Genomic DNA, 56,641 nt, shown 5'->3' with positions numbered 1-56,641 from the left:
CAATATTTAAGGAGCTGTCATGAAGATTTCTCGCCTTGGAGAAGCACCGGATTATCGCTTCTCGCTGGCAAATGAGCGTACTTTTTTGGCGTGGATCCGCACCGCGCTCGGATTTCTGGCGGCGGGGGTTGGCCTTGATCAACTGGCCCCGGATTTTGCCACGCCGGTCATCCGTGAGGCGCTTGCCTTGTTGCTGTGTCTGTTTGCCGGCGGTCTGGCGATCTACGGCTACCTGCGCTGGCTACGTAACGAAAAGGCGATGCGACTGAAAGAGGACTTGCCCTACACCCACAGCCTGCTGATTATCAGCGTCATGCTGACTATTGTGGCGGTGATTGTCATGACGCTGGTGCTGTATGCCGGATAGCCGCAAATCCCGACGCATCGCTGACCCGGGGTTACAACCGGAGCGGACTTCACTGGCCTGGTTTCGCACGTTGTTGGGCTATGGCGCGTTAATGGCGCTGGCGATTAAGCACAACTGGCACCAGGCGGGAGCGTTGTTCTGGATATCGGTAGTTGTGCTGGCGATAGTGGCGATTATCCTCTGGCGCTACACCCGCAGCCGTAATCTGATGGATGTGAGTCATAGCGATTTTTCTGAATCTCGCGCGGTGCGTGACAAATTTATGATCTCCCTCGCGGTGTTATCCCTCGCAATGCTGTTTGCTGTAACGCATGTTCGCCAACTTATCGTATTTATCGGGAATTTTGCATGACAGGATGTGAGAACATGGATGTTAGTGATGATGTTTTAAACGTGGTGATTGACCATCAGAAGTGTTTACAACCGGTTGAAGTGTACCGTGGTTTGCAACAAGGAAATGTTCGCATGGTACAGTTTATTCCGCTGGTTAGGCACGATGGTTCAGGTCATCTGACAGACGAATCGGTTACGTCTGAGGCATGGGGCCGATTTTTAATTACGATATTTGATATCTGGGTACGTGAAGATATTAATCAGATATCTATCCAGCTTTTCGATAAAACGCTTCGCCAGTGGTGTGGTCTGACGGCACAGATTGAACGACAGACCATGTCATCAATGAATACGCGTTGCCAGACATGCTCATTGTTTCAATATTACCACGGTGATTGTCCTGCGTACTGCGAGGAAAATGGAAAGGGCGTGCTGTGTGCAGGCTATCAGGCTTTCTTCAGCCACACCGCACCGCATATGCGCGTGATGCGTGACCTGCTTAAGCAGCATCGCTCACCGATGGAGCTGATGGCGATGCTGCGTTAAGCTCAGCTATATTTAACGTCCTTTGGCCAGATACTGCGCCATTTCATCTTCCGGGACCATTCCACCGCCGGTCGCCCACACCAGATGAGTGGCGTTATTGAGCTGATCCGCGCTGAAGCCGTGCATGTGCTGATAGTCAGCAGAGGCGCAAACGTGTTGCGGACCGGCCATCCCTGCCAGCGCTGACGGTTCGAGGCGAATACCTTCTTCCTGCGCCAGCCAGCCCAGCATGTCGTACATAGTCTGATCGTCCAGGGTGTACAGACCGTCGAGCAGACGTTCCATTGCCCGGCCAACAAAGCCAGACGCACGGCCGACAGCCAGCCCATCAGCCGCCGTCAGGTTGTCGATGCCAATTTCCTGCACGGAAATCGTATCGTGCAGCCCGGTATAAATCCCCAGCAGCATGCACGGTGAATGGGTTGGTTCTGCGAAGAAGCAGTGCACGTTGTCGCCAAACGCCAGCTTCAGGCCAAACGCCACGCCGCCAGGGCCACCGCCGACGCCGCATGGCAGGTAAACAAACAGTGGATGGTCTGCATCCACCACACGTCCCTGCTGGGCAAACTGCGCTTTTAAGCGCTGTCCGGCCACCGCATAGCCTAAAAACAGCGTGCGCGAGTTTTCATCATCGATAAAGAAGCAGTTGGGATCGGACTCCGCTGCCTTACGGCCTTGTTCAACCGCCACGCCGTAATCTTCTTCATACTCCACGACCGTCACACCGTGGCTGCGCAGTTTGGCTTTTTTCCATGCGCGGGCATCGGCCGACATATGCACCGTCACCTTAAAGCCGATACGGGCGCTCATTATACCAATCGACATGCCGAGGTTACCGGTGGAGCCTACCGCGATGCTGTACTGGCTAAAGAACTGTTTGAACTCAGGCGAAAGCAGAACGCTGTAATCGTCTTGTGTGGTCAGCAGACCGGCTTCCAGCGCCAGTTTTTCCGCGTGGGTCAGTACTTCATAAATGCCACCACGGGCTTTAATCGAGCCAGAAATTGGCAGGTGACTGTCTTTCTTCAGCAGAATTTCGCCATTGATGCGCTGCCCGTACTCTTTCTCCAGCCGCTTTTGCATGGCCGGAATCGCGGCCAGCTCAGATTCAATAATGCCGCCGGTGGCCGCGGTTTCCGGGAATGCCTTTGCCAGGTACGGCGCAAAGCGCGTCAGACGGGCGTGAGCATCCTGAACATCGTGTTCAGTCAGGCCAACATACGGTAAACCTTCCGCAAGAGAGGTGGTGCCAGGGTTAAACCAGGTTGTCTCCTTGAGAGCAACCAGATCTTCCACTAAAGGATACTGGGCGATAAGTGTTTGAATGTTTTCCATAGTCAGTCTCTTTGCGCTTAGATAATAAAGGAAAGCAGGAATGTGCAAGCCAGTGCAATCACGGACGCGATAAATGTCGCGGTCGTATAGTATTTAAACGTTTCATTCAGGGTGGCACCGCAGTATTGCTTCACCAGCCAGAAGAGGGAATCGGTAACGATCGTGCAGCCAATAGCGCCGGAACCGATAGCAATGGCGATGATCTCCGGGCTGACGTTGGGATAGAGCGGCAGCATCGGTGCAACGATTGCCGTGGCGCCCATCATTGCCACTGTGGCGGAACCCACCGCGGCATGCAGGATTAACGCCACCAGCCACGCCAGCAGAATCGGGTGCATATGCATGTTCGAGAGGATCAGCGCAAGAGTATCCGCCAGCCCACTGCTCTTGAGGATAGCGTTGAACGCGCCGCCTGCGCCGATAATCAGCAGAATGTTAGCGATGGAGCCAAAACCGTTTTCAGTGTGGGTCAGCAACGTACCCATACCGATGTGCTGACGCAGGCCGAGAATGTAATAGGCAACGAAAACGGCAATAAACATCGCGGTGATCGGGTTACCAATAAACTCCAGCAGCGTATATACCGTGCTGCCTTTCGCCATGTTCAGCTCAGCGACGGTTTTTACCAGCATCAGGCCAATCGGCAGCAGAACGGTAAACAGCGTAGCACCCAGCGACGGTAGCGTACTTTCGTCACGCACTTTAAGGTCAGAAAACTCAGCCGGAACCGGTTTAAACGGCAGACGGTTACCCAGGAATTTCAGGTACAGAGGACCGCCTATCAGCGAGGCCATCAAGCCGACCAGTAAGCCGTAGACAATCACGGTGCCAATGTCTGCGCCCAGCTTGTTCGCCACGAACAGGGCAGCCGGATGCGGTGGTACCACGCAGTGCACCGCCATCAGCGCCGTACACAGCGGAATCGCCAGCTTCAGTAATGAAGTATTGGTTTTCTTGGCAATTGAAAAGGCCAGTGGAATCAACAGCACCACGCCGACTTCAACAAACAGCGTGATCCCGCAAATCAGCCCAACCAGAACCATAATGACGTCGGCGGATAGCCAGCGGCAGCGCTGCAGCGTCAGGCCAATGCGTTCGGCTGCGCCGGACACTTCCATCATTTTGCCCAGAATGGTCCCAAGGCCGATAACCGCGGCGAGGAAGCCCAGCGTACCGCCGATGCCACTCTCAATGGCATTGACCATATCCAACGGCCCCATGCCCATCATCGTACCCACGAAGAAGCTGGCTAACAGTAGCGCCAGAAACGGGTGGAATTTGAACTTCACGATGGTCAAAACGATTAACACGATGCTTATCAGCAGCGTGCTCACAACCCAGATTTGAGAGTGCATAACTCACCTTGCCCTGTGATTAATATAGGGTTATTGGACAAAAATAAGGCATGGTCTGACAAACGATATAAATCCCCCTTCACATGAGCCAGATTGCATCAAATGAGTGATTTATGTCTAATTGCGCTTTGTTTATGCGATATGGTTCACTCTGATTCACCTTTGAGCTGATTTTTGCAGCGAACTTTTTTACACTCCAGCGCATGAATCAGAAGGAAAGGAGGTGAGAATGGATCCCCTACGCGAAGTCAGAAACCGGCTGCTCAACGGCTGGCAGCTATCAAAGCTGTATACTTTTGAAGTGGCGGCCCGGCATCAGTCGTTTGCGCTGGCGGCAGACGAGCTGTCATTGAGCCCCAGCGCCGTCAGCCATCGCATAAATCAGCTTGAAGATGAGCTTGGTATCCAATTATTTGTTCGTTCTCATCGCAAAGTGGAACTCACTCATGAGGGCAAACGGGTATTTTGGGCGCTGAAGTCGTCACTGGACACGCTCAACCAGGAGATTCTTGATATTAAGAATCAGGAGCTCTCGGGGACGCTCACCGTCTACTCACGACCTTCTATCGCCCAGTGCTGGCTGGTTCCGGCGCTCGGCGACTTTACCCGTCGCTACCCGTCAATTTCGCTAACCATGTTGACCGGGAACGACAACGTCAATCTACAGCGTGCGGGTATCGATCTCGCCATCTATTTTGACGATGCACCCTCCGCGCAACTCACGCATCACTTCCTGATGGATGAAGAGATCCTGCCGGTGTGCAGCCCGGACTACGCCCGCCGCCATGACCTTACCGGTTCGCTGGTGAATTTGCCGCACTGTACGTTGCTGCACGACAGGCAGGCCTGGAGTAACGATTCCGGGACCGATGAATGGCACAGTTGGGCGCAGCATTTTGCGGCGAATTTGCCGACATCGTCGGGGATTGGTTTTGATCGTTCGGATTTAGCAGTAATTGCGGCAATGAACCATATCGGCGTGGCGATGGGCCGAAAACGGCTGGTGCAAAAACGCCTCGACAGCGGAGAGTTGATTGCGCCTTTTGGCGATATGGCGCTGAAATGTCATCAGCATTACTACATCACCACGCTGCCCGGCAGGCAGTGGCCGAAAATCGAGGCGTTTATTGGCTGGCTACAGGAGCAGGTTAAATAAGCGGGTCGCGAATATTTTTTACGCTTTCGCTCTACACGGAAAGTGAAAAAGCGTGCTAAATACGTGATATCACTCCTGATGATTTGCGTAAGGACGACCGTGTTAAAGCCGATTGTTTCCCTTTTACTGTTGGCCAGCGCCACCGTGTGTGCCGCGCAACCTGCGTTGACGGCGGCGCAGTATGTGCAGCAGCTTGGGGTTGGGATGGACGTAGATTGGGCGCGTACCGATCGGGGCATCCGTGAATTCGATCCGCTGGTGGTGAGGGATTATAAGGCGAAAGGGTTGACCCACGTGCGCATTCGCGTGGCGGGTGAGCCTACGGAGGCGCGGCTCATTCATCTGCGCAAGCTGGTGGAAGCCTGCGAGCAGTATGGCGTGATCCCGATAATCGCCTATCAGGCTGACGAGTATAAAAAAGACCCCAGTGCCAGTAACGAAAAAGAGGTGGTTAACTGGTGGGTGGCAGTGGCGCATTACTTTGGTCAAAGTTCGCCGTGGCTGGGTTTCGACCTGATTTATGAACCTGCCGATAAGCTCAACCATAATCAGGCGTCGCTCAATAGGGTGTATGACAAAACCATCCGTACCATCCATGCCATCGATCCACAGCGAATGATATTTATCGCGCCGAAACTGCATGCCGCTCCGGAAGATTTGCCCAACCTAAAATTGCCGCCGCAAAGTCAGAATACCGTGCTGGCCCAATGGCATATTTTCCCGTGGGGGCCGCTGAAAAATAACGGTAAATACCCGTGGACCTCAGGGACAGCGGCAGAAAAGGCCGCCATTCGCGCCCGTATCAATACTGCCATTCACTGGCAGCAGAAAACCGGTCATGTTAGTTGGGTAGGAGGCTGGTCGCCGGGAGAAACCATCAGGAATGCGCCTTCTGCCTCGCAAATGGCGTTTGCCCGCTTTATGGCTTGCGAGCTGAAGAAAGCGAAAATTCCCTATGCTATCAATGCGGATACGCAGTTCTATGATGGTGAGGAAGGGGCATGGAGACCGGCGCTGGAGCCGTTGTTGAATACCATGATTGCCCCTGAGTGTGAAAAGCCCGGCGAGAAGCCGGGCCATCATACGCTTAAACCGCCTGTCCCTGATGCGACACGCGTGACGCCAGCGGAAGCCAGCAAACAAAAATCAACAGCCCCATAAGGGTCATCAGCAGGCCCAGACTGGCTTGCCCGGTCTGCGGCAGCATGGCAGAGAACCACGCCAGCACGCCGGAACCAATGTTCTGTAATCCACCAACCAGCGCACCAGCAGTACCGGCCAGGAACGGGAAAGGTTCCATTGCGCCACTGGTTGCCAGCGGAAACAGCATCCCGGCGCCGAAGAAAAACAGTGCGGCGGGAACCAGCAGCGTCCAGACGTTCATCACGTCGAACAGACCAGGGATCCACATCATCAAACCGGCGACCAGACAGCAGATAACCGACTGCCACATTAGCGTCGAGAAACGCTTATTCTGGCGACCGGCGAACCAGGCACCAAAAAACGCCGCCGGAATGGGCAGAATAAACAGGATACTGACCACCATGCTGCTTAAGCCGAGACGCGCGCCTAACAACACCCCGGAACAGGCTTCGAAGACCGCAACGCCCGCCAGGCCGCCGATCAGCATCAGCACGTAACAGGTGAAAGAGCTGTTGCCAAACAGCGTTTTGTAGCTGGCGATAAGCCGTGGACGCGGCGCACCTGCGGGGCGCGTTTCCGGCATCCAGCGCGCCATGCTAAACGTGACGCCTGCGCACAGCACCAGCAGGAAGATGTAACAGGCACGCCAGTTCCACAGGGTATCCAGCATACCGCCAATCAGCGGTGCCAGCAGTGGGCTGACCAGAATCCCCATGTTTAACAGGCTATTAGCGTGGCGTAACTGCGTGCCTTCGTACAGGTCGCGCGGTAACGTTCGCGCCATCACACCGCCGACGCCCGTTCCCATCCCCTGTATTGCGCTGGCGATAATCAATACCGTCAGGCTGTGGGTGGTTATGGCGACCAGCGTAGCCAGCATAAAAATGGACATCCCGGCGAGGATCACCGGGCGGCGGCCAACGCGATCGGAAAGTGGGCCGTAAATCAGTTGTGACAGGCCGTAGGTCAACAGATAGGCGGCCATCACGCTTTGCACCGCCCCTTCGCGAACGTTCAGTTCACGCGCCATATCAGCAATCGCGGGGATATAAATGGTTTGCGCCATCTGACCTACCGCCACCAGTAATACCAACATCAACAACAAATTGACGCTTCTATGCCTTTTCATTTCGCTGATTACTTTTCAAAAAGTGAAAAAATAAGAATAAGGTGCTGCACTTTCCCGTAAATGCGCGTGGAATCTACCACAACAGAAAAAGAAGGCCAGATAGTGGGCTGGAATGTTTAAACGATGAACGGCAGGAAATGTAAACAAAAAGCGGCAACAAATGTTGCCGGATTGCATCGGGTTTACAGAGGTCATGATAAGCGTAGCAAAACTGCGCCTATGGCAATGCCTCCAGCCGCAACAAGACGTATTCCGGCAACCTTCTCTTTCAGTAGCAGCCACGCGAGCAGCGCGCCAAACAGGATGGAAGTTTCACGCAGCGCAGCGACTACCGCCAACGGAGCCTGAGTCATGGCCCACAGCGCCAGACCGTAAGAACCCATTGTGCCAATCCCGCCAAGAATACCTTTCTTCCACTGCTGTACCAGATAGCGCGACGCTTCCCGGCGTCGGGCAATCATCGCCCAGCCCAGCAGGCAGGAGCCGTTCAGAAAGAAGGTCCACAGCGTATAACCCAGCGCGGTTTCTGATAAACGTACGCCGGTGCCATCAACCAGCGTATATCCGGCGATAAAGCAGGCGTTAATGAGCGCCAGCACGATCCCGCGTTGCGAGCTGCTGCGTCCGTTAAACGCCATGCCGAGGATCGCCAGACAGATCGTGGCAATCCCCACCCAGGCTAGCACAGAGAGGCTATCGCCAAGAAACAGGACGCTGATAATTGCGACCAGCAGCGGCGCTGTGCCGCGCATTAACGGATAGGTCTGGCTCATATCCGAAACCTGATAGGTTTTGGCGACCAGGACGGTATATACAATTTGCAACGCAGTTGAGACAGCTAAAAACGGCAGGCTGGCGGCGGAAGGTTGCGGCGCAAAGGGTAAGAAAATCAATGCCATAATTGCGGCAGAACCGCTGACACCGATCGCTGAGTACAGTTTATCGTTTCCAGCTTTAACAATGGCATTCCAGCTGGCATGCAGCAGCGCGGCGAACAGCAAAATGCAGAAAACAGAAAGCGTCATGGTGGAATTCTTCCCTGAGAATGTCATAAAAACGTAACATATTGGCGCGACACAAGCACCAGGGAGAAGGTGAAAGGGGAGCGGAGTGTTACCCGCCCCCCTTAGGTGCGACTTGAATCCGAATTACTTAACGTATTTCAGAACGGCATCAAGTAGTTGCAGTGCTGCAACAATGAGTTTGAGGATAAGAATAGCGATATCCACGAGGCTCATACGCTCTCCTTTTGGTACAAGGAGCACGGTGCTGACGTACCTCGCCGCTGCCTGTTGCCAGCACCTTTGTTGACATAACACAGTGTGCTCACACGGGGGTTAAGGCGCTGACGGCACCACCCGTTTCAGCCAGGACTTTGATGCGCCGGTTTACGATGCGGCCCCCGCATAACACATTGCGTACCGAGACATTATAGATAAATACTGTATAAATTAACAGTATTTTATGGACGTTACGCTATTCATGTTCCATACTCGAAACCATCAAAATTCGTGCCGAAATTGCGTGTTCTTCGCAGAACGCGTATACTTTTTTCGTTGACATAACACAGTGTGTTCGGCGGCTACCAACCGCACAGCACTGAAAAAAACCTCGCTCCGGCGGGGTTTTTTGTTTTTCAGCAATGCACAACGAAATGTGATCATTGACGCATTTTTATGCAGATGAAAATTTTTCCATTGTCACGCTGAAAAACCTGTGTTTGTATAAATCCAGTTAATCAACAAACAGACAGGTCCCTAATGAACCCTTCCATGCTGACTGCGACCCTACTAAAAACTGCGCCATCTCGCGCAGCGGTCGTCGTGCGTGTGGTGGTGGTCGTCGGCAATGCGCCGTAGGGTCCGAATCAACACACGATTCCAAAACCCCGCCGGCGCAAACCGGGCGGGGTTTTTCGTTTCAGAGACCTGCCCGGAGCAAAGGCCCAGAATAAAAGGACTGGAGCATGGCAAGTTCGGGCATAACATCCAAGCGTACGCGTTTTACGGGCGCAGAATTCATCGTTCATTTCCTGGAACGCCAGGGAATTCAGGTTGTTACCGGTATTCCCGGCGGATCGATTCTTCCCGTCTATGACGCCTTAAGTCAAAGCACGCAAATCCGTCATATCCTGGCGCGCCACGAGCAAGGAGCAGGGTTTATCGCGCAGGGAATGGCGAGAACCGATGGCAAACCCGCCGTTTGTATGGCCTGCAGCGGACCGGGCGCAACCAATCTGGTGACCGCCATTGCCGATGCGCGTCTGGATTCCATCCCACTGGTGTGTATCACCGGGCAGGTTCCGGCTTCAATGATCGGCACCGACGCCTTCCAGGAAGTCGACACCTACGGCATCTCTATCCCCATCACTAAGCACAACTATCTGGTCCGCCATATCAGTGAATTACCGCAGGTCATGAGCGATGCGTTCCGCATTGCGCAGTCCGGACGTCCAGGCCCGGTGTGGATAGACATTCCTAAGGATATTCAAACCGCTGTTTTTGATATTGAAGAGATGCCGGAGCCTGCGCAGAAAATGGCGGCACCAGCGTTCAGCCAGGACAGCATTCGCGATGCCGCAGCCATGATTAACGCCGCACAGCGTCCGGTGCTGTACCTCGGCGGCGGCGTGATTAACGCACCTGAGCGAGTGCGTGAACTGGCGGAAAAAGCGATGCTGCCCACCACTATGACCTTAATGGCGCTCGGTATGTTGCCGAAAGCGCATCCGCTGTCGTTAGGCATGCTGGGCATGCACGGCGCGCGTAGCACTAACTTTATTCTGCAAGAAGCGGATTTATTGATTGTTCTGGGCGCACGTTTTGATGACCGGGCGATTGGTAAAACGGAGCAGTTCTGCCCGAACGCCAAAATCATTCACGTGGATATCGACCGCGCGGAGCTGGGTAAAATCAAACAACCGCACGTGGCGATTCAGGCGGATGTCGATGAGGTTCTGGCGCAATTGATCCCATTAATTGACGCGCAGCCGCGAGAGTCGTGGCATCAGACGGTGGCCGATTTACAACGTGAATTCCCTTGCACTATTCCGCAGGAAAGCGACCCGCTCAGCCACTATGGATTGATCAACGCTGTGGCTGCCTGCGTAGACGATAGCGCTATTATCACCACCGACGTAGGCCAGCATCAGATGTGGGCGGCACAGGCTTATCCGCTGAACCGTCCGCGTCAGTGGCTGACCTCCGGCGGTCTGGGAACTATGGGCTTTGGCCTGCCAGCGGCAATTGGTGCAGCGCTGGCCAATCCCGACAAAAAAGTGCTGTGCTTCTCCGGCGACGGCAGCCTGATGATGAATATTCAGGAAATGGCGACAGCCAGCGAAAATCAGCTGGATATTAAAATCATCCTGATGAATAACGAAGCGTTGGGTCTTGTATATCAGCAGCAGAGTCTGTTCTATAAGCAGGGTGTTTTTGCCGCGACCTATCCGGGGATGATTAACTTTATGCAGATAGCCGCCGGGTTTGGTCTCGAAACCTGCGATCTGAATAACGAAGCGGACCCACAGGCAGCGTTGCAGGAGATTATTAATCGCCCTGGGCCTGCGCTGATTCACGTGCGCATCGATGCCGAACAGAAAGTGTACCCGATGGTGCCGCCGGGCGCGGCAAACACAGAAATGGTGGGGGAATAAGCCATGCAACAGCAGACTCATGACAACGTAATCCTGGAACTCACCGTACGCAACCATCCGGGCGTAATGACTCACGTTTGCGGGCTGTTCGCCCGCCGCGCGTTCAACGTGGAAGGCATTCTCTGTCTACCGATTCAGGACAGCGATAAGAGCCGCATCTGGCTACTGGTCAACGACGATCAACGTCTTGAGCAGATGATAAGCCAGATCGACAAGCTGGAAGATGTGGTGAAAGTGGCCCGCAACCAGTCCGATCCGTCGATGTTTAACAAAATTACCGTGTTCTTTGAGTGAGTTAATCGCCGTCTGAATCCGGGGTGATCACTTTGACAGAGCCGTTCCGGCAGTGGGTTGCGTAATCTGCCGGTAACGGACGGTCGCTTATCAGTACGTCAAAGGTGGAGAGTGGACCAATGCTGGCGGGGGCGACCTCATCGAACAGGGCGTGGCGCGTCAGCAGAATTTTGCGTAATCCGCGTTCCATCGCTTTGCGTTTTGTGGCCAGATCGTCCGGATTGAACCAGCTAACGCCGAAATGCTCATGGACTCCGCTGGCGGAGATAAAGACTTTCCGTGGGTTGAGTGCATCCAGCGGGGAGGGATTGCTGGTGTCGTAAAAGGCGTCACTTTTCGCCCGGTAGGTCCCCCCGCAAAGAATCGCTGTGGCGTTGGGCTTTTCATTTAGCGCTACGAACACCCGGTGCGAGTAGCAAATCCCGGTAAAGGAAATATCGTCCGGGATCATGCTGACCACCAACGGCATTTCCGCACCATTATCAAAAAAGACCAGATCATTTTCACTCACCAGTCCCGCAGCCAGAATGGCAACCGGTAAATCGTCGCGGTGATACTGTTTTTGCGCGGGGAGTGGCGCGTTAACGATGGCAGCAGGTTTGTTCACCATCACAATGTAACCACCGAGCAGCGTGAGTGGTAACGGTTCGTCATCCTGACTGAGATCCCGACGAATAGTCATCACGGAAACTTCCAGCATTCGTGCCGCCTCTTTCAGATGGATTCGGTCGGTCTTCTTCAACAATTCCATCAGACGTCGAATACGTTCTTTTTGCTTAGTTTCCATGTGCTTCTCCACGAATCATGTTCCCATGTTCCTTCAGTAACATTTTTGTGTTTCTGAGAACATGACATTGCCGCATTACTATACGTCTGACTATCCGGAAATAAAAGCGTGTTTTTTCACGTTTTATTGATTATATCCAGTTAATTTTCAGTCAATTGTAAGCAACTTCATCATTTGTATTGTGATGTGGGTGTAACGTTTAGTGCAATAAATAAACAATAAAATGATCTTCCAATCGCGATCCTAGTCACAAATGATACGAAAGTAACATGATAATGTTATTTTAATATCATTGTTGTGTGATTGTTTCTGAGAGGTAGTAAAATGGATATCGCGGTTATTGGCTCCAACATGGTGGATCTCATCACCTACATCAACCAGATGCCCAAAGAAGGGGAAACGCTGGAAGCACCGGCGTTCAAAATTGGCTGCGGGGGCAAAGGCGCAAATCAGGCCGTTGCGGCCGCTAAGCTCAATTCCAAAGTGCTGATGCTGACAAAAGTCGGTGATGATATTTTTGCGGATAACACTATTCGCAATCTCGAATCCTGGGGAATTAATACTACCTATGTCGAAAAGGTACCCTGCACCAGCAGCGGTGTCGCACCGATCTTTGTTAATGCGAATTCCAGCAACAGTATTCTGATTATTAAAGGAGCGAACAAATTTCTCTCCCCGGAAGATATCGATCGTGCGGCGGAAGATCTGAAAAAATGTCAGCTTATTGTCCTGCAACTGGAGGTGCAGCTGGAAACTGTTTATCACGCGATTGAATTTGGCAAAAAACACGGTATTGAAGTGTTACTAAATCCCGCCCCTGCATTACGGGAATTAGATATGTCTTATGCCTGTAAATGTGATTTTTTTGTGCCGAATGAAACCGAGTTGGAAATATTAACCGGTATGCCAGTGGATACTTATGACCATATTCGCGCAGCAGCACGTTCTCTGGTTGATAAAGGTCTGAACAATATTATCGTCACCATGGGTGAGAAAGGTGCGCTGTGGATGACGCGTGACCAGGAAGTCCATGTTCCAGCGTTTAAAGTGAACGCTGTCGATACCAGTGGTGCAGGCGACGCTTTCATCGGTTGTTTTGCTCACTATTACGTTCAAAGCGGTGATGTGGAAGCCGCCATGAAAAAAGCCGCTCTCTTCGCTGCTTTCAGCGTTACCGGGAAAGGCACTCAATCATCTTATCCAAGCATCGAACAATTTAATGAGTTTCTTACCTTAAACGAATAATACTCCTGCACTGTAAAAGGTAGCACTATGAACGATAAAAACATCATTCAGATGCCTGACGGCTATTTGAATAAGACCCCTCTGTTCCAGTTTATTTTGTTATCCTGTTTATTCCCGTTATGGGGATGCGCAGCCGCATTAAATGATATTCTGATTACGCAATTCAAAAGCGTATTTTCACTCAGCAACTTTGCCTCGGCATTAGTTCAGAGTGCCTTTTATGGCGGTTATTTTTTAATTGCGATTCCGGCATCTCTGGTGATTAAAAAGACCAGTTATAAAGTCGCCATCTTAATGGGGCTGACCCTTTATATCGTTGGGTGTACGCTCTTTTTCCCAGCATCGCACATGGCCACCTACACCATGTTCCTTGCGGCGATTTTCGCGATTGCGATTGGTCTGAGCTTCCTGGAAACAGCAGCCAACACCTACAGTTCAATGATCGGACCAAAAGCGTATGCCACTTTACGCCTGAACATCAGTCAGACTTTTTATCCTATTGGTGCGGCTGCTGGCATTCTGCTAGGTAAATATCTGGTCTTCTCTGAAGGTGAAAGCCTGGAAAAACAGATGGCCGGGATGAACGCTGAGCAGATCCATAACTTTAAAGTGTTGATGCTGGAAAATACCCTTGAGCCATACAAGTACATGATTATGGTACTGGTTGTGGTGATGGTGTTATTCCTGCTGACTCGCTTCCCGACCTGTAAAGTCGCGCAAACCACGAGTCATAAACGCCCGTCAGCGATGGATACACTGCGTTATCTGGCCAGCAATGCCCGTTTCCGTCGTGGAATTGTGGCGCAATTTCTTTATGTGGGGATGCAGGTCGCGGTGTGGTCATTCACCATCCGTCTGGCACTGGAATTAGGTGATATCAACGAGCGCGACGCCTCAACCTTCATGGTCTATAGCTTCGCCTGCTTCTTTATCGGCAAGTTTATCGCCAACATTTTGATGACGCGCTTCAATCCGGAAAAAGTGCTGATTCTCTATTCCATTATTGGTGCGCTGTTCCTCGTCTATGTTGCACTGGCGCCAAGCTTCAGCGCTGTGTATGTCGCAGTGCTGGTGAGTGTCCTGTTTGGACCCTGCTGGGCGACAATCTATGCGGGTACGCTTGATACCGTGGATAACGAGCATACCGAAATGGCGGGTGCCGTCATTGTCATGGCGATTGTCGGCGCGGCGGTGGTTCCGGCGATTCAGGGCTATGTGGCAGATATGTTCCATTCATTGCAACTTTCGTTCCTGGTTTCCATGCTGTGCTTCGTGTACGTCGGTATCTATTTCTGGCGTGAAAGCAAAGTGCGCAACAACCTGGCTGAAGCGACCGTTTCCTGAGGAGAGCGATCATGACAACACGTATAACGCTGTGGCGAGAACTCTTTGCAGAGCATCCGCGAATCTTACTGAAGAATAACGACTTCACGGTTACCGCATTTCGTTACGCCAGCGGAGTGGAAGGGCTGAAGGTAGAAAACAGTCGTGGACATCTGGTTATTCTGCCCTGGATGGGGCAGATGATCTGGGATGCTCAGTTTGATGGCCATGACCTGACCATGCGTAACATGTTCAGTCAGCCGAAACCGGCGGCGGAAGTGGTGGCGACCTACGGCTGTTTTGCCTTCCACTCAGGTCTGTTGGCAAATGGCTGCCCATCACCAGAGGATTCACATCCTTTGCACGGTGAAATGGCTTGTGCCGCGATGGATGAAGCCTGGCTGGAGCTGGAGGGTGAGAATTTGCGCGTGGGTGGACGCTATGAGTATGTGATGGGGTTCGGTCATCATTATCAGGCGCATCCTGCGGTGGTAATGCACAAAGCGAGCGCGCTGTTTGATATTCAGATGGCGGTTACCAACCTCGCCTCAGTGGCAATGCCGTTGCAGTACATGTGCCATATGAACTATGCCTACGTACCGGAAGCCACCTTCAGCCAGAATATTCCGGATGAGGCCATGAAGCTGCGTGAGTCAATACCCGCGCATGTTAAGCCGACTGAGCAGTGGCTGGCGTTTAATCAGCGGATTGTACAGGGCGAGGCTTCTCTGGCGCGGCTCAATGAACCCCATTTTTACGATCCGGAAATTGTCTTCTTTGCTGACCAACTGGACAGGTACACCGATAAGCCAGAATTTAGCATGATCGCGCCTGATGGCACCACGTTCGTTACGCGTTTCTCCAGCACGGAGCTGAATTATGTGACGCGTTGGATCCTCTATAACGGCGATCAACAGGTTGCGGCATTCGCCTTGCCTGCAACCTGTCGACCTGAAGGATTCCTGGCAGCACAACGCAATGGCACCTTGATTGAAATAGAACCGCAGCACACCCGAACATTTACAGTCACAACTGGCATAGCCTGATCGCTCAAGGCTTGAACACCAAAGCACTTATCGTTAAGGTAAGCGCTTTTGCTGGGTGGCGGCATTAATGCCTTATCCGGCCTACAACGGCACCCGCCCGTAGGCCTGATAAGCGTAGCGCCATCAGGCATGCCTTAGCGCCAGGATGAACCCATGATTACCGTTGCCCTTATTGACGACCACCTCATCGTCCGCTCCGGCTTTGCCCAACTGCTGGGGCTGGAACCTGATTTGCAGGTGGTCGCTGAGTTTGGCTCAGGCAGTGAGGCGCTGGCGGGATTACCGGGACGCGGCGTGCAGGTGTGTATCTGCGACATCTCGATGCCTGATATCTCCGGTCTTGAACTGTTAAGCCAGTTGCCAAAAGGAATGGCGATTATCATGCTCTCTGTCCACGACAGCCCGGCGCTGGTGGAGCAGGCGCTCAACGCGGGCGCGCGTGGTTTCCTTTCTAAACGTTGTAGCCCGGATGAGCTGATCGCGGCGGTGCATACCGTAGCGACCGGCGGCTGTTACCTGACGCCGGACATCGCCGTCAAACTGGCTGCCGGTCGTCAGGATCCGCTCACCAAACGCGAACGTCAGGTGGCGGAAAAACTGGCGCAAGGTATGGCGGTCAAAGAGATTGCCGCTGAACTGGGTCTGTCGCCGAAAACGGTGCACGTGCATCGCGCTAACCTGATGGAAAAGCTGGGCGTCAGCAACGACGTCGAACTGGCCCGCCGGATGTTTGACGGCTGGCAATGAACACGTTCTGTTCCCGGTTAATCACCGTTGTTGCCTGCTTCTTTATCTTCTCCGCCGCGTGGTTTTGCTTGTGGAGCATCAGCCTGCATCTGGTTGAGCGCCCGGAGCTGGCGGTACTGCTGTTTCCGTTTGGCCTGCGTCTGGGGTTGATGCTGCAATGTCCGCGCGGCTACTGGCCGGTGCTGCTGGGCGCGGAATGGCTGCTTCTTTTCTGGCTGGCGCAGGAAGTGGCGCTGGCCCATTTACCACTTTTGATGATCGGCAGCTTCCTCACGTTACTCCCGGTGATGTTGATTTCGCGATACCGCCATCAGCGCGACTGGCGCACGCTGTTGTTGCAGGGCGCGGCGCTCACGGCGGCGGCGTTGCTGCAATCGCTGCCCTGGCTTGGGCAAGGTGAAGAGGCGTGGAACGCGCTGCTGCTGACGCTCACCGGCGGATTAACGCTGGCGCCGATCTGCCTGGTGTTCTGGCACTATCTGACCAGCACGACCTGGCTGCCGCTGGGCCCGGCGGTGGTGTCGCAGCCGGTGAACTGGCGCGGGCGACATCTGGTCTGGTACCTGCTGCTGTTTAGCGTCAGCCTGTGGCTACAGCTCGGTTTACCCGCCGAACTTTCGCGCTTCACGCCGTTTTGCCTCGCGTTGCCGATCATTGCGCTGGCCTGGCACTACGGCTGGCAGGGGGCGCTGATTGCGACGCTGATGAACGCCATCGCGCTGATTGCCAGCCAGACCTGGCACGATCATCCCGTTGACCTGTTGCTCTCGCTGCTGGTGCAAAGCCTGACCGGGCTGCTGCTCGGTGCGGGTATTCAGCGTCTGCGCGAACTTAACCAGTCGCTGCAAAATGAATTAGCGCGCAACCATCGTCTGGCGGAACGTCTGCTGGAAACCGAAGAGAGCGTGCGCCGTGATGTGGCGCGCGAACTGCATGATGATATCGGCCAGACCATCACCGCCATTCGCACCCAGGCGGGTATTGTCCAGCGCCTGGCGCCGGAAAACGCAGGGGTGAAGCGCAGCGGGGCGCACATTGAACAACTTTCTCTCGGCGTGTACGATTCGGTGCGTCGCCTGTTAGGCCGTCTGCGACCACGTCAATTGGACGATCTCACGCTGGAGCAGGCCATCCGCTCACTGATGCGCGAAATGGAGCTGGAAAGTCGCGGTATCGTCAGCCATCTCGACTGGCGAATTGATGAATCTGCACTTAGCGAAAGCCAGCGGGTGACGCTGTTTCGCGTCTGTCAGGAAGGGCTGAACAATATCGTTAAGCACGCCAACGCCAGCGCGGTGACGCTTCAGGGCTGGCAAAAGGATGAACGGCTAATGCTGGTGATTGAGGACGACGGTAGCGGCCTGCCGCCAGGGTCGAATCAACAGGGATTTGGCCTCACTGGGATGCGTGAACGGATTAGCGCCCTCGGCGGAACTCTCTCGATTTCCTGTACGCACGGCACGCGGGTCAGCGTGTCGTTACCCCAGCGATATGTGTAAGGCGCGGTCATGTTTTCGTTTTTAAAAGCTCCGGCCAGTGCGCCGCTCATTACTGATAAGCGTGAAGTGGATGCCCTCTACCGCTACTGGCGGCGGCATATCCTGACCACCATCTGGCTCGGCTACGCGCTGTTCTATTTCACACGCAAGAGCTTCAATGCCGCCGTACCGGATATCCTCACCAGCGGCGTGCTGACTCGCAGCGACATTGGGCTGCTGGCGACGCTGTTTTACATCACCTACGGCCTGTCGAAGTTTGTTTCCGGTATCGTCAGCGACCGATCCAACGCTCGCTATTTTATGGGCATCGGACTGATTGCCACCGGCGTGGTTAACATTCTGTTTGGATTCTCCACCTCGCTATGGGCCTTTGCGGTGCTGTGGGCGCTGAACGCCTTTTTCCAGGGCTGGGGATCGCCGGTCTGCGCACGTTTATTGACCGCGTGGTATTCGCGTACTGAACGCGGCGGCTGGTGGGCGCTGTGGAACACCGCGCACAACGTCGGCGGGGCGCTGATCCCTATCGTGATGGCGGCGACAGCGCTGCACTACGGCTGGCGCGCCGGGATGATGATCGCCGGGCTGTTGGCGATTGTGGTGGGGATTTTTCTCTGCTGGCGGCTGCGCGACAGGCCGCAGGCGATTGGTCTGCCGCCAATTGGCGACTGGCGGCATGATGAACTGGAAATTGCCCAACAGCAGGAAGGCGCTGGGCTAAGCCGCAAAGAGATCCTCACCCGTTATGTGCTACTGAATCCTTATATCTGGCTGCTGTCACTGTGTTATGTGCTGGTGTACGTGGTCCGTGCCGCGATTAACGACTGGGGCAATCTGTATATGTCGGAGACACTTGGCGTTGATTTGGTCACTGCCAATACCGCCGTGACCATGTTCGAACTGGGCGGCTTCATCGGCGCGTTGGTCGCGGGCTGGGGCTCGGACAAGCTGTTTAACGGCAACCGCGGTCCAATGAACCTGATTTTCGCCGCCGGAATTTTGCTCTCCGTTGGCTCGCTGTGGCTAATGCCGTTCGCCAGCTATGTGATGCAGGCCGCGTGCTTCTTCACCACCGGATTCTTCGTCTTCGGCCCGCAGATGCTGATCGGCATGGCGGCGGCGGAGTGTTCGCACAAAGAGGCGGCGGGCGCGGCAACCGGATTTGTCGGGCTGTTTGCTTATCTGGGGGCATCGCTCTCCGGCTGGCCGCTGGCGAAGGTGATGGAGGTCTGGCACTGGACCGGATTCTTTGTGGTGATCGCTATTGCGGCGGGAATTTCCGCGCTGCTGCTGCTGCCGTTTTTAAACGCCCAGGCTCCGCGCGAACTCAACGAAGCGTGATGTACCTCACCTTTTTGCCCCGAGTGGAGCAAAACTAAGAAATTTTCCCGGTTTCACCTGGACGCTGTCTCAGGCGCGTCTTCCGGCTGATTTTTACAATGCCTGCCATTCGCAGGTATAAAAATTAGCTCGGGAGTGTCAAATGCTGGCCTTTCTAAACCAGGTGCGCAAGCCGACCCTGGATCTGCCGCTCGATGTGCGGCGCAAAATGTGGTTCAAACCATTCATGCAGTCCTATCTGGTGGTCTTTATCGGCTACCTGACCATGTACCTGATCCGCAAAAACTTCAACATCGCGCAGAACGACATGATCTCCACCTACGGGCTGAGCATGACGCAGCTGGGGATGATTGGCCTGGGCTTCTCCATCACCTACGGCGTGGGTAAAACGCTGGTTTCCTACTACGCGGATGGCAAAAACACCAAGCAGTTTCTGCCGTTTATGCTGATCCTCTCCGCCATCTGTATGCTTGGCTTTAGCGCCAGCATGGGCGCGGGTTCAACCAGCCTGTTTTTGATGATCGCTTTCTACGCGCTGAGCGGTTTCTTCCAGAGTACTGGCGGCTCATGTAGCTATTCCACCATTACTAAATGGACGCCGCGTCGCAAGCGGGGTTCCTACCTCGGCATGTGGAATATCTCCCACAACCTCGGCGGTGCGGGTGCGGCGGGCGTGGCGCTGTTTGGCGCTAACTATCTGTTCGACGGTCACGTCATCGGTATGTTTATCTTCCCGTCGATTATTGCTCTGATTGTTGGCTTTATCGGCCTGCGCTACGGCAGCGACTCCCCGGAATCTTATGGCCTCGGTAAAGCCGAAGAGCTGTTCGGTGAGGAGATCAGCGAAGAAGACAAAGAAACCGAAGAAAACGAGATGACCAAATGGCAGATCTTTGTTGAGTACGTGCTGAAAAACAAAGTGATCTGGCTGTTATGTTTCTCGAACATCTTCCTGTACGTAGTGCGAATCGGTATCGACCAGTGGTCCACAGTCTACGCCTTCCAGGAGCTGAAGCTTTCCAAAGAAGTGGCGATTCAGGGCTTTACCCTGTTCGAAGTGGGCGCGTTGGTCGGTACGCTGCTGTGGGGCTGGCTCTCTGACCTGGCGAACGGTCGTCGTGCGCTGGTGGCCTGTGTAGCGCTGGCGTTGATTATCGCCACCCTGGGCGTTTATCAGCACGCCAGCAACCAGTACGTTTATCTGGCTTCGCTGTTTGCGCTGGGCTTCCTGGTGTTTGGCCCGCAGTTGTTAATCGGCGTTGCGGCAGTCGGATTTGTGCCGAAAAAAGCGATCGGCGCAGCCGATGGGATTAAAGGCACTTTCGCTTATCTGATTGGTGACAGCTTCGCCAAGCTCGGTCTGGGGATGATTGCCGACGGCACGCCGATTTTCGGGCTGACCGGCTGGGCAGGCACCTTTGCTGCGCTGGATACCGCCGCCATTGGCTGTATCTGCCTGATGGCCATCGTGGCCGTGTTTGAAGAACGTAAAATTCGCCGCGAGAAAAAGATTCAACAATTGAAAGTTGCTTGAGTTAAGTGTGCATTGGTAACGTTTGCCCGCCTTAATGGCGGGCTTTTTTATGCTCTAAACTGGCTGGTTTCATGTACCAGATTGCGCAGCCACTGATGAGCGGCATCGCGGTGCGTGCGTTCATGCCAGGCCATGCTTTTTGTAAAACCGGTTATGGGCAGCGGGGGCGGTAAAACGTGCATACGGGTGTCGTCATACGCCAGACGGGCAGGAACAACGGCAATCATATCGCTGATGGCGAGGATGTCCGGCAAAACCAGGAAGCTGCTAACCGACAAACCAATCTGCCGTTGGCGTCCGACGCTTGCCAGTGCCTCATCGGTGACGCCCCAGAAACTTTCACCCTCATAAGAAACCAGCACATGCTCCAGCGCGCAGAAGCGATCGAGCGTCAGCGGTTGCCCCGCATCAGGATGCGCATGACGCATGAGACAAACGTACTCTTCATCATATAACGCCCGGCTATGCAGGTTGTCGGGCGTGGAATCCGGCGTCAGCAATGCCAGGTCGATTTTCCCCTGCTCAAACTGTGTGGTGAGCAGCACTGGCTCAACCGGGATCACTCGTACACGAATGCCCGGTGCGCGCACGCGAAGCGCGGCAATAAATGGCACGATAACCGCTTTGAGCGCGTAATCCGTAGCGGCGACGGTAAAGGTGAGCGCTGCGGTGAGCGGGTCAAATTGTGTCGGTTTAAGCAGGATATCGATATCGCTGAGGATCTGTTTGACCGGGGCGGCCAACTGTTGGGCACGCAGCGTCGGAACAATGCCATGCGGTGTGCGACTAAACAGCGGATCGTCAAAATAGTCGCGCAGGCGGTTGAGCATACCGCTTACCGCAGGCTGAGTGAGCGACAGCCGCTGCGCCGCCCGGGTTACGCTGCGTTCATCCAGCAGGGCATCCAGCGTTTTTAACAGATTGAGATCGAGCGTTCTGATATCAGATTTCATGATGTCTGCCTGCGAGTTCGATAAGTCACATTATGACACGTTCAGTCGTCGACAGAGGTGAATTTGCCGCTATGATGGGCGTCCTGTCTGGTAATGGATGTGCGCATGATTTGGATAATGCTGGCCACGCTGGTGGTTGTTTTTGTGGTGGGATTTCGGGTGCTAACGTCCGGGTCGCGGCGGGCAATTCGCCGTCTGAGCGAGCGGCTGAACATTGATGTCGTGCCGGTAGAATCGATGATCGATCAGATGGGAAAAGTACAGGGTGAGGCTTTTTTACAGTACCTCCACCGTCCTGATGAATCGCATCTACAAAATGCTGCCCAGGTGCTGTTGATCTGGCAAATCGTTATTGTCGACGGCAGTGAGCAGAACTTGTTGCAATGGCACCGCTGGCTGCAAAAAGCCCGGCTGGCTGCACCGATTACCGACGCGCAGGTGCGTCTGGCGCTCGGTTTTCTGCGCGAGATGGAGCCGGATATGCAGGAGCTTAATGCGTTCCAGATGCGCTATAACGCCTTTTTCCAGCCCGAGGATGGCGTGCACTGGCTGCACTGATATCAAAATTTATGATGACGACTATTTTGAATCGTCATTATCTTTATATCTTACGCGAAAGCATGATGTACCTCGTTAACTCACACGACGAGGTACATCATGAATCAAGCGACTCAACAAAGTGCAATTATCTGGCCCGCAGCGTATCTGCCGGGGACGACTGATAACTTTGCCTCAAATGAAATTATCGTTGCCGGACTGAGCGCCCGTGCCGTCTGGGCACAGCTTAATGACACAACGCGCTGGCCGACGTATTACAGCAACGTGGCGGATATCCGTTTTCACGACGGTTCCGGTCCATTGTTAAGCATGGATGCCCGTTTTCGTTTTACGACTTTTGGTTTCCCCATCGAAGCGCAAATCACTGAGTATGTGCCGCCGGTTGACGGCCTGGCCGCGCGTGTTGCCTGGCATGGCTGGGCGGAAGGCGACGCCACTACACGTCTGGATGTGATCCACGCCTGGCTCTTTGAGGATTTACCCGGCGGGCGCGTACGTATTCTGACCCAGGAATCACAAATTGGCGTTCCGGCACAAGAACTGGCACGTACGCTGCCCAATCCGATGATCAACGGTCACCAGGAGTGGATAACCGGCCTGGCCCGGGCTGCGCGTGACGCTTAATTGAGCCAGAAAGGGCTCTCTGTCCTGGGCCGGATAAGGCGCAGCCGATCTCTGGTGAATAGTTGTCAAAACGTTAATTACGTCACAAATTTAATGTTACACTGCGTAACTTTTCTACAATAACCCCACGCAGGTAACAAAATGAGTGAAGCTGTTGAACAAAAATCCCGCGCTGAGGCAAATTCCCGACCTAACTGGTCGGCGGTATTTGCCGTGGCGTTCTGCGTTGCCTGCCTGATAACCGTTGAATTTCTCCCCGTTAGCCTGTTAACGCCGATGGCGCAGGATTTGGGGATTTCTGAAGGCGTGGCCGGGCAATCGGTGACCGTGACGGCATTTGTCGCCATGTTCGCCAGCCTGTTTGTGACGCAAATTATTCAGGCGACCGATCGTCGCTATGTGGTGATCCTGTTTTCGGTGCTACTGACGCTTTCCTGTCTGCTGGTTTCCTTTGCCAATTCTTTTTCGCTGCTGCTCGTTGGCCGCGCCTGCCTCGGTCTGGCGCTTGGCGGCTTCTGGGCGATGTCGGCGTCGCTGACCATGCGTCTGGTTCCTGCACGTACGGTGCCGAAAGCGCTGTCGGTTATTTTTGGCGCGGTCTCCATCGCGCTGGTAATTGCCGCGCCGCTGGGGAGCTTTTTGGGCGGCATTATCGGCTGGCGTAACGTGTTTAATGCGGCGGCGGTAATGGGCGTGCTGTGCACGATTTGGGTGGTGAGAGCGTTGCCTTCGCTGCCTGGTGAACCTTCGCATCAGAAACAAAACATGTTCAGCCTGTTGCAGCGTCCAGGGGTGATGGCCGGGATGATTGCCATCTTCATGTCCTTTGCTGGTCAGTTCGCCTTCTTTACCTATATTCGCCCGATCTATATGAATCTGGCGGGCTTTGACGTTGATGGCCTGACGCTGGTGCTGCTGAGCTTCGGTATTGCCAGTTTCGTTGGTACGTCGTTCTCGTCGATGATTTTGAAGCGTTCGGTCAAACTGGCGTTAGCCGGTGCGCCACTGGTGCTGGCGCTCAGTGCGCTGGTCCTGATCCTATGGGGCAGCGACAAAGTGGTCGCGGCGGGTATTGCGATTATTTGGGGGCTGTTGTTTGCGCTGGTACCGGTCGGCTGGTCGACGTGGATCACCCGTTCGCTTGCCGATCAGGCAGAAAAAGCCGGATCCGTCCAGGTCGCCGTGATCCAGCTTGCCAATACCTGCGGGGCAGCGGTGGGAGGCTATGCGCTCGATACCCTCGGACTGCTGTCGCCCCTGATGCTTTCCGGCAGCCTGATGCTGCTGACGGCGCTTTTGGTGGCAGCGAAAGTTCGCATAAAAGCTATGCAATAATCTCGGTGTTGTTCGCCGGATAAGGCGTTCTCGCCGTATCCGGCACTTCACGACTCACTGATCAGAACCATGCTTCCCACATGGCACCAAGGTTAAAGTCGTCCAGCGTTTCATCCTGCGTGCCGTTGACCCGCGCGGTGCGATCGTTATCCACCTTGCCGCCGGTGACGTAGAAGCGCAGCATCGGGCGGAACTCCGGTCCCATGGCGATTGACATGTTCTGCGACAGCGTCAGTTTCCAGCCGTGGTTATCCCCGCCGTTGTCGTAATCTACGCGCTGATAGCCCGCTTCCAGCCAGGTGGAGTGAACGTCGTTCCAGAAGTACATTGGACGCACAATCGCGCCGTAGTTCTTACGGTTATCGCTCTTATCGGTGCTGTTGTCGTAATCATGGAACGCTAACAGGTATTCCACCTGCGCCTGGCGGGTAAACTTATGACTTCCCTCGAAGCTGGCGTAAACCGTAGTCAGGTCGTCGGTTTTGTTATAGACGCTGTTGTCGGAGTTATCAGAATAACGGGCAATCACTTTATTCACGCCGCTGTCGTTGGTGTGGCTCAGCACGAATGCGCCCTGCCAGGCTTTCAGGCGGTCATCGCTCTCGACGGCTTTGGAGTCAAAACCGTAGTTGGCGTAGATCTCCAGATCCAGCGGGCCCACTTTCATATTGTGAATTTTTGACGTCACAGCGTAGTTGCCTTTATCGCCGGTACCGGAACCGCCGGTACAGGTAATACGCGATGGGTTGGCTTCGTCTTCCATCACTTCCGGGCTGCACGATTCAACTGCGGCAACGGTGGCGACATCAAACTGTACGCCGCCGATGTCGAAGTTCTTCACCCCGGCGCCCTGGCCGTCGTGGTTCATCCAGAAGTAGTCGTTGATACCCTGTTGCGGACGCTGGTGGAAGTCGCGGCCTGCCCAGATATAGGCGTTGGGATTGGATTCCAGTACGTTGGTGACGCCCGCGTAGGCTTTTTTCATGTTAACTTCGTCGCCCCAGTGGTCGATCATCACGTTGATGTCCCAGATGGCGCCGTTATCGCTTTTGAACGCTTTTGAGAGCTGGAACTCGCCGCCGTTGCCTTCGTTACCCAGGCGACCGATAGCGGAAGCACCGTTGTAGGAGCCATCAACGCCAACGTATTTCTGATCGCCGCTCTGGAAATGCGCGCCGTAACGCGCATAGCCGCTGAATTTCACACCGAACGGAATAGCCATATCCGGCGATTGCGCCGCGCTTTGCGGCTCGTTAATGACATCGGTTTTTTTCGCCACGGCGGCGTCCATTTTTGCCTGACGCTCAGCCAGCGCTTTATCGACGGCTTTGGCAACGATGGCATCGATTTGTTCTTGTGTGAATTCCTGTGCGAGGACAGAAATTGGGCACAGCGCGGCGACGACCGCCAGCGTGACTGGAAGTTTTTTTATCATGTTCATGGTTATCTCATCGACACTTTACCCTTCAGTTTGCGCAGAGCATTCTGAATAAGCGTGTGCATTAATTTATTTTAAGATAATAACCATCCCGTCTCGGTTTAATTTGCTATCACCAAAACAAGTTGATTTGTCTATTTAATAACGGGTACAGGGCTGCTTTATTTAATCGTAATGCTTTCTCCGTTGTTGAATGTTTAATTAACGATTAACGCTGATACAGATGAATAATTTCTTCTGACAGTTCGCGGGCTAATAACGACGTCATTAAGTGATCCTGCGCATGCACCATAATTAATGTCATTGGTTGCCGGGCTTCCCCGGCGTCCTGTTCGATCAATTTGGTTTGCATGTGATGAGCCTGACGGGCGTAACCGTCAGCCTCACGAAGCAGGCTTTTTGCCTCGTCAATATTGCCGGCGCGCGCGGCATGCAGCGCTTCAAAGCACAGACTGCGGGATTGCCCGGCATTGACGATGATTTCCATTACTGCTTCTTCTAATGCAATCATGTTGTTCTCTTCCTAATCGAATCCGTTATTTTCGGCGGTCTGGGCAAACCATTCGCCGCTTTTTTTCACCGTACGTTTTTGCGTTGCTAAATCTAACTGAACAAAGCCGTAGCGGTTTTTATAACCGTTAAGCCATGACCAGTTATCAATAAAGGTCCACATATGGTAGCCAAGACAATTACAGCCTTCGCTAATTCCTTTATGTAGCCATTTAAGATGCTCAGAAACAAATTCAATACGGTAGCTGTCGTTGATTTGCTCTTGCTGAATAAAACGCTGCTCATTCTCGACACCCATACCGTTTTCAGAAATAAAACAGCGCGGGTTGCCATAATTATCACGCAGATTGGTAATAATATCGTAAATACCCGGCTCATAAATTTCCCAGCCACGGTAGGGGTTCATTTTCCGCCCCGGCATTTCGTAATAATCAAACAGCCACTCCGGCATAAACGGTGCATCCGGGTTGACGGCGCTATCACGACATTTCACGCGACGCGGCTGATAGTAGTTGATGCCGAGCAGGTCGATTTTGCCCTCGGCGATTAACTGGCTGTCGCCTGGCTGGCATGTTGGTAACTGATCATACTCTTTCAGCAGTTCAACCAGATCCGCCGGATATTCACCCTTCAGCACCGGGTCGAGGAAGCTGCGGTTAAACAGCAGATCCGCATAGTGTGCGGCTTTTACATCCGCCGGATTTTGTGAGCGCGGGTAGGAAGGCGTTAAATTCAGCACCACGCCGATTTCACCGTCATGGTTTGCGGCACGATATGCCCGAACCGCCGTCGAATGCGCCAGTACGGTGTGATACGCCACGGTTGCTGCACGTTTGAAATCCACCACATTAGGGTAATGGAAGTCATACAGATAGCCGCCTTCAACCGGGACAATTGGCTCGTTAAAGGTAAACCAGTGCTTAACCCGGTTGCCGAACAATGTAAAACACGTTTGTGCATAGCGGCCAAACGCCTCGACCACTTCACGGTTTTCCCAGCCACCTTTCTCCTGCATCACCATCGGCATGTCGAAATGGAACAGGGTGATAAATGGCGTAATGCCTTGTGCCAGCAGCTCGTCGATGACGTTGTTATAGAACTCGACGGCTTCAGGATTAACCTCGCCGGTACCGTCCGGAATCAGGCGCGACCAGCTCAGAGACGTACGGAAGCTGTTGTGCTTCAGCCGTTTGAGCAGTGCGATGTCCTGTTTCCAGTGCTGATAAAAGGTCGAGGTAGTTGCCGGGCCAACTCCCTGATGGAAACGACCTGGCTGACGGTCGAACCACACGTCCCACGTGGTCTGGCTTTTGCCGCCGTTCAGGCTATCCCCTTCGGTTTGCAGCGCTGAGCAGGCACTGCCCCACCAGAAGTTTTCAGGAAAACGGTATCTCATTGTTCTGACTCCTTGATTCATTATGAGTTGCTACGGGCAGCGTTCGCCACGGAGACGGCATCCTGTGCTTTTTGCTCTTCGGTTTTCAGCAAAGAACGTTCGTAAGCACGCAGGAATGGAAGGTACATCAGCGCTGACATCGCCATACAGATAAAGCACATCACCACCGGACTTAATGCCCAGTTTGCGGCCCAGGAAGCACCGATTGGCGCAGGCGTAGTCCACGGCGTCAATGAAACAACCTGTGCCAGCCAGCCGAGTTTGGTGGCGCTATAGGCCAGCACGGCGTTAACCAGCGGGACGCAGACAAACGGGATGAACAACATCGGGTTCATGATGATTGGCGCACCAAACAGAATAGGCTCATTGATATTAAAGAAACTAGGCACAATTCCCATTTTGCCGATAGTACGCAGATGGGCGACGCGACTGCGCAGCAGCAGGAATGCCAGCGGTAAAGTTGAACCGACGCCGCCAATCAGCAGGTAGTGATCCCAGAAACCTTGCAGATAGACATGGGGCAGCGCAGCGCCCGCTGCCAGAGCGGCCTGGTTAGCGGACAGGTTCGCCATCCAGAATGGGTTCATGATGCCGGTTACGATCAATGAGCCGTGAATGCCGGCAAACCAGAAAATCTGGCACAACAGCACAGAAAGCAGAATAGCGGGCAGTGAGTCAGAAGCGGAAACCAGCGGCTCCAGCAGGTGCATAATCGCCTGCGGGATGATCATCCCGGTTTGTGCTTCGATAAACAGGTTCAGCGGATGCAGGGTCGCAATCACCACCAGTACCGGAATGAGGATCTCGAATGAACGTGCGACGCCGGTCGGGACTTCCTTCGGCAGGCGGATTGTCACGTTATTCTGCTTCAGCCATGCATATATACGGGTGGAGTAAATGGCGGTGATGAGGGCGGTAAAGATACCCTGACCGGAAAGATACTGCGTCGAGATTTTACCGTCGGCATAGGGCGCAGCAACCAGTAAAAACGCCATAAAGGCCAGCAGGCCAGACATCACCGGATCGAGGTTAAACTGACGGCCCAGGCTGGCACCAATGCCCACGGAGATAAAGAACGTCATAACACCCATGCTGAGGTTAAACGGCAGCATCAGCTGTTCACGATAAGTTGCCGAGAAATCGAGCCAGCCCCGGGCAAAGCTGTTGGTAGTATCGGCAGAGAACGGCGGAAAAATAAACACCAGCATGAAGGAGCCGATGATCATAAACGGCAGCGCCGCCGTAAAACCGTCACGAATTGCAATCACATACTTCTGCTGCCCTAACTTGCCAGCGAGCGGGGTGATGGATTGTTCAATGACGGCAACCATTGACTGATATAACGAACTCATAATGACACCTTTCTAGTGTGTCGCTTCAATCAGCGACAGAGCATAATCCAGCACTTTGTCACCGCGTTGCATACCGTAATCCATCATATCTATGGCTTTTACGGGTATACCCTGGGTGGCAGCCTTTTCGGAGAGCGTATTAAGCATGTACTTTACCTGGGGGCCGAGTAGCACCACCTGGTAATTTGGAAACTGAATGTCAAATTCGGAAACACCGTAGGCCTCAATCTTCACAGGCAATCCGCGAGACTCTGCCTCTTCAACCATTTTGCGAACCAGCAAGCTGGTGGACATCCCTGCCGAACAACACAACATAATCCTGAACATAGTGAACCATCCTTTAAATGTAAAAACTTATTGCGAGTCTGATTTGATATCATACGGAAACCGGTTTCCATTCATGGGAAACAGAACTGTGACGGCCATCAAAATCTTATTCTTATAAGGCTAATTATTTGGATTTAGCTCACGAAATTAGCTGTGAAGATCTCTTTTTGAGTCCAAATGGAAAATCGGTTTCCATGAAAAACGGAAACAGCTATACTGCGGATGGTGATTATTTGAGCCAATGTTAAATTCAGGATGGAAAGGGCCAGGCGGGTCCTGTCAGGGGAGAATGATGTCTACTATCAACGATGTATCGCGTTTGGCTGGCGTGTCAAAAGCCACTGTGTCACGCGTGTTGAGCGGATCGCGTGGCGTAAAAGAGGCCAGCCGCCTCGCCGTGTTGAAAGCGGTGGATGAACTCAATTATCGTCCGAACGTGATTGCGCAGTCGCTACTCAGCCAGTCTACGGGCTGTATCGGCGTGATATGCGCGCAGGACAACATTAATCAGACCACGGGTTATCTCTACGCGCTGGAAAAGCATCTTAGCCAGCATCAAAAGCACCTGCTACTGCGTTTTGCCAATACCAAAGCGGAAGTCATGAGCGCTCTTGATGAATTAAGCTGCGGCTTGTGCGATGACGTCCTGATTATTGGCGCGCGTTTTCCGCTGAACATCAATCAGGAGAATGTCATTCTGGTGGATTGTCTGGATTCCGGCGATGACGTCAACAGCATCCAGTTCGATCATGAGTTCGCTACCGAAACCGCCTGTAACTACCTGATAAGTCAGAACCGACGCCAGATTGCTTTAATTCATCCGGACGGGATGGGTTTCTCCGATCAGGTGCTGTTGGGCTATAAACACGCGCTGGAAAAAAACTTCCTGCCGTTTAACCGTAACCTGGTATTTATGGCTGCAACGTCATCGTCAGTGGCCTTGCAGGAGCTGCTGAACAACGCGTCGACGCTGAATTTTAACGCGCTGCTGGTGGCGGATGAACAGCAGGCACAGCGGGTGATCCCGCAGTTGCAGGCGTTTAATAAATCAGTACCGCAAGACATTATGGTCTTTAGCCTGGCCGGTTCGCTGCATCTGCCGGGAATCCCTACGATCCCGGCGATTGAATATTCCATGGACGCCATGGCGGCGCGGATCGTCAGTTGGCTCAACGAGAAAACCCAGAGCGTGCTGGGGTCGTACGTGCTGCGCGGCGACTTAATTATTCCTCAGCGTTAACGCTTTCCCTCTGGCGTGGGGCTATTTCGCTTCACGCCTATAAATCCGGGCATTCAACTTTGCCAAGCGCTTCCCAGTAGTTGTTTTGATTGTTTCTTTGAATTGCCAGAATGGCTTCGCGGATGTGCTGCTGATTACGCGTATCAGCCATAATCGTTTTTTCCCACACCTCATCAGATGGCGACCCTTGCGGGGTGCAAATCTTACGTAAATCCTTCATAACGGTATTCTTTTCGTGTACAGCCTGCAGACTGCCATAAGCCGAGTCGGCATGTGCCAGACCGGGTAGCGTGAAAAGGACGGCAATAATCGGAAAAATGACTCGTTTCATGATAATAATCCTTGTTGTCTATGCGCATCATCTCAAGAGTAAGTGTAGACGGCATACGACTCACTCATCACCCTGTGTTAATGTCTAAAAATAAATCAGCCAGAAGTTGTAGTTATTTCAGGAGGATAGGATGCAAATACAGATTACAGATACGATTACCGAAGACGATCAAGATGCCCTGCTTGCCGGATTGCGCGCTTACAACCGGCAGTTTCTGAGAACCACCAATTTTGGCGACCTGGCGGTGTACTGGCGCGATGAGCGCAATGACATTCTGGGTGGGCTGATCGGCAAAATCAAAGGCGAATGGCTGTGCATTGATTTTCTGTGGATGCATGACTCGCTGCGTAAAGGTGGTTACGGCACAAAATTGATGCAGGCCGCAGAACAGACGGCGCGTGAGAGAGGATGCCTGCATGCGCTGGTGGATACCATGAGTTTCCAGGCGCTGCCGTTTTATCAGAAAAACGGTTATCAGCTGCAAATGACCCTCGATAACTTCCCGGAAACCGGTTCCGCGCGCCATTATTTGTCGAAAACGTTTTGATGACCGGAAGGTCTGGATGCCGCCTCACTTTCTTGCGCAGCAGAATAGTGTATGTTCTGAACAATCATTTATTTCTTAAGCGGTAAAGAGATGAGACGGATTGAGATAATACTGGGAGAGCTGGAACGGCTGACGCGAGGACTGAATCTTGCCCATCTGGCGCAGGAAACGGCGTTCACGGCGGAGGCCATCGGCTTCAACCTCGGGCTGGCGCGCAACTCGGTCAGTAAAGATCTCAATCAGCTCTGGAACGACGGCCTGGCGATTAAAAGCCGCGGGCGCCCGGTATTCTTTCTGCATCGTCAGGCGATTGAAGCGCTGCTGGGGCGTAAATTAGATGAGTCCGAGCGTGAAGTGCAAACCGTTTCCGACCTGTTGCCTGTTCAGGAAAACCAGGCGACAGACGATCCCTTTTCCAGCCTGATTGGTTACGATCGCAGCCTGCGCGATGCGGTGGAAAAAGGCCGCGCGGCGGTGCTGTATCCCCACGGGCTACATGTTCTGCTGACCGGTCCCTCCGGCGTGGGTAAAACCTTTTTTGCCGAACTGATGCACCGTTTCGCCTGCGAACGTGCACCGGGAACACCTCCACCGCTGGTCTATTTCAACTGCGCGGAATACGCGCATAACCCGGAGCTGCTCTCATCGCACCTGTTTGGTCATCGACAGGGAGCGTTTACCGGTGCAAACGAGAATAAACCCGGTCTGGTCGAACAGGCTGATGGCGGCTATCTCCTGCTCGATGAAGTGCATCGTCTGCCGTATGAAGGTCAGGAAAAGCTGTTCTCTATTCTCGACAAAGGTGAATACCGGCCGCTGGGTTCCAGCGCCGTGGCGCGTTCAATCTCGGTTCGCCTGATATGTGCGACCACCGAACCGGTAAGTTCGGCGTTGCTGCGCACTTTCCAGCGACGTATTCAGGTATGTATCGATCTCCCCGGCATTCGCCAGCGTTCGGTGGAAGAGCAGGTTGAGCTGATCGTTGGTTTCTTACAGCGTGAGAGCCGCAAAATCGAGCGTACGATAAGCATCGACCGTACCCTGCTGCTCTGGCTGCTGAACAAGCCGCTGGAAGGCAATATTGGTCAGCTCAAGAGCGATATTCAGTTTCTCTGCGCCCAGGCCTGGGCCTCGGGAATGACGGAGCACAGCGATACGCTACAGCTGGATAAACGTCTGACCGAGATCCCCTTTAATGCCACACCGGAACAACGTCTGCTGGTTGGGGCGCTGTTCGAAGGCAAAGAGCACCTGAGCATCGATGCCCGCACGTTGCCGGCACTGAAAAATTCGCTGGCCACCGGGGCCGAAATTGAAGAGAGCGATCTCTTTTACAGCTTCCTGACCCGGGAATATATCAACCTGCGTAACAGTAACGTACCACCTGCTGAAACGCTGGCAATCCTCAAAAACAAACTCAGCTCGATTTTTGAATATGGTCTCTACAGCCGCGATAGTGTGGCGCATCCCCCGCGCTATGGCGATCAGATTGAAGAGCGAGTTACGCTGCTGATCGGCTGCGTTGAGCAGGTGCTTGGTTTTACGCTGCCGGAAAATCTGGTTAACCCGCTGCGCAAACACTTTCTGGCGCTGATTGGCTACGTGCAGCGCGGCCTTATTCCGCAACTTTATTCTTCCAGCCTGATCCTCGATCGCTGCAAAGATGAATACGAAAACGCCACGCTGTTATGCCGAAAAATCAATGAACTGCTGCATATTCAGTGTCCGGCGACGGAGGTGGTCTGGCTGTGCCTGTTCCTCAAAGAGTGTCGCCATTACCGCCAACGGATTGACGCCAGTCCTGACTGCGGGGTGATTTTGATTGCCCACGGCGCGACGACCGCCACAAGCCAGGCGCAGTACGTGAATCGCGTGCTGGAGCGCGAGGTGTTCAGCGCTATCGATATGCCTTTCGAGCAGTCGGTGCATGACACGCTGGAAGCCCTGACACAGATGATCCAGACCCGGCAGTATCGCCGATTGATCCTGATGGTGGATATTGGCTCGCTGGTCCATTTTGGCAGTACGATCAGCAAATTATTCCAGATAGACGTTCTGCTGATGCCCAACATCACGCTCACCAGTCTGCTGGAAATAGGGTTGGATTTAAGCTACGAAACCAGCGACTTGCCGCAGCTGGCGGCGTTGATGCAGAGCAAAAATATTCCCTGTCAGCTCTGTACGCCACAGCAGGAAAACAGCGGTAAAGTGCTGGTCATTTCTTGCATTACAGGGATGGGAACAGCAGAAAAAATCAAAAAGGTGCTGGAAGAGAGCTTCGGTGAGTTGATGTCGCAGGATACGCGGATGGTGATCCTCGATTACAACGAAGTTCGCAGCCTGGAGCGTGTTCAGCAGGCGATTAACGCCAGTGAACGTCTGGCGGGCATAGTGGGTACTTTCCAGCCAGGACTGCCGGATATTCCGTTTATCTCGCTCGAGGAGTTGTTCTCTGAGCAAGGCCCTGAGCTGGTGCTCAGCCTGCTGACGCCAGATCTCTCCAGCAGCGAACGCCGACTGGAGATGGAGCGTAGCGCGATGCGCTTTATCAGCGCGTTGACTATGGAGAGCATCATTAACCATATTTCGGTGCTCAACCCGCAGCGTATTCTGAAAGAGATGGAAGGCGTGCTGAATCATCTGACCGCTGCGCTGTCGCTCAAACCGAGCCGTCAGGTGACACTGCGCTTCCTGATCCATTGCTGCTGTATGGTCGAGCGTATCGTGATTAACCGCAAACCGTTACAGATGGCGCTGGAGAACAAGCCGGATCTGGATGTTCGTGCGTTTAGTGTCATTAAATCTGCTTTCCTGCCGATCGAAGAGGCCTATGCCATTCGCTTATCGGACGCGGAATATTTTTATATCTACGAACTGCTGTATAGCTAATCCCAAGACTTGCGGGGCTTTGCGCCCCGTCGGCATCCATAACTCCCCCGCGTGACACAAATTCTGGCACAGCCTTTGCTCTGTTTACCTATGTCTATGTAATCGAGCCAGGAGGCCATTTTGACTACCACTGAATCCTTGCCCCAGATCCTGCTGCTGACCCATGGCGGCTGGGGGCAACAGCTTTGCAACAGCCTGCGCATGGTGATGGGCGAAATCAAAGGCGTGACGGAAATTGCGCTAATGCCCGTTGATACGCTCGGCGAATTTTATCAGCGCGTCGAAGCCGTAGTGAAAACTATGCCGGAAGGCTCACTGATTCTGACTGATTTTATTGGCGGCACCACGTCTAACGTGGCGGCACGGCTGAGCGCCGATTACCCGGTGGCAGTGATTTCAGGGCTCAACGCCTCTTTGTTACTGGAGGCGCTCGACAAACGCGAGCATGGCCAACTGACCACCTGCGTGGCCGATCTGGTCGAGGCCGGGCGTAGTAGCTGCCTGGACGTTGTTGCCCACGTACGTCAATTACAACAATCACAATAAGGAATAAACATCATGGCAAACATCGTTTTATGTCGTATCGATAGCCGTCTGATTCATGGGCAAGTGGTGACCAAATGGGTTGGGCAATCTCAGGCAAACCGGATTGCAGTGGTCAGCGATGAGCTGGATGCCGATCCGTTTATGAAAAACATCTACCTGATGGCCGCGCCGCCGAACATCAAAGTGGATTGTTTCGGTAACCAAAGTTTTGCGGCTGCCTGGAAAGAAAACCAGCTTGGTGATGGCAAAGTGCTGGTGCTTTTCCCCTCTCTGGCGGCGGTTCAGGAAGCGGTCCAGTTGGGTTTTGATGTCACCACCATTCAGGTCGGTGGGCTGGGAGGTGGGCCAAACCGCAAAGCGGTATTCCAGAACATTACGCTGGATGAAAAAGACGTCGGCATTCTGAGCGACCTGAAAAATCGTGGGATTCAGGTGTTCTTCCAGACTATCCCGGAAGATAAGCCGCAGTCGCTGGACGATATCCTGAAAAAATTCTAATTCTTTGATAACAGGGTACTTAATTATGGATACTTTAGTCTTCGCAAGCCTGATGGGGTTGTATTACTGGTTTGCCCGATTACGCCTTGGCTACACCTTCTCCGCCATGCTGCTACAGCCAGTGGTGATTGCCGTATTCGTTGGTCTGCTGTTAGGCAACATGGAAACGGCGATGATCATCGGTGCAGGTATGCAGCTGGTTTATCTCGGCGTGACCTCCACGCCAGGCGGCAACGTCCCGTCGGATCCGGCGCTGGCTGCCTGCATTTCAATTCCTATCGCCGTGAAGGCCGGAATGGACCCGAACCTGGCTATCGCACTGGCGATCCCGTTTGGCGTTATCGGCGTGTTCCTCGACCAGTTGCGCCGCACGCTAAACGCGGCGTGGGTACATATGGCCGACAAGCATGCGGAAACGGCAAACATGGCGGGCATTATGCGCTGTGCGTTCCTCTACCCGGCGTTGCTCGGACTGGTACTGCGTTTCCCGGTGGTCTTCGCCGCCAACTATTTTGGTCAGGACGTTGTGGAAAGCTTCCTTAAGCTGATGCCGCATTGGCTGACGCACTCCTTTGAAATTATGGGCGGCATTCTGCCAGCGCTGGGCTTCGCCATCACCATTATGGTGATCGGTAAAAAGAGCCTGCTGCCATGGTTTATCGGCGGTTTCTTTGCGGTGCTGTACCTGAAGGTAGACATCATGGCGATGGCAATCTTTGGTACCTGTGTGGCCTTCCTCATTAAAGGTCTGGCGAAAAATGAAGGAGCAGCATGATGAGCAGCGATGTAATGCAGCATGAACTGGTGGAGCGCGCGCGTGAAAGCGGCACGTTGACCAAAGCAGACATCACCAAAGCCTGGTTTATCTACTGGCTAGGCGCGGAAGTTTCCAGCTCCTATGAACGTTTGCAAAGCCTTATTTTCTGCGCCTCAATGACGCCGATCATCAAAAAACTCTACCCGCAAAAAGAGGAGCAGGTTGAAGCGCTGAAACGCCATTTGAACTTCTTTAACTCGGAGCAGACGTTCGGGGCGGTGATTCAGGGGATCTCCATTGCGATGGAGGAACAGAAAACCCGCGGCGAGCCGATCAGCGACGCCTCAATTACCGGGATTAAAACCGGGTTGATGGGACCACTGGCCGGGATGGGGGACTCCATCATCTGGGCCGCCGTGATGCCGCTGTTAATTGCTATATTCATCCCGTTTGCGGCGAATGGCAGCGCGATGGGCGGAATTGTACCGTTAATTCTCTATCCTGCTATTACGCTGGCAATCAGCTATGGCATGGTTCACAAAGGCTATACGCTGGGGCGTGACTCGATAATTGGGCTGCTGCAGGGAGGGCGAATAAAGGAACTTATCTACGGCGCTAACGTGCTGGGTTTGATCATGATGGGCGCGCTTTCTGCAAGCTACGTCAAGATCACCACGCCGTTAAAACTTAGCGCCCTGAAAGGCTCTGAAGTGGTGGTCCAGCAAATCCTCGACTCTATTGCCCCCGGCCTGTTGCCGCTGGCGGCGGTGTTCGCCATCTATTTCTATCTGGTGAAGAAAGGGCCGCGTTACACCACGATTTTACTGTCGATTGTCGCGCTCAGCGTGGTCTGTTCGCTGCTGGGAGTGCTGTAAGCCATGACACAGAATATCTACCAACAATTGGGGCTAAAACAGGTCATTAACGCCTGCGGCAAGATGACGATTCTGGGGGTTTCCAGCGTAGCGCCGGAAGTAATGCAGGCCACCGCGCGGGCTGCTTCAGCCTTTGTTGAAATTGATCGGCTGGTGGACAGAACTGGAGAACTGGTTTCCCGCTACACCGGGGCTGAAGACAGCTATGTCACCTCCTGTGCATCGGCGGGCATTGCTATCGCTGTTGCCGCCGCCATTACCCGTGGTGACCAGGCGCGAGTCTCGCTGATGCCGGACAGCGCAGGTATGGCCAATGAAGTGGTCATGCTGCGCGGGCATAACGTTGACTACGGTGCGCCTATCACCAGCGCCATCCGTTTGGGCGGCGGGAGGGTGGTGGAGGTTGGCTCAAGTAATCTGGCGGCCCGCTGGCAGCTTGAGAGCGCGATTACCGATAACACCGCCGCGCTGCTGTACGTGAAATCGCACCACTGCGTGCAGAAGGGGATGTTGAGCATTGCGGATTTTGTGCAGATCGCGCAGGTTCACAACCTGCCGCTGATTGTCGATGCTGCCGCCGAGGAGGATTTACACGCATGGGTGGCGAGCGGGGCGGATATGGTGGTCTACAGCGGGGCAAAAGCTTTTAACGCGCCGACCTCCGGATTTATCACCGGGAAGAAACAGTGGATTGCCGCGTGTAAAGCGCAGCACCACGGGATTGCCCGGGCGATGAAAATCGGCAAAGAGAATATGGTTGGGTTGGTGTATGCCCTGGAAAACTACCATCAGGGACAAACCGTAGTCACTGCCGAAGAGCTCCGCCCCGTGGCGCAGGCGATTTCAGAGATTCGCGGACTGGATGCGGATATCGAGCAGGATGAGGCCGGACGCGCTATCTGGCGGATTCGTATTGGGGTGAATGTGCAGGTGCTGGGAATGGATGCTTACGCTGTAGAAGCGCACCTGCGTGAGGGCGATATCGCGATCTACGCTCGCCGTTACAACCTTCATCAGGGCGTCTTTAGCCTTGACCCGCGTACGGTCGCAGAAGGGGAAATGGCGCTGATCGTGGCCCGATTAAAGGAGATTGCAGAACATGCAGCACATTAATTTTTATCGTAATAAAGTGGCTATTAACGTGCTGGCGAAGGATATCGCCAATGCGCGGGAAATCTATGATGCTGCCGAAGGCCACGCGGTGATTGGCATTCTTTCGGCGCAGTTTTCCTCGGTTGAGGAAGGTATTCTGGAAGTAAAACGTTGGATGAACGACGTGCCGTCGATTTCTGTGGGGTTGGGGGCCGGTGACCCGGCGCAGTATTACAAAGCGGCGATGATTGCCTCACAGGTACATCCAGCACACGTCAACCAGACCTTTACCGGTTGCGGGTTTGCGGCAGGCGCCTTGGCGGCAACGGGCGGTGAACAGACCCATATCAACGCGTTAGTCAGTCCCACTGGCACGCCGGGGGACGTGTTGATCTCGACCGGCGTCAGCAGCAGCCAGGGCACGCCAGCCCGCGTTTCCTGCGAGGCAGCGGTCCGTATGATGTTGGATTCAGGAGCCCATGCGGCGAAGTTCTTCCCAATGGGCGGTGAACAGTCGCTGCCTGAGCTATATGCACTGGCGACGACAGCGGCGAGAAACGGCATGACGCTGATTGAACCGACCGGCGGTATCGATCTCGATAACTTCGGCGTTATCCTGCAATCCTGTCTGGAGGCGGGAGTACCGCGCGTCATGCCGCATGTTTACAGCTCGATTATCGACCCACAGACCGGTAATACCCGGCCTGCAGACGTCGTCAGGTTGATGGAGATAGTTAAAACCCTGGTGTGATGTTGCTATCGCCGGATGGCACTTCGCTTATCCGGCCTACAGATAACCTCATGTCACCAGCCCGGTCAGCGTAAGCGCTACCGGACATTTTTGTCCATATGTCTGCTTTATGCTTTTTTCTTCTTGCTGATGCTTTTTCGTTTTTTAAACCGCAGCGGCCTTCCCGCTATAGTCATTTCATTACTCATCAGGCGGTTATTGCGAAAGGATAAAACGTGAAGCTGAAGATACCTTATTTCGGGGCCGGGGCGGCGGTATTACTGGCGGGATTATTGCTGGCAGGATGCGATCAACAGAGCAGCGATGCAAAGCATATAAAAGTGGGTGTAATTAACGGTGCTGAGCAGGATGTAGCGGAGGTCGCGAAGAAAGTCGCTAAAGAAAAATATGGTCTGGAGGTGGAACTGGTGGGTTTTAGCGGTTCTCTGTTGCCCAACGATGCCACCAATCATGGTGAGCTGGATGCCAACGTCTTCCAGCATCGCCCGTTCCTTGAACAAGATAATAAAGCACACGACTATAAGCTGGTTGCGGTGGGCAATACCTTTGTGTTCCCGATGGCTGGTTATTCGAAGAAAATCAAAACTGTCGCTGAACTAAAAGACGGTGCAACGATTGCGATACCTAACGATCCAACCAACCTGGGCCGGGCACTGTTGCTGCTGCAAAAAGAGAAGTTAATTACGCTGAAAGCGGATACCGGCCTGCTGCCAACAGCGTTGGATATCACTGATAATCCGCGGCATCTGAAAATTATGGAACTGGAAGGTGCGCAGTTGCCGCGTGTGCTGGACGATCAGAAAGTGGATGTGGCGATTATCAGTACCACCTACATCCAGCAAACCGGGCTTTCCCCGGTACATGACAGCGTATTTATTGAAGACAAAAACTCACCGTACGTGAACATTCTGGTGGCGCGAGAAGACAATAAAGATGCCGAGAATGTGAAAGAATTCCTGCAATCTTATCAGTCACCGGAAGTGGCGAAGGCGGCAGAAACTATCTTTAACGGTGGCGCGGTTCCGGGCTGGTAATCATGACCTTTTGCCGCGCCGGTTGGTGTTAAACCGCTCTGGCGCGGCGACGTGAGTCCATTGAGATAAGTATTACCGAAGAGAGGATCAAAAGCGTGCCCAGCCAGTCTGGCAGGGTGAAGGTAATACCTAACAGCAGCAGGGACAGCAATGCGCTGCTCAACGGTTCCGCGCAGCTTAAAATGCTCGCTTTCGGTCCGCCAATCATCTGCGCGCCTTTCAGGTACAGGCTAAACGTCAGCGACGTGCCGATGACCACCAGATAGAAAAACGCCAGAATCAAACTGCCATTCACCACGAAATTAGTGCCCTGTCCGGCATAAAACGGCAGCAGGATCATGCCGCCGATTAACATACTCCAGCCGACAACTGGCAGCGTGCCGTAGCGCGCGATAAGCGTTGAGGGGTAGGTGGTGTAGAACGCGGCGGCAAACGCCGAGGCAATTCCCCAGAACAGCGCGGCAGGTGAGATAGACAGCGACGTCGGGTTACCGTGGGTGACCAGCAAGAAGGTGCCGATAAGCGATGTGAAGATCGCAGTCAGCACTAAAATCCCCGGTCGTGCTTTGCGCACCACGGAAAACCACGCCACGATTATGGTCGGTGACAAAAATTGCAGCACCGTCGCGGTAGCGGCGTTGGATTTTTCAATAGTCAGCAGAAAAGTTAGCTGTACGGTGAGCGCCCCAACCACGGAAAAAATCAGCAGGCTGATGGCGTCTTTGCGGTTTTTGATAATGGAGAACACTTTGTCGCCGTGAACGAAAGAGAGCATCAGCAGAATGAGCCCGGCGAAAATCAGGCGCGTCATGGTCAGAAACTGCGACGACATCTGGCTTTGCTCCATGATGTATTGCGCGCAAACGCCTGAACTTCCCCACAATACGGCGGCAATCAGGACGTTCATCATCCCTCTTCTGGTGGAACTCATCTTTCCCTCGGCATGTTGTTTTGTTTTATTTGTGTGCAGGCATCATAGCAGAGATGGTTGCGATTTCTGCCAGCACATCCGCAATCAGCCAGTCATTAAAGACTTTTACCTCCGGGCGCATTACCGCGTGCTGTGGCGTAACAATGTAGTAAGACCACGCCAGAGGCCAGCGGGTGTTGGGATGAAGCTGAACCAGTTGTCCGTCTGTCAGTAGCTGCTGCACCAATGCTCTACGCACAATGGCGACACCTTGACCGCTGAGCGCCGCCAGAATCACTGCAGAGGTAGAGTTGATGTGCAATCCACTGTCGCGAACGGCAGGTGCCTGGGTGGCGGTCAGGACATCATTCCAGCCCGGGAAATTGGCGCCGGGGTGGGGAGTGTCATCATGGATAAGCTTCTGTGCGGCCAACCATTCTCCACAGGATATTTTATCTACTGGCACAATACGTGGGCTACAAACCAGAACCGCTTCTTCATCCATCAGCCAGGTTTTATTTACCCCAGGCCAGTCGCCTTTACCGCAACGTACGCCCAGATCCGCTTCGCCATGAGCAACATCCATCAGCTTTTCCGTCACGTTCAAGCGTAATTCTATGTTTTCATGCGCTTGTGAGAAACGATTGAGGCGGCTCATCAGCCAGTTCATCACCAGTACCTGAGAGGCTGTGATAATCACCACCGAGCGCGCTCGCCGGCCGCGTAACTTGTTCAGCCCAGATTCCAGGCTATCCAGTCCTTGGGTTATCTCGCGCAACGCGTCCTGTGCTTCGCTGACCAGCGTGAGACGCTCTTTGCCTGAACGGGTTCGATGCAGCAGCGGGTGGCCAACCCAGTCTTCCAGCGCACGAACCAGTTGCCCAACGGCAGCCGGAGTGACCCCCAGTTCCTGCGCCGCACCAGTAAAACTGCCGTGGCGGGCTGTGGCCTCAAAAGCGTGTAACCATTTAAGCCGATTAAGCGAGCGCATCAGGTCATTTCCCGTTTTGTGAATATCTTCAGTATATGCCATCGAGATAGATTTTCTTTCTCGGTTCGCTATTTCTTCTCATTCGTCAGCGCCTCAGGGGAGTGGCATTGTTAGCGCATTAACGAATACTTGAAACGAGGCTAGCGATGAACACATTATTTGTCGGCAAAAAACTGTTAGTGGTGGGCGGTACCAGTGGTATCGGATTTGAAACCGCAAAACTGATCCTCCAGGGTGGTGGTCGAGTGGTGCTGGTTGGCAATCGTGCCGAGAAAGCGGAACGGGCCCGTCAGGCGTTGGCGGAGCTGGGTGACGTCTCTGTCATTGTGGCGGATCTGATGTCAGAAGCGGGCGTTAAGCAGGTGATGGCAACGGTGAATGCTGAGCACAAAGACATCAACCTGTTAGTAAATGCAGCTGGGGTTTTCTTCCCAAAACCTTTCACTGATCATGAAGTTGAGGATTATGAACTGTACATGAGCCTCAACCGCGCGACGTTTTTTATCACCCGCGATGTCGTGCGTAATATGGTGGCGGCTAACATCCAGGGTGCCATTGTGAATATTGGTTCGATGTGGGCGCAACAGGCAATTGGCGCAACACCTTCTTCAGCGTACTCAATGGCAAAAGCGGGCCTGCATGCATTAACTAAAAATCTGGCCATCGAGCTGGGGGCGAATGGGATCCGCGTCAATGCCGTTTCGCCAGCAGTCGTGCATACACCTATCTACGAAGGATTTATCCCGAAAGAAGACGTACAAGGTGTGATGAGTAGCTTTGACAGCTTCCATCCGATTGGTCGGGTTGGTACGCCGCGTGATGTGGCTGAATCCGTCGCCTTCCTGTTGTCAGACAAAGCGCAATGGGTAACTGGCGCTATCTGGGATGTGGATGGCGGTGTTATGGCCGGACGTAATGGCTGATGTAAATCCCCCGCATAGCTGCGGGGGAGCGTCGAGACATTAAGGCTCAATCGGCGTCAGATAATCCAGCCGTAGCGGTTCGGCTAGCAGATCGTTCATTTGTAGAATGAACGCCTGGAAATGTGGCAGAGCGATGTGCTCATCCAGACCGGCCTGACCGCGCCAGGATTCGCGCACGTAGAACACATCCGGCGTGTCGCGTAACTGGAACAGGGCATATTCAATATTGCCCGTCTCCCGACGCGTGGGTAGCAGCAGAGCTTGTAGCGCCTGTTTCAGTGCGTCGATTTTCCCCGGTTTGGCTTTCAGTACCGCAATAATTGAAATCACGTCAGAATCAGACATGTTAAAACCCCTCCAGCACAATCTTGCCGACCGAGCGACCGGTTTCAATTTGCGTGTGGGCTTTTTGCAGATTTGCCGCGGTAATCGCGCCAAAATGTTCGCCCAGCGTGGTACGGAGGGTGCTGTCGTCGATCAGCTGCGCCACGCGGGTCAGTAACTGATGCTGCGCAATGATGTCGTGGGTGGTAAACATCGAACGGGTAAACATAAACTCCCAGTGCAGCGAAATGCTTTTGGCCTTCAGCGGGCGCGCATCGAGAGTTTGCGGATCGTCAATCAGCGCCAGTTTGCCCTGCGGCGCCAGTGCGGCAATAATTTGCGAATAGTGCTGCTCGGTATTGTTCAGGCTGGCAACGTGCGTCACCTCTTTAATGCCTATCCGTGCCAGCTCTTCCGTCAACGGCTTGCTGTGGTCAATCACATGATGAGCGCCCGCTTCACGTACCCATTTCTGGCTCTGCGGACGCGATGCGGTACCGATGACGGTCATTTTGGTCAGCTTACTGGCCAGTTGTGTCAGAATAGAACCGACGCCGCCAGCCGCGCCAACAATCAATAACACATCATCTTCATTGCCATTTTCCTCAACGCCCAGACGGTCGAACAGCATTTCCCAGGCGGTGATAGCGGTCAGTGGCAGCGCCGCAGCAGAAGCATTATCCAGTGTTTTTGGCTTCAGCGCGGTAATACGTTCATCAACCAGCTGAAATTCACTGTTACTGCCAGCGCGGCCGAGCGCTCCGGCGTACCAGACTTCATCGCCGGGTGCGAACAGGGTGACGGCTTCGCCCACGGACTTCACCACGCCAACGGCATCCCAGCCCAGCACACGCGGCACATCAGCGTTAAAACCTTCGCGGACCTTGGTATCAACGGGGTTGACGGAAATGGCTTTCACTTCAACCAGCAGATCGTGCCCGGTAGCAACAGGCATGGGCAGGTCAATCTCTTGTAAAAATTCAATGTTATTGCCGTCGGTCGCGGCGCTGGTAATGGCGATGGCTTTCATATTCTCTCCGGTCACAGGAATCAGTTGAATAATTCGATGGTAAACCGGTAACAGAACGGGAAAAATAGCCCTATGGCGACAGGACTTATACTCGGGGAGTGAAAATGTTCCGGCTTGAAGATCTCACGTTGTTTGTCCGCGCCGCGGCGCTGAATAGTTTTAGCGATGCCGCGCGCGAAGTCGGCGTTCAGCCTGCTCAGGTCAGTTCTGCTATCAAGCGTCTGGAGTCTACGTTGGCTATCCGCTTGTTCGCCCGCTCTACGCGCAGCCTGCGCCTGACGCCGGAGGGCGAGGTCTGGCTACCCTATGCTCGCCAGATGCTGGACGTAATGCATGCCGGGCTGCAAAAAATTCAGACCCCGGAAGATGAAGTGTCAGGCACGCTGCAAATCGCCGTGCCTTCCGATCTCGGTCGTAACCTGCTGCTGCCGGTCTTTCAGTCGTTTCGACGCCGCTATCCCGCGCTGCGCCTGCGGATATTTTTCTCCGACCAGGTAACGGATGTCTTTAAAGACCCCGTCGATGTTGCGTTTCGCTATGGCAACACCGAAGACGCGTCTTACATTGCGCTGCCCGTTGCAGCGGGTAACCGACGCGTGCTGGTGGCATCACCGGAATGGGTTGAGCAAAACGGCGCGCCGCAAAAACTGGATGATTTAACACAGCTCAACGCCATGACTTTCGTATTACGCGGCCGCCTGCACGATCGCTGGACGTTTACGCGCAACGGCGAGGTCAGCAGTGTGCAGGTTAACGGCACCATTATGAGTGACGATGCGGAAGTGATCCGGCGCCTGGCGATTGCCGGAGAAGGTGTGGCGTACAAGTCGTGGCTGGATGTCAGCGAGGATGTGCGTGACGGTCGATTACAACTGCTGATGCCGGATTATCAGGGAGAGAAAGTCCCGCTGAATATGATTTGCCCGCATCGGAAGCAGCTTTCAACCGCGGTACGCCTTCTGCACGAGGCGGTGAAGGCGCGGTGTGAAATGCTGGCGCAAAGCTAATAAGCGCTTTACGCCAGAATACTATCGCGTCGTTACTCAGTCTTTTTTCGTTGCATTCGCAAAGAAAATATCAGACTGAATGTCTTTAGTTCGGATGGTAAAGAGCTGATTAGTCAGATCTTCCGTCAGCTTCTCGGCGTCGGCCATGATGCGCAGGTTGAAGTCATTCAGCATCTTATCCGCGGCGGGTTTATCGGTTTTCGCCATCTTCAGATACTCTGCTTCGACCTCTTTTTGCTCCTTCGCCACTTTGTCTTCCCACGCTTTGTAGGCTTTTTTGACGATTGGCGCGAGCTTCGGATAATCGGTCATCGTCAGCGTTTGTAATTTACGATATTTCCAGTAGATAGACTGATCGTCCGCTTTATCGGTACCCATCGAGTAGTTAGCCGGATACGCTTTCAGACCGCTGTAGTACGGAACGAAGGCGGTGAGGTCAGCCATGCCCAGGCCAATGTAGGTCGTTTCACCAATCTCTTTTGGCAACCACGGACGGACCTGCATAACGTGCGCTTCATAGGTACGGAAAACGCTGACCGGACGCCATGGCTCTTTGCCGTTCAGACCGTTGGTGTACGGGTCATGGCTGGTCCCTTCATAGTGACTACGCAACACGGCTTTCACATCGTCCAGCGTCATTTTCTTCTCTGGCGTCATGAAGACCGGGAATTCGCGCCCTTTGGCCATATCCTGATTTACGGAAGGATTGAACTCTTTCTGGATGGTCCATACGCGAGGGTCGTTATACGTGCGGTCACGCTCGTCATCACGGGTATAGGCTTTGGAGAAGTTGAATTTACCGTCTTTCGCCGGATCGTACAGCCCTTTTTCAGTCGCAAATTGAATCAGGTTTTTTGACGCCATCATGTCCGGACTTTTAGGATCGTAATCCTGTAAGCGGCCCTGATTACCGGTGGCAAAATACTGGTTATTCGGCAGACGCTGCGCCATCCACTGGTGGCCGCTACCGGTTTCCAGGTACCAGATCTCGTTATCGTCGACGACGGCAACGCCAAAACCTTCGCCTGCGCCGACGGTCTCAACGATATGGCCCAACAGCGCCACAGCTTCACGTGCGGTTTTACTTTGTGACAGCAGAATATCCGGGATATCGTCTTCGGTGATCCCTTTATCCTCAACGTACGGGTCGGCGGCCAGTGCTTTCGGTGAGGCAAAAATGGATTCTGTACCGCTCACGCCGACACCCAGCTCGTTAAATCCGGTCGCGCCGTGCAGTTGGGTTTTCCAGTTTGGGACAGTGGTATAACGCAGAGAGTTTTTCGGCAGTGGCCAGGTAAAATCATTCGCACCATTATGTGCTTTGGTGCTGTATACCCCGGTCTGATTTTGCTTTGCCGGATGAATGACAAAATGCTGTGCTTTCAGGGCATCGCTGTCTGCGCTACGGGCGACCAGCATGGAGCCGTCCGCTGATGCTTCGTTGCCGACCAGCAGGGTCGTACAAGCAAAACCTGATGAAACAACGGCCAAATTTATAGAAAGTGCAATCAGGCACTTTTTAAAAGTAAACATTACGTATCCCTCATATGTACGCCAAAAATACACAGGAAACACACCGTTTCCTGAAATGCGATAACGCCTGAACGCTCAGACATTGCTCGCGAGAGAGATAAACGCCCCTGCCCACGTCTTCTCCAAATATCCATCCGTAGGTTGAAGTCTTCTGGGCAAAATATAACGCCCATTTCGCTTAATTATTACGCAACGGATATTATGATATTCAGGATGTTTCCTGATTCGCGATGAAGAATAGCAATGGGTTATGTGTGGATTCAGTGACCCATGTCGCGTAAGTCAATGATGACAAATGTGAATTTCATTGAGGGGCCGTACTTTTTGTTTCCGGATATGACGCTACCTTTTGCGGCAATACAGCGAGGGCACATTGGAGCTGGCAAAAATCCATGCACCTTTATACTCCTCCATGACCAGGCTCAGGCTTCGTCCGCTTTGGCGGTAAAATCCAGGTAATGTGTCGTTAATATCCGCTTCATCAGCGGTGTCAGCGAAGGTTTTGACGACCTGCATCGCCTGTAGCACTCGGGCATCGCGCTTTTGGGTGTAGTTAAAATAGATGTTCCTGCTAATGTCTGAGGTATTACGCCCGTACAGTTTGCCGGTAATAGTGGCCAGGCCTTCACTGTTGTACATCCGAAACGATAACGTACCCGTAAAGCGGTTGCTGCCAATATTCCATTCCATGTTACCGATGCAATTCAGCGGTTTGTCGGCATAGCGTGAATGCCATAACCATCCGCCTGAACCGAGCACAGTAACCAGCCCGGCCACGAGCACTATAAGGTGGCGTGTTTTTTTCATTGCCCGCGCATCCAGTAATAATGAGTAGTACAAAATGCGTTAGCATCCACCCGTGCATCTTTATCACAGACAAATGCCACGATCCTTTCCGCTTTGCTGTAACCGGTAAGAAACACGTGCTTGTTGTTTTCACAGAGATAGGGATGTAACTGCATCAGATTGAAATAGCCTTGCTGGTCGTGTTCATTTGGTGAGTAATAGATTTTGCAATTTTGCCGCGATGGCGTCTGCATGGAAGCCTGGACAAATTTACTAAACGGCATAACAGGGCGCGTTTGATACCACACCAGCCAGATGATCAACGTGGCAATCACGACACTGGCGCTAAATAAAACCTCAAACCAGGGTATCTGCGTCGTTTGTTGTGGTGTCGAAGGAATTATCTTTGCGGGGGGGATTTCTTCAATAACCGGCGGCGGGGAAACTTCTCTCAGTTGAAGCGTTATTGTCTCTACTTGCGTATTCTCATTTAATCTGAGCCCTCGTCGGGAAATAGTTTTCACCGTATCACGAGGCAACCCCACGTCCGCCAGCGCGTTTCGTAGCGTCAGAATAGCCTGGTAAAATGTGTTGGTGGTGGTCACATTATTTCTTTCACCCCAACCAATTGTCATCAACGTGTTCTGGGAAACAATGTCACTTGCGTGAGTAATTAAATAGAGAAAACAGAGCGAGGCAGGGAGCTGGAGCTGAATTGCTCGCCCGGTCTGACGATTGACCAGACTTTTGCTATCAGGATTAAATTCGACCAACTGATTGATAAGGTACAATTGCCCAGCCCTCAGTAACCAAAACGAATCACAGCGTGTGCTAACGCATCCTTTAAATTTTACATCCAAATCGAAAATGCGCCTCACTCTTTGTTCATGAACGAAGATAAGAATTTCACTAATTCGTTAAAATCTCTTTAAATACAATGCGTTAGTAATCTTATTTCTTAGGTGAGAATTAACTAAGGTTAAATAATGAGAATTCATTACAGTTTTATCTGAATTATCTTTATATTTGTCCACAACATGACAAGGGTGATTGAGTTATCAGAATTACGTAATTAGTAAGTAACTTTTACGCAGGTTATTTTTTAGCAAATAGTGCTTTTTTACTGTTTATCCTGGAATCTGAATTTATGCATAAAATTCCTAATGCATAGGTTGTTATTCTGAGATAAAGCGTAAATAAGCTTAGCGCAATCGTATTACTCACAGACCATACATATTAGTGCATCAGGAGTTTATTACATTTTATTCGCGCCACTGTTATTAACTGACAAGGAACGTACTACGTGTTGGATTGACACATTTATTTACCAATGAAATATTTATGGAAAAATAACAGGAGTCATTTTTGATGAAGAGATCACCGTCACAGACTGTTCGTTGCATAAGCTGTGAATTATCCTGTCAATTATTTCCGGATACTGCGGTTCGCGCCAGTTACTGCCACCGTGCCGCATTTGCGATCTGGCCTGAGGGGAATGGTTTTCTGCAAAAAGGAATTATTGAAAAGCTTCTGCTTAATAATCAAAACCATTTGTCGCGTGGGTTTATTTTTGTGGACTTTTCTTTCCCGAATCTGCGCCTGTTTGCCGACCCGCAATGGGTTGACCGGCTTGCCTACAGCGGTATGCATATTGTGTTGATAGCAGACAGGAACCTGGCGCCGTTAGCCAACTACTGGCTGTCCAAAAGCAATAAAATACAAGGGATTATATATTCTGATGATGATGACGAAGTTCAACATCAGAAAATTAGGCGACTCTTTACGGGTCATCTCGCTAACAGCAAACGTGGACGCTCACTTAACTATACTGAAATGATATTACTGAAGCGTTTTGTGTCAGGGAAAAGTATTCAGCAAATTACCAAAATAGATAATATCGATATTAAGAAAATATATGTCTACAAGCTCAGGCTTGAAGATAAGTTAGGCCATAGTATTCATCAAATATTGTCGAATATTTTATAACGTTTTTTTGAATTTTATTATTTCACATCCTTGCGATGTGGTGGACGCTCTACGCCTGAAAGCAGGAGGCTAATATGCCAAATCCCAAATCTTATTCTCGTATTGCCATAGCGGTTTCAGCCGCATTAACCTCTATGGTATTTTCAGCTCAAGCGGCATGGGTTGACGTTGATAGTCTACCCTCCACCGGACTGGTTAGCAGTCTGCCCCCGGAATTGCAGGCAATAATTCCAGCGCAGGCAAATGCCAGTTTCGCTAAAACCAGCGCCATGCCGAATTATGTTTATCAATGGAGTGCGGGCACGATTCCCGTTTATGGCAATGGATTAACGATTAATGGACCTGGCGCTGAAGCTTTTGAGCACTCTGTTACCGTTATTCAGAACAGTACAACGGGTAGTCCGGGCGTTATTTTTGGGGATGACCTGACGATTCGCACGCAGTCGAAGAATGCCGCCAATAATGGTAAAGATGTTGACGGTATCCGCACGCACGGGGCCAATACGCCGGATAACCCGGTCTTTATCATCACCGGAGATCGCACCAGTATTTATGTGGACGGTCAGGATGGTGACGGTATTAACGCCGGTTACAACTCCTATAGCCAAGGTTGGAAGGGCTCGGCCAGCATTTACGTCGGTGACGATCTGTATATTCAGACCACCGGTTCCCAGGGACGTGGTATCACAGCAAACGCGATGAAAGACGCCACGCAGGCCAAAAATACAATTGTCGTTGGCGACCGGGCACACATTGTGACGACAGGTGACAGTTCAGAGGGTCTTCGCACCGGGCAGAACGGTTCCTCGATACTGCTTGGCAATGACGCCACCATTGAGACTTCGGGTGCTTCTTCAACGGGGATTTATGCCGCCTCATCGTCCAAAACGGAACTGTGCAACAACGCGACGATTACGGTCAACGGCGTCAGCGCTCATGCGGTTTATTCCACCAACGCGACCGTGAATCTCGGTGAAAACGCAACGATCAACGTGAACAGTTCGGCGAAAGCGGCGTCATACAGCAAAGCGCCACGCGGCCTGTATGCGACTTCACGCGGGGCGATAAATCTGGCAGGCGGTGCCGCCATTACCATGGCGGGCGATCACAGCAACGAAAGTTATGCCATCAGCACCGAAACGGGCGGCATCGTAGACGGTTCTACTGGCGGGCGTTTTCTTATCGACGGCGATCTTCATGCCGCTGGCGCGACTGCTGCAACCAGCAGCCTGCCGCAGCAAAACAGTACCATTAAGCTCAACATGACCGACAACTCGTTGTGGAGCGGGGCGTCATACATCACCAGCGCCACTGCCGGGACGGGCGTTATCTCGCTGCAAATGAGCGACGCGACCTGGAACATGACTAACAGTTCAACGCTCACCGACCTGACGCTGAACGGCGGGTCAGTGGTGAACTTTGGGCATGCTGACGGCGAACCGTGGCAGACGCTTACCATCAATGAAGATTTTACCGGGAACGGCGGCAAACTGGTTTTCAATACTGTCCTGAATGACGATACCTCCGAAACCGACAAGCTGAAAGTGCTCGGCAACACCGCGGGTAATGCGTTTGTGGCGGTGAATAACATTGGCGGAACCGGGGCGCAGACCATTGAAGGTATTGAGATCATCGAAGTGGCCGGTAATTCTGACGGTACTTTTGAGAAAGCGGGCCGTATTGTTGCCGGTGCGTACGACTATAACGTGGTGCAGAAAGGCAGTAACTGGTATCTGACCAGCTTTATTCCTGCTCCGCCGGATCCGGAAGACCCGGACCCCGTCGATCCGCATGACCCGGACCCTGTTGATCCGGACCCGGTTGACCCTATTGATCCAGACCCGGTCGATCCTGTAGACCCGATTATCCCTGAGCCGGAAGAACCTGTTGCGCCTCCTGTCACTGAGCAGCAATACCGTCCGGAAGCAGGCAGTTATCTGGCGAACAACTATGCGGCTAACACGCTGTTTATGACCCGACTGCACGATCGTCTGGGTGAAACGCAGTACGTCGATATGCTGACAGGCGAGAAGAAAGTTACCAGCCTGTGGATGCGTAACGTTGGGGCGCATACCCGCTTCAAAGACGGTAGCGGGCAGTTGAAAACCCAAAGCAACAGCTATGTAATGCAGCTAGGCGGCGACCTGGCGCAGTGGAGTAGCGACGGTCTTGACCGCTGGCACCTTGGCGCGATGGCAGGTTATGCCAACAGCCAGAACCGCACGCAGTCCAGCCTGACCGGCTACCATTCACGTGGTCAGGTCACCGGTTACAGCGTGGGGCTGTATGGCACATGGTATGCCAATGACGCCGACAAGACCGGCACCTACGTGGATACCTGGGCGCTGTACAACTGGTTTGATAACAAAGTGATGGGCCAGGAGCAGGCAGCAGAGAAATACAAATCCAGCGGGATAACCGCTTCGTTTGAAGCCGGTTACAGCTTCAAACTGGGTGAAAGCGAACGCAACAGCTACTGGCTGCAACCGAAAGCGCAGGTGGTATGGATGGACGTGCAGGCCGACAGTCACCGCGAAGCGAACGGTACCCGCGTGAAGGACAACACCGATGGCAACCTGATGACCCGTCTGGGTGTGAAAGCCTTTATTAATGGTCACAACGCCATCGACGACGGTAAATCTCGCGAGTTCCAGCCGTTTGTTGAAGCCAACTGGATCCACAACACGCAGACGACCAGCGTGAAGATGGACGATGTGAGCAACGACATGCGCGGCACCAAAAACATCGGCGAGCTGAAAGTCGGCGTTGAAGGTCAAATCACTCCGCGACTCAACGTGTGGAGCAACGTGGCCCAACAAGTCGGCGACAAAGGCTACAGCGATACCCGCGGTATGTTGGGCGTGAAATATAATTTCTAATGTAAGTGAGTAATGGAAAAGCCGCTGATTCACCGATCGGCGGCTTTCTTTTTTCTGGGAATCGTAGGCCGGATAAGCGTTAGCGCCATCCGGCAACACAAGCAAAGTGCAGCGCTAGCTATTACTATTTTTGCTACAAGCAAGTTCTTTGCCTAAAGCGATCATGGCCAACTCAGAAGGACTGTATTTTGTTCGTTCTTTTGGATGGGTCTGGAGGTAATTACCAACAATATCAGCTTCCTGCCCAATGGTTATGCTCTCATTACAGATGATTTTTTCTTTTGACAGTGTCCCCGCTACACCGGCAACAAAAGACATATACATCACTGCTGTCTGTTCATCCCGAACGTTCAAATAATCAAAACCTTTCTCATACAACTGATAGCCGTGATATAGCGAGTTGCCGTCGATATTCAATGTCGATTTTGCCAGCACAGGTGTTGAAAAACAGAGCAATAACAAGACAGGAATGGCAATTTTACTGATCATATGAGCACCAGCCGCCCTTATGGTGTGAGCCAGTACCGCCGTGCGGGTGTTCTCCTTTCGGGCATGCGAAAACAGTGGATGATGCGGTGATAGTGACGAGAGCGATAATCATCGCCATAAATACGTTTTTCATTAGTCGTCCATTGTTGCAATTATTTATAAATAAAAATACACATATCATTTAAGCTGAGATGGTATTGTGCCTGTCAATTTAATTGACATTATAATGCGTGTTTCACTGTGATGTCATTTATACCTTGTGGCATAGGCTATCAGGAGAGTGTTTTGAATATGACGTTCAGTGTATGGTATGAGACAATTAAAATGAGTGTATATGAATAGTCTAACAACAGGAAAACATGCACGTGTACACGCGCTACGCCTGGGATATGAGGAATTTCCAGATGAGAATGCTTATGGCGGTGCATATTATATTAAAGATGGTCTGAAATGGATATTTACTATTGTAGGGCTAAAGAAACATTTAGGTATCTATAATGATGATGATTTACGCAATGAGAAATATGATGTAGATACCTATTATCGTCTAGAGTCAGAGTCAGAGTCAGAGTCAGAGCCAGAAGATAATGAAATGCAATCGCTATACGATGATTTGAAGATAAGTGACGGTGAGCCTGTTTATCTGGAAGGGGGGGGATGTACCTTTATCCCGATGGCTCTATTCGGTGATTCATTTGATAGCGTAGGCCGGATAAGCGTTAGCGCCATCCGGCACCAACTGAACCTGTAAGTAACGCTTACAGGTTCAGTCTTGCTTCACTGGAGAGTCGCAAGCGTGCTCTCAATTCTTTTTAACTTCTGATGTGCCTCTTTCAACTCATCCTGCAACCGTTGTTCCTGCTCGCCATAGACCATCAGGACGATACAACCGTTCATTACTTTTACGGTAATCTGTTGGCCGGTATCAAATCCCGCTTCGCGTAGCCACTTGCCGGAAAGAATAATTTTTGGCGTGGATTTGTCGAAAACATTCGGGCGATATCCCACAATTAGCGAACGCTCAGTTCCGGATTGGTCGGTGTCTGGGGTAGAATGCGAATCAGCCATAATCAACTCCTTGATAGTTGGTGAGGTTAGACGCCCTTTGGTGTGACAGCACTGTTGGGCGTTGCTTAATTTTAGACTCCATGTGGTAGGTACCACATGTGTGTAAACTAACCTAAGTGGTACCTACCATGCAAGAAAAAAAGAAACCAAATTTTGACCGCACTAACAGCACCATGAAGAACATCCGTTTTGAGGATGAGCTGTTGGAACAGATCGAGAAGGCTGCAGGTAAAGGGAATTTTAGTAAGTGGGTTAAAGAAGCTTGTCGGATAAGATTGAAATCAATCAAGCATTAAATGAAGCCACAAAAATATTTCTCTTGTGGCTTTATCCGTATTATTAATTTGTAAATGTTCCGTCTATTAAACTGTTAGCGGTTTCTTTCAATAGCTGAACCCTTGCTTTAAGAAAATCAGAATAATTCATTTCTAAACCATTCGTAGGGATAAGGGAATGCTGAAAGATGCTGTCTTTCAGAAGTTTTTGAATTTGGTTTTGATAATCAATTGGAGATTTATCTTTAATTGAACGGTTATCTTTCTGAGAAAGAAAAGCGAAATTAGCAAGACAGAACCTCTTGATTCTTTCATCAATCCCACATTTTGTTTTAAGATAATTGTCGGGGAATATATGATGAAACTCAGTTTTATTGCATGAGGTAAGCACATCATCAAGATCTACATCAGCACCCGATAAAAAGGATTTAGGTCTCTTTTTTGCTAATAACAATATGAATGTTTTTGTATTAACAGAGGTAACTGAGAAAGCATTCTCGAGGAAAAATTCATCAGTAACTTCAAATTTCTTACGTTCTATTTTTTCATATTTATCTTTGCGTAATTCAACCATTGCAGAAATATCTTGCGAAACAGCAGAATCCACGCTATTTGAATATTTTCGAGAAAAACAAGTATGCCAGAACCATTTTTTTAATAAGTGCCGTTGAGTTGCGTTTGGATGAAATCCAGCAGCATTGTTAGTCATAAAAAAACGTGTTAATGGGATGAGCATCGATTTATATGGCAGTACTTTTAAGGATACTACTCCACAGTCTCGTCTTAAGAAGTCAATCGCACCTAAGAGACCATTTTGGAAAGAAAGAAAATTATTCCTAACCTCATCACCTTTTAACTCAACAATAGCGTGGGATGAACTATCTTCTTTCATCGCCGCGGCACAGCATTTAATTAATAAATCTTCCTCATCTCCTGGATCACCATACTCAACATCATCAAGTTTATTTGAAAGTTCTTCAAATTTGGCTCTAAGATCGAATTCACTACTCCAAGTCCAAGCAGAAAGAAGTTGATATGTATTTAGTGGAATACCATTGCGATTTATTCTTTCAAATATTATAGCAATCTTTGAATGTTCTTCTGTTTCTACTGTTTCGACAGGTATACTTGCTTCTTTAAATTTGGTTTGAAGTTCATCTAATTTTTTTATATGCTCTTCATTCGTAAGTTTTCTTGAATATTTCCCATATTCCACTACGTCAAAAATTATATTTAGGGGGATATAGTTTTCTGGAACGCATTCGTCATCTGTTGCAATAAATTGTGAATCTTGAGCATTTTCTGGAGCATCAAGATCAAAATATATAGGCACCCAGTTTTTACTTTTGTTCTTCAGTAATTCTGTTTGAAATGTTGAGAATATCGATGTAATCCTTTGTTGTCCGTCAAGAACATAATCAATTGGATATTGTTTCTTAGGTTCTGGAAGTGTAAAAGGACCAAGATCACGGTCAAAAGATAGTTTTTCCCTGCTTCGCCAGAATAATACTGTACCTATCGGATATCCTTTATATATGCTATCCATGAGAAATTGGACTCGATCAGGTTCCCATACAAAATCTCTTTGGAATGCAGGGATTCTGATTTCACCTTCGCTTACTTTTTGAATTATTTGTCTAATAGTTAACTGTGAGAAAGCCATAAATTATAGTCCTATCAAATTTATTGACATAATAACGTAAATATATAAACGAAAACTTCTTTATATTCAATAGTATATAAGATGAGATTATATAGGACAAAATATGTTAGTAAACAAACAAGATAAGAATTTTGGCGGAAGATCACAGGAGTCAAAAAACACGCGTAACATCATGTTTTTATTGCTTTAAAAATATATAACACATCAATAATATACACATCGCTATACACATGAGCGGATGTGCTCATTTTTCGCACAACCTCAAACTACGAAAAAAACTTTTTTTACGGAAAACTGTTCACACTGTTCACTCGCCATTATTTGTCTTTAATTTCAATATCATATGCAGTGAACAGTCCGTGAACAGTGAACACTTTACTGTTCACTTTCCGGGATTTCAGGTAAAAAAAGACCGGCTGATGCCGGTCCGGGTAGGTTATGTCGCGGTGGTTTCATCGCACCGGGGCAGCCAGTCGGCGTTGCTTTCCTCCCTGAGCGCAAGATTCGTCTGCATCCCCTGATTTGTTCGCCGCCTGGCGTAATTCAGCCCGTACTCTTTCAGCATCGATGACAGCCCTTTGCCGAACATGGTCAGGCTGAGGGTGTTTTTGTAGCCGTGCGCCTCCATGTAGACCAGATAGGCGTGATACAGGTACAGACGCGGCTGTCGCGGGATGATATTCGCATTCCCCATGTACATACCGTCAGGCTCGGGCAGTGCCTCCAGATAGCCACAAAAATCAAATGTCGGGTCGGCGTCGCGTTTGATGCTGAGTGCCTCGTCGGAGTTCTGCTGCGACTGGAGCAGTGTACGCGCGGTCATCGGGTCGCTGAACGTCTGCATGAGCTGGCGCACGATGACGGCCAGCTCCCGGGCGATTTTATCTTTCAG

Annotated in this window: 57 protein-coding genes and 1 pseudogene; 34 read left to right on the top strand and 24 right to left on the bottom strand. The window is 52.1% G+C overall.

Translation table 11 applies throughout. The features are described from left to right. Positions 1 to 19 precede the first annotated feature (19 nt). The 3 genes from OGX96_RS03215 to OGX96_RS03205 are packed head-to-tail and all read left to right on the top strand — an operon-like array spanning position 20 to position 1,246. Positions 20 to 367, top strand: a complete 348-nt coding sequence (locus OGX96_RS03215; protein WP_003023888.1) for a YidH family protein — start codon at positions 20 to 22, stop codon at positions 365 to 367. Further along, on the top strand, positions 357 to 719 hold the full coding sequence (locus OGX96_RS03210; protein WP_032945444.1) for a DUF202 domain-containing protein: 363 nt from the start codon (positions 357 to 359) through the stop codon (positions 717 to 719). Before OGX96_RS03215 ends, OGX96_RS03210 begins: the two co-directional genes overlap by 11 nt. A 14-nt stretch (positions 720 to 733) precedes the next feature. Next, the gene (locus tag OGX96_RS03205; RefSeq protein WP_286582247.1) at positions 734 to 1,246 is read left to right on the top strand and encodes a radical SAM protein; all 513 of its coding nucleotides are present in this window, start codon (positions 734 to 736) and stop codon (positions 1,244 to 1,246) included. A 12-nt stretch (positions 1,247 to 1,258) separates the two neighbouring features. Here OGX96_RS03205 and dsdA read toward each other — a convergent pair whose 3' ends face one another. Both dsdA and dsdX read right to left on the bottom strand, forming a co-directional pair. Next, the gene (gene dsdA, locus OGX96_RS03200) at positions 1,259 to 2,581 is read right to left on the bottom strand and encodes a D-serine ammonia-lyase (RefSeq protein WP_100271727.1); all 1,323 of its coding nucleotides are present in this window, start codon (positions 2,579 to 2,581) and stop codon (positions 1,259 to 1,261) included. A 17-nt stretch (positions 2,582 to 2,598) separates the two neighbouring features. Then, positions 2,599 to 3,936 (bottom strand): D-serine transporter DsdX, encoded by a 1,338-nt coding sequence (gene dsdX / locus OGX96_RS03195; RefSeq protein ID WP_003827107.1) that lies wholly within the window; start codon positions 3,934 to 3,936, stop codon positions 2,599 to 2,601. 229 nt (positions 3,937 to 4,165) lie between these two features. Between dsdX and dsdC the strand changes: the two genes are divergently transcribed. Together dsdC and OGX96_RS03185 are read left to right on the top strand one after the other, a co-directional pair. Further along, the gene (dsdC, locus tag OGX96_RS03190; RefSeq protein ID WP_003827110.1) at positions 4,166 to 5,092 is read left to right on the top strand and encodes a DNA-binding transcriptional regulator DsdC; all 927 of its coding nucleotides are present in this window, start codon (positions 4,166 to 4,168) and stop codon (positions 5,090 to 5,092) included. A gap of 78 nt (positions 5,093 to 5,170) precedes the next feature. Continuing rightward, positions 5,171 to 6,253 (top strand): cellulase family glycosylhydrolase, encoded by a 1,083-nt coding sequence (locus OGX96_RS03185; RefSeq protein ID WP_204558700.1) that lies wholly within the window; start codon positions 5,171 to 5,173, stop codon positions 6,251 to 6,253. Here OGX96_RS03185 and emrD read toward each other — a convergent pair. The 3 genes from emrD to tisB form a co-directional block, all read right to left on the bottom strand. Then, positions 6,180 to 7,364 carry a multidrug efflux MFS transporter EmrD gene (gene emrD, locus OGX96_RS03180; RefSeq protein WP_286582243.1) on the bottom strand — a complete coding sequence of 395 codons (1,185 nt, stop codon included), beginning with the start codon at positions 7,362 to 7,364 and terminating at the stop codon, positions 6,180 to 6,182. The two genes, OGX96_RS03185 and emrD, sit on opposite strands and share 74 nt — an antisense overlap. Positions 7,365 to 7,555: 191 nt before the next feature. Continuing rightward, positions 7,556 to 8,389, bottom strand: a complete 834-nt coding sequence (locus tag OGX96_RS03175; RefSeq protein WP_079934375.1) for an EamA family transporter — start codon at positions 8,387 to 8,389, stop codon at positions 7,556 to 7,558. 123 nt (positions 8,390 to 8,512) lie between these two features. Beyond that, on the bottom strand, positions 8,513 to 8,602 hold the full coding sequence (gene tisB, locus OGX96_RS03170) for a type I toxin-antitoxin system toxin TisB (protein WP_003023909.1): 90 nt from the start codon (positions 8,600 to 8,602) through the stop codon (positions 8,513 to 8,515). 522 nt (positions 8,603 to 9,124) lie between these two features. Here tisB and ivbL point away from each other — a divergent pair. The 3 genes from ivbL to ilvN all read left to right on the top strand — a co-directional run bounded on the left by ivbL (position 9,125) and on the right by ilvN (position 11,313). Next, on the top strand, positions 9,125 to 9,223 hold the full coding sequence (ivbL, locus tag OGX96_RS03165) for an ilvB operon leader peptide IvbL (protein ID WP_003827118.1): 99 nt from the start codon (positions 9,125 to 9,127) through the stop codon (positions 9,221 to 9,223). Between the two features lie 107 nt (positions 9,224 to 9,330). Next, positions 9,331 to 11,019, top strand: coding sequence for an acetolactate synthase large subunit (gene ilvB / locus OGX96_RS03160; RefSeq protein WP_048215245.1), 1,689 nt, complete (start codon positions 9,331 to 9,333; stop codon positions 11,017 to 11,019). Positions 11,020 to 11,022: 3 nt separating this feature from the next. After that, positions 11,023 to 11,313, top strand: coding sequence for an acetolactate synthase small subunit (ilvN, locus tag OGX96_RS03155; protein ID WP_003023914.1), 291 nt, complete (start codon positions 11,023 to 11,025; stop codon positions 11,311 to 11,313). Between the two features lies 1 nt (position 11,314). Here the strand turns inward: ilvN and OGX96_RS03150 are convergent, their stop codons facing one another. After that, positions 11,315 to 12,100 carry a DeoR family transcriptional regulator gene (locus OGX96_RS03150; protein ID WP_003827122.1) on the bottom strand — a complete coding sequence of 262 codons (786 nt, stop codon included), beginning with the start codon at positions 12,098 to 12,100 and terminating at the stop codon, positions 11,315 to 11,317. A 324-nt stretch (positions 12,101 to 12,424) separates the two neighbouring features. On the opposite strand from OGX96_RS03150, the gene rbsK reads away from it, so the two are divergent. The 7 genes from rbsK (at position 12,425) to uhpT (ending at position 20,832) form a co-directional block, all read left to right on the top strand. Then, positions 12,425 to 13,345, top strand: coding sequence for a ribokinase (rbsK, locus tag OGX96_RS03145; protein ID WP_003827124.1), 921 nt, complete (start codon positions 12,425 to 12,427; stop codon positions 13,343 to 13,345). 27 nt (positions 13,346 to 13,372) lie between these two features. Continuing rightward, positions 13,373 to 14,689 (top strand): L-fucose:H+ symporter permease, encoded by a 1,317-nt coding sequence (gene fucP, locus OGX96_RS03140; protein ID WP_003827126.1) that lies wholly within the window; start codon positions 13,373 to 13,375, stop codon positions 14,687 to 14,689. A gap of 11 nt (positions 14,690 to 14,700) precedes the next feature. Continuing rightward, the gene (locus tag OGX96_RS03135; RefSeq protein WP_032945437.1) at positions 14,701 to 15,714 is read left to right on the top strand and encodes an aldose 1-epimerase family protein; all 1,014 of its coding nucleotides are present in this window, start codon (positions 14,701 to 14,703) and stop codon (positions 15,712 to 15,714) included. A 153-nt stretch (positions 15,715 to 15,867) separates the two neighbouring features. Next, the gene (uhpA, locus tag OGX96_RS03130) at positions 15,868 to 16,461 is read left to right on the top strand and encodes a response regulator transcription factor UhpA (RefSeq protein WP_003023923.1); all 594 of its coding nucleotides are present in this window, start codon (positions 15,868 to 15,870) and stop codon (positions 16,459 to 16,461) included. Next, a complete protein-coding gene (gene uhpB / locus OGX96_RS03125) occupies positions 16,458 to 17,960 on the top strand; it encodes a signal transduction histidine-protein kinase/phosphatase UhpB (protein WP_286582241.1) in 1,503 nt (500 codons plus the stop codon). The genes uhpA and uhpB overlap by 4 nt, the downstream gene beginning before the upstream one ends. A gap of 9 nt (positions 17,961 to 17,969) precedes the next feature. Further along, a complete protein-coding gene (locus OGX96_RS03120; RefSeq protein ID WP_008786521.1) occupies positions 17,970 to 19,298 on the top strand; it encodes an MFS transporter in 1,329 nt (442 codons plus the stop codon). A gap of 142 nt (positions 19,299 to 19,440) precedes the next feature. Beyond that, the gene (gene uhpT, locus OGX96_RS03115) at positions 19,441 to 20,832 is read left to right on the top strand and encodes a hexose-6-phosphate:phosphate antiporter UhpT (protein WP_003023929.1); all 1,392 of its coding nucleotides are present in this window, start codon (positions 19,441 to 19,443) and stop codon (positions 20,830 to 20,832) included. A gap of 47 nt (positions 20,833 to 20,879) precedes the next feature. Here the strand turns inward: uhpT and OGX96_RS03110 are convergent, their stop codons facing one another. Next, positions 20,880 to 21,785: a LysR family transcriptional regulator gene (locus tag OGX96_RS03110; RefSeq protein WP_048227350.1), complete on the bottom strand. Its 906-nt coding sequence runs from the start codon at positions 21,783 to 21,785 to the stop codon at positions 20,880 to 20,882. 105 nt (positions 21,786 to 21,890) lie between these two features. On the opposite strand from OGX96_RS03110, the gene OGX96_RS03105 reads away from it, so the two are divergent. From OGX96_RS03105 to nepI, 3 genes are all read left to right on the top strand, one after another. Beyond that, the gene (locus tag OGX96_RS03105; protein WP_003827141.1) at positions 21,891 to 22,343 is read left to right on the top strand and encodes a DUF1198 family protein; all 453 of its coding nucleotides are present in this window, start codon (positions 21,891 to 21,893) and stop codon (positions 22,341 to 22,343) included. Positions 22,344 to 22,442: 99 nt separating this feature from the next. Next, positions 22,443 to 22,967: an SRPBCC domain-containing protein gene (locus OGX96_RS03100; protein WP_153687843.1), complete on the top strand. Its 525-nt coding sequence runs from the start codon at positions 22,443 to 22,445 to the stop codon at positions 22,965 to 22,967. A gap of 141 nt (positions 22,968 to 23,108) precedes the next feature. Continuing rightward, positions 23,109 to 24,302, top strand: a complete 1,194-nt coding sequence (gene nepI, locus OGX96_RS03095; protein ID WP_235126091.1) for a purine ribonucleoside efflux pump NepI — start codon at positions 23,109 to 23,111, stop codon at positions 24,300 to 24,302. A 61-nt stretch (positions 24,303 to 24,363) separates the two neighbouring features. Here the strand turns inward: nepI and OGX96_RS03090 are convergent, their stop codons facing one another. From OGX96_RS03090 to OGX96_RS03070, 5 genes are all read right to left on the bottom strand, one after another. Further along, positions 24,364 to 25,743, bottom strand: coding sequence for a carbohydrate porin (locus OGX96_RS03090; RefSeq protein ID WP_286582237.1), 1,380 nt, complete (start codon positions 25,741 to 25,743; stop codon positions 24,364 to 24,366). 205 nt (positions 25,744 to 25,948) lie between these two features. After that, positions 25,949 to 26,251: a PTS lactose/cellobiose transporter subunit IIA gene (locus OGX96_RS03085; protein WP_008786514.1), complete on the bottom strand. Its 303-nt coding sequence runs from the start codon at positions 26,249 to 26,251 to the stop codon at positions 25,949 to 25,951. 12 nt (positions 26,252 to 26,263) lie between these two features. Further along, positions 26,264 to 27,646 carry a 6-phospho-beta-glucosidase GmuD gene (gmuD, locus tag OGX96_RS03080; protein WP_174770901.1) on the bottom strand — a complete coding sequence of 461 codons (1,383 nt, stop codon included), beginning with the start codon at positions 27,644 to 27,646 and terminating at the stop codon, positions 26,264 to 26,266. Positions 27,647 to 27,666: 20 nt separating this feature from the next. Then, positions 27,667 to 28,998 carry a PTS cellobiose transporter subunit IIC gene (locus OGX96_RS03075; protein ID WP_008786512.1) on the bottom strand — a complete coding sequence of 444 codons (1,332 nt, stop codon included), beginning with the start codon at positions 28,996 to 28,998 and terminating at the stop codon, positions 27,667 to 27,669. Positions 28,999 to 29,010: 12 nt separating this feature from the next. Beyond that, entirely contained in the window at positions 29,011 to 29,325 is a 315-nt protein-coding gene (locus tag OGX96_RS03070; RefSeq protein ID WP_008786511.1) for a PTS sugar transporter subunit IIB, read from the bottom strand. A 292-nt stretch (positions 29,326 to 29,617) separates the two neighbouring features. Between OGX96_RS03070 and OGX96_RS03065 the strand changes: the two genes are divergently transcribed. Beyond that, positions 29,618 to 30,565, top strand: a complete 948-nt coding sequence (locus OGX96_RS03065; protein WP_032941556.1) for a LacI family DNA-binding transcriptional regulator — start codon at positions 29,618 to 29,620, stop codon at positions 30,563 to 30,565. A 37-nt stretch (positions 30,566 to 30,602) separates the two neighbouring features. Here the strand turns inward: OGX96_RS03065 and OGX96_RS03060 are convergent, their stop codons facing one another. After that, complete coding sequence (locus tag OGX96_RS03060; RefSeq protein WP_008786509.1) at positions 30,603 to 30,896, bottom strand: YicS family protein; 294 nt, start codon at positions 30,894 to 30,896, stop codon at positions 30,603 to 30,605. A 130-nt stretch (positions 30,897 to 31,026) separates the two neighbouring features. Here OGX96_RS03060 and OGX96_RS03055 point away from each other — a divergent pair, with 130 nt between their 5' ends. From OGX96_RS03055 to nlpA, 9 genes are all read left to right on the top strand, one after another. Continuing rightward, positions 31,027 to 31,443: a GNAT family N-acetyltransferase gene (locus OGX96_RS03055; RefSeq protein WP_079934369.1), complete on the top strand. Its 417-nt coding sequence runs from the start codon at positions 31,027 to 31,029 to the stop codon at positions 31,441 to 31,443. A 90-nt stretch (positions 31,444 to 31,533) separates the two neighbouring features. Continuing rightward, positions 31,534 to 34,332 carry a transcriptional regulator DagR gene (gene dagR, locus OGX96_RS03050; protein ID WP_198802975.1) on the top strand — a complete coding sequence of 933 codons (2,799 nt, stop codon included), beginning with the start codon at positions 31,534 to 31,536 and terminating at the stop codon, positions 34,330 to 34,332. 120 nt (positions 34,333 to 34,452) lie between these two features. Then, positions 34,453 to 34,878 carry a PTS sugar transporter subunit IIA gene (locus tag OGX96_RS03045; protein WP_048215255.1) on the top strand — a complete coding sequence of 142 codons (426 nt, stop codon included), beginning with the start codon at positions 34,453 to 34,455 and terminating at the stop codon, positions 34,876 to 34,878. A 12-nt stretch (positions 34,879 to 34,890) separates the two neighbouring features. Then, on the top strand, positions 34,891 to 35,376 hold the full coding sequence (locus OGX96_RS03040; protein ID WP_003023959.1) for a PTS sugar transporter subunit IIB: 486 nt from the start codon (positions 34,891 to 34,893) through the stop codon (positions 35,374 to 35,376). 25 nt (positions 35,377 to 35,401) lie between these two features. Next, entirely contained in the window at positions 35,402 to 36,151 is a 750-nt protein-coding gene (locus tag OGX96_RS03035; RefSeq protein ID WP_003023960.1) for a PTS mannose/fructose/sorbose/N-acetylgalactosamine transporter subunit IIC, read from the top strand. Next, complete coding sequence (locus OGX96_RS03030; RefSeq protein ID WP_005121522.1) at positions 36,148 to 37,008, top strand: PTS system mannose/fructose/sorbose family transporter subunit IID; 861 nt, start codon at positions 36,148 to 36,150, stop codon at positions 37,006 to 37,008. The genes OGX96_RS03035 and OGX96_RS03030 overlap by 4 nt, the downstream gene beginning before the upstream one ends. Positions 37,009 to 37,011: 3 nt before the next feature. Then, the gene (dgaE, locus tag OGX96_RS03025) at positions 37,012 to 38,121 is read left to right on the top strand and encodes a D-glucosaminate-6-phosphate ammonia lyase (protein WP_286582231.1); all 1,110 of its coding nucleotides are present in this window, start codon (positions 37,012 to 37,014) and stop codon (positions 38,119 to 38,121) included. Beyond that, a complete protein-coding gene (gene dagF / locus OGX96_RS03020) occupies positions 38,108 to 38,851 on the top strand; it encodes a 2-dehydro-3-deoxy-phosphogluconate aldolase (RefSeq protein ID WP_286582229.1) in 744 nt (247 codons plus the stop codon). The genes dgaE and dagF overlap by 14 nt, the downstream gene beginning before the upstream one ends. 215 nt (positions 38,852 to 39,066) lie before the next feature. Then, positions 39,067 to 39,885 carry a lipoprotein NlpA gene (gene nlpA / locus OGX96_RS03015; RefSeq protein ID WP_008786507.1) on the top strand — a complete coding sequence of 273 codons (819 nt, stop codon included), beginning with the start codon at positions 39,067 to 39,069 and terminating at the stop codon, positions 39,883 to 39,885. Positions 39,886 to 39,913: 28 nt separating this feature from the next. Here nlpA and OGX96_RS03010 read toward each other — a convergent pair whose 3' ends face one another. Together OGX96_RS03010 and OGX96_RS03005 are read right to left on the bottom strand one after the other, a co-directional pair. Next, a complete protein-coding gene (locus OGX96_RS03010; protein ID WP_003827166.1) occupies positions 39,914 to 40,816 on the bottom strand; it encodes a carboxylate/amino acid/amine transporter in 903 nt (300 codons plus the stop codon). Between the two features lie 25 nt (positions 40,817 to 40,841). Then, positions 40,842 to 41,786 carry a LysR substrate-binding domain-containing protein gene (locus tag OGX96_RS03005; protein WP_008786506.1) on the bottom strand — a complete coding sequence of 315 codons (945 nt, stop codon included), beginning with the start codon at positions 41,784 to 41,786 and terminating at the stop codon, positions 40,842 to 40,844. Between the two features lie 146 nt (positions 41,787 to 41,932). On the opposite strand from OGX96_RS03005, the gene OGX96_RS03000 reads away from it, so the two are divergent. Further along, positions 41,933 to 42,709: an SDR family NAD(P)-dependent oxidoreductase gene (locus OGX96_RS03000; protein WP_048237032.1), complete on the top strand. Its 777-nt coding sequence runs from the start codon at positions 41,933 to 41,935 to the stop codon at positions 42,707 to 42,709. A gap of 39 nt (positions 42,710 to 42,748) precedes the next feature. On the opposite strand, the gene OGX96_RS02995 is transcribed toward OGX96_RS03000, so the two are convergent. Further along, entirely contained in the window at positions 42,749 to 43,039 is a 291-nt protein-coding gene (locus OGX96_RS02995) for a putative quinol monooxygenase (protein ID WP_286582266.1), read from the bottom strand. 16 nt (positions 43,040 to 43,055) lie between these two features. Beyond that, the gene (locus OGX96_RS02990; protein WP_128316843.1) at positions 43,056 to 44,063 is read right to left on the bottom strand and encodes a zinc-binding alcohol dehydrogenase family protein; all 1,008 of its coding nucleotides are present in this window, start codon (positions 44,061 to 44,063) and stop codon (positions 43,056 to 43,058) included. Positions 44,064 to 44,167: 104 nt separating this feature from the next. On the opposite strand from OGX96_RS02990, the gene OGX96_RS02985 reads away from it, so the two are divergent. Further along, on the top strand, positions 44,168 to 45,070 hold the full coding sequence (locus tag OGX96_RS02985; protein WP_020996048.1) for a LysR family transcriptional regulator: 903 nt from the start codon (positions 44,168 to 44,170) through the stop codon (positions 45,068 to 45,070). A gap of 36 nt (positions 45,071 to 45,106) precedes the next feature. On the opposite strand, the gene OGX96_RS02980 is transcribed toward OGX96_RS02985, so the two are convergent. The 3 genes from OGX96_RS02980 to OGX96_RS02970 form a co-directional block, all read right to left on the bottom strand. Further along, complete coding sequence (locus OGX96_RS02980) at positions 45,107 to 46,603, bottom strand: C69 family dipeptidase (protein ID WP_286582226.1); 1,497 nt, start codon at positions 46,601 to 46,603, stop codon at positions 45,107 to 45,109. A 342-nt stretch (positions 46,604 to 46,945) separates the two neighbouring features. Further along, positions 46,946 to 47,410, bottom strand: a complete 465-nt coding sequence (locus OGX96_RS02975; RefSeq protein WP_003827183.1) for a YqeJ family protein — start codon at positions 47,408 to 47,410, stop codon at positions 46,946 to 46,948. After that, positions 47,407 to 48,180: a winged helix-turn-helix domain-containing protein gene (locus tag OGX96_RS02970; RefSeq protein ID WP_286582224.1), complete on the bottom strand. Its 774-nt coding sequence runs from the start codon at positions 48,178 to 48,180 to the stop codon at positions 47,407 to 47,409. The genes OGX96_RS02975 and OGX96_RS02970 overlap by 4 nt, the downstream gene beginning before the upstream one ends. Before the next feature lie 577 nt (positions 48,181 to 48,757). On the opposite strand from OGX96_RS02970, the gene OGX96_RS02965 reads away from it, so the two are divergent. Together OGX96_RS02965 and misL are read left to right on the top strand one after the other, a co-directional pair. Beyond that, positions 48,758 to 49,375, top strand: a complete 618-nt coding sequence (locus OGX96_RS02965) for a helix-turn-helix transcriptional regulator (RefSeq protein ID WP_032945410.1) — start codon at positions 48,758 to 48,760, stop codon at positions 49,373 to 49,375. Positions 49,376 to 49,449: 74 nt separating this feature from the next. Then, complete coding sequence (gene misL / locus OGX96_RS02960) at positions 49,450 to 52,254, top strand: intestinal colonization autotransporter adhesin MisL (protein WP_286582222.1); 2,805 nt, start codon at positions 49,450 to 49,452, stop codon at positions 52,252 to 52,254. Between the two features lie 114 nt (positions 52,255 to 52,368). Here the strand turns inward: misL and OGX96_RS02955 are convergent, their stop codons facing one another. Beyond that, the gene (locus OGX96_RS02955; protein ID WP_057066445.1) at positions 52,369 to 52,743 is read right to left on the bottom strand and encodes a Rap1a/Tai family immunity protein; all 375 of its coding nucleotides are present in this window, start codon (positions 52,741 to 52,743) and stop codon (positions 52,369 to 52,371) included. Between the two features lie 334 nt (positions 52,744 to 53,077). On the opposite strand from OGX96_RS02955, the pseudogene OGX96_RS02950 reads away from it, so the two are divergent. Beyond that, a pseudogene (locus OGX96_RS02950) lies at positions 53,078 to 53,433 on the top strand (hypothetical protein). An 87-nt stretch (positions 53,434 to 53,520) separates the two neighbouring features. Here the strand turns inward: OGX96_RS02950 and OGX96_RS02945 are convergent. Beyond that, entirely contained in the window at positions 53,521 to 53,811 is a 291-nt protein-coding gene (locus OGX96_RS02945; protein WP_198802988.1) for a SymE family type I addiction module toxin, read from the bottom strand. Positions 53,812 to 53,939: 128 nt separating this feature from the next. Here OGX96_RS02945 and OGX96_RS02940 point away from each other — a divergent pair, with 128 nt between their 5' ends. Further along, positions 53,940 to 54,107 (top strand): YlcI/YnfO family protein, encoded by a 168-nt coding sequence (locus OGX96_RS02940; RefSeq protein ID WP_074170600.1) that lies wholly within the window; start codon positions 53,940 to 53,942, stop codon positions 54,105 to 54,107. 43 nt (positions 54,108 to 54,150) lie between these two features. Here OGX96_RS02940 and OGX96_RS02935 read toward each other — a convergent pair whose 3' ends face one another. Then, a complete protein-coding gene (locus OGX96_RS02935; RefSeq protein WP_286582217.1) occupies positions 54,151 to 55,749 on the bottom strand; it encodes a GmrSD restriction endonuclease domain-containing protein in 1,599 nt (532 codons plus the stop codon). 436 nt (positions 55,750 to 56,185) lie between these two features. Then, on the bottom strand, positions 56,186 to 56,641 hold a 456-nt coding region (locus tag OGX96_RS02930), incomplete at its 5' end, for a winged helix-turn-helix domain-containing protein (RefSeq protein ID WP_044317097.1).

It is taken from the genome of Citrobacter sp. Cpo100, assembly GCF_030332595.1.
Taxonomy (GTDB): Bacteria; Pseudomonadota; Gammaproteobacteria; order Enterobacterales; family Enterobacteriaceae; genus Citrobacter; species Citrobacter portucalensis.
The sequence above is the reverse complement of the archived record's forward strand: the minus strand, read 5'-3'. Positions and strand labels throughout refer to the sequence as shown.

Coding starts and splice junctions, on each gene's coding strand:
- OGX96_RS03215 (WP_003023888.1), top strand. CDS start 20: ATGAAGATTTCTCGCCTTGGAGAAGCACCGGATTATCGCTTCTCGCTG.
- OGX96_RS03210 (WP_032945444.1), top strand. CDS start 357: ATGCCGGATAGCCGCAAATCCCGACGCATCGCTGACCCGGGGTTACAA.
- OGX96_RS03205 (WP_286582247.1), top strand. CDS start 734: ATGGATGTTAGTGATGATGTTTTAAACGTGGTGATTGACCATCAGAAG.
- dsdA (WP_100271727.1), bottom strand. CDS start 2,581: ATGGAAAACATTCAAACACTTATCGCCCAGTATCCTTTAGTGGAAGAT.
- dsdX (WP_003827107.1), bottom strand. CDS start 3,936: ATGCACTCTCAAATCTGGGTTGTGAGCACGCTGCTGATAAGCATCGTG.
- dsdC (WP_003827110.1), top strand. CDS start 4,166: ATGGATCCCCTACGCGAAGTCAGAAACCGGCTGCTCAACGGCTGGCAG.
- OGX96_RS03185 (WP_204558700.1), top strand. CDS start 5,171: ATGATTTGCGTAAGGACGACCGTGTTAAAGCCGATTGTTTCCCTTTTA.
- emrD (WP_286582243.1), bottom strand. CDS start 7,364: ATGAAAAGGCATAGAAGCGTCAATTTGTTGTTGATGTTGGTATTACTG.
- OGX96_RS03175 (WP_079934375.1), bottom strand. CDS start 8,389: ATGACGCTTTCTGTTTTCTGCATTTTGCTGTTCGCCGCGCTGCTGCAT.
- tisB (WP_003023909.1), bottom strand. CDS start 8,602: ATGAGCCTCGTGGATATCGCTATTCTTATCCTCAAACTCATTGTTGCA.
- ivbL (WP_003827118.1), top strand. CDS start 9,125: ATGAACCCTTCCATGCTGACTGCGACCCTACTAAAAACTGCGCCATCT.
- ilvB (WP_048215245.1), top strand. CDS start 9,331: ATGGCAAGTTCGGGCATAACATCCAAGCGTACGCGTTTTACGGGCGCA.
- ilvN (WP_003023914.1), top strand. CDS start 11,023: ATGCAACAGCAGACTCATGACAACGTAATCCTGGAACTCACCGTACGC.
- OGX96_RS03150 (WP_003827122.1), bottom strand. CDS start 12,100: ATGGAAACTAAGCAAAAAGAACGTATTCGACGTCTGATGGAATTGTTG.
- rbsK (WP_003827124.1), top strand. CDS start 12,425: ATGGATATCGCGGTTATTGGCTCCAACATGGTGGATCTCATCACCTAC.
- fucP (WP_003827126.1), top strand. CDS start 13,373: ATGAACGATAAAAACATCATTCAGATGCCTGACGGCTATTTGAATAAG.
- OGX96_RS03135 (WP_032945437.1), top strand. CDS start 14,701: ATGACAACACGTATAACGCTGTGGCGAGAACTCTTTGCAGAGCATCCG.
- uhpA (WP_003023923.1), top strand. CDS start 15,868: ATGATTACCGTTGCCCTTATTGACGACCACCTCATCGTCCGCTCCGGC.
- uhpB (WP_286582241.1), top strand. CDS start 16,458: ATGAACACGTTCTGTTCCCGGTTAATCACCGTTGTTGCCTGCTTCTTT.
- OGX96_RS03120 (WP_008786521.1), top strand. CDS start 17,970: ATGTTTTCGTTTTTAAAAGCTCCGGCCAGTGCGCCGCTCATTACTGAT.
- uhpT (WP_003023929.1), top strand. CDS start 19,441: ATGCTGGCCTTTCTAAACCAGGTGCGCAAGCCGACCCTGGATCTGCCG.
- OGX96_RS03110 (WP_048227350.1), bottom strand. CDS start 21,785: ATGAAATCTGATATCAGAACGCTCGATCTCAATCTGTTAAAAACGCTG.
- OGX96_RS03105 (WP_003827141.1), top strand. CDS start 21,891: ATGATTTGGATAATGCTGGCCACGCTGGTGGTTGTTTTTGTGGTGGGA.
- OGX96_RS03100 (WP_153687843.1), top strand. CDS start 22,443: ATGAATCAAGCGACTCAACAAAGTGCAATTATCTGGCCCGCAGCGTAT.
- nepI (WP_235126091.1), top strand. CDS start 23,109: ATGAGTGAAGCTGTTGAACAAAAATCCCGCGCTGAGGCAAATTCCCGA.
- OGX96_RS03090 (WP_286582237.1), bottom strand. CDS start 25,743: ATGAACATGATAAAAAAACTTCCAGTCACGCTGGCGGTCGTCGCCGCG.
- OGX96_RS03085 (WP_008786514.1), bottom strand. CDS start 26,251: ATGATTGCATTAGAAGAAGCAGTAATGGAAATCATCGTCAATGCCGGG.
- gmuD (WP_174770901.1), bottom strand. CDS start 27,646: ATGAGATACCGTTTTCCTGAAAACTTCTGGTGGGGCAGTGCCTGCTCA.
- OGX96_RS03075 (WP_008786512.1), bottom strand. CDS start 28,998: ATGAGTTCGTTATATCAGTCAATGGTTGCCGTCATTGAACAATCCATC.
- OGX96_RS03070 (WP_008786511.1), bottom strand. CDS start 29,325: ATGTTCAGGATTATGTTGTGTTGTTCGGCAGGGATGTCCACCAGCTTG.
- OGX96_RS03065 (WP_032941556.1), top strand. CDS start 29,618: ATGTCTACTATCAACGATGTATCGCGTTTGGCTGGCGTGTCAAAAGCC.
- OGX96_RS03060 (WP_008786509.1), bottom strand. CDS start 30,896: ATGAAACGAGTCATTTTTCCGATTATTGCCGTCCTTTTCACGCTACCC.
- OGX96_RS03055 (WP_079934369.1), top strand. CDS start 31,027: ATGCAAATACAGATTACAGATACGATTACCGAAGACGATCAAGATGCC.
- dagR (WP_198802975.1), top strand. CDS start 31,534: ATGAGACGGATTGAGATAATACTGGGAGAGCTGGAACGGCTGACGCGA.
- OGX96_RS03040 (WP_003023959.1), top strand. CDS start 34,891: ATGGCAAACATCGTTTTATGTCGTATCGATAGCCGTCTGATTCATGGG.
- OGX96_RS03035 (WP_003023960.1), top strand. CDS start 35,402: ATGGATACTTTAGTCTTCGCAAGCCTGATGGGGTTGTATTACTGGTTT.
- OGX96_RS03030 (WP_005121522.1), top strand. CDS start 36,148: ATGATGAGCAGCGATGTAATGCAGCATGAACTGGTGGAGCGCGCGCGT.
- dgaE (WP_286582231.1), top strand. CDS start 37,012: ATGACACAGAATATCTACCAACAATTGGGGCTAAAACAGGTCATTAAC.
- dagF (WP_286582229.1), top strand. CDS start 38,108: ATGCAGCACATTAATTTTTATCGTAATAAAGTGGCTATTAACGTGCTG.
- OGX96_RS03010 (WP_003827166.1), bottom strand. CDS start 40,816: ATGAGTTCCACCAGAAGAGGGATGATGAACGTCCTGATTGCCGCCGTA.
- OGX96_RS03005 (WP_008786506.1), bottom strand. CDS start 41,786: ATGCGCTCGCTTAATCGGCTTAAATGGTTACACGCTTTTGAGGCCACA.
- OGX96_RS03000 (WP_048237032.1), top strand. CDS start 41,933: ATGAACACATTATTTGTCGGCAAAAAACTGTTAGTGGTGGGCGGTACC.
- OGX96_RS02990 (WP_128316843.1), bottom strand. CDS start 44,063: ATGAAAGCCATCGCCATTACCAGCGCCGCGACCGACGGCAATAACATT.
- OGX96_RS02985 (WP_020996048.1), top strand. CDS start 44,168: ATGTTCCGGCTTGAAGATCTCACGTTGTTTGTCCGCGCCGCGGCGCTG.
- OGX96_RS02980 (WP_286582226.1), bottom strand. CDS start 46,603: ATGTTTACTTTTAAAAAGTGCCTGATTGCACTTTCTATAAATTTGGCC.
- OGX96_RS02975 (WP_003827183.1), bottom strand. CDS start 47,410: ATGAAAAAAACACGCCACCTTATAGTGCTCGTGGCCGGGCTGGTTACT.
- OGX96_RS02965 (WP_032945410.1), top strand. CDS start 48,758: ATGAAGAGATCACCGTCACAGACTGTTCGTTGCATAAGCTGTGAATTA.
- misL (WP_286582222.1), top strand. CDS start 49,450: ATGCCAAATCCCAAATCTTATTCTCGTATTGCCATAGCGGTTTCAGCC.
- OGX96_RS02955 (WP_057066445.1), bottom strand. CDS start 52,743: ATGATCAGTAAAATTGCCATTCCTGTCTTGTTATTGCTCTGTTTTTCA.
- OGX96_RS02945 (WP_198802988.1), bottom strand. CDS start 53,811: ATGGCTGATTCGCATTCTACCCCAGACACCGACCAATCCGGAACTGAG.
- OGX96_RS02940 (WP_074170600.1), top strand. CDS start 53,940: ATGCAAGAAAAAAAGAAACCAAATTTTGACCGCACTAACAGCACCATG.
- OGX96_RS02935 (WP_286582217.1), bottom strand. CDS start 55,749: ATGGCTTTCTCACAGTTAACTATTAGACAAATAATTCAAAAAGTAAGC.